Origin of the sequence: Campylobacter sp. RM12637 (genome assembly GCF_020137645.1) — a bacterium.
GTDB lineage: Bacteria > Campylobacterota > Campylobacteria > Campylobacterales > Campylobacteraceae > Campylobacter_E.
On record NZ_JACGAV010000012.1, the window covers coordinates 1 to 55,302 of the forward strand.

Genomic DNA, 55,302 nt, shown 5'->3' on the forward strand with positions numbered 1-55,302 from the left:
AATTTGTATTAGCTCCAACTTTTTCTTCTAAAGTATCAAGCATTTTATTTAAGACATTTTTTAATTCAATTAATTGTGGGTTTGCAGGATTTAGAGTAATTCTTGCTTTTAAATCTCCACTTTCAATTGCTGCTGCTGTTTGAACGCTTTGTTCTACTGCGTTTGTATCTTGAGTAAGTGAGTTGATTGTTCTTTCAATGTTTTCATTAATAGCTTTAGCCATAGCTCCGAACTCATCTTTAGAATTTAAATCAATCTTACTTGCTGTTTTTCTTTCGTGATTTATTAGTGAAAATACTTCTCTTAAGCCTTTTTGAATGATTTCAAGTGGGCGTAAAGATTGCTTGATTAATAAATATAAAATAGCTGAAATTATTAGCAATGAGATGATAAACATTGTTAGGTTTTGTTTTAATAAATTATTTAAATTTTCATCAAAATCTTTGTTTTCATTAGTGCTACAAATTGTCCAATTTAATTTATCATAAGTTGTACAAACTGCATTTTTATCATGGTTTTCAAAATTGTATTCAATAGTTTTAAACCCGTTATAATCTTGTGCTTTAGACAATTCTTGTTTAATTGTGTCTATAACAGGATTTTGTTTTAATTCATACTTTGGATTTATATGTAAAGTAAATTGATTGTGTGTATCAAATGCAAATATCGCATTTGTAGCTGAGTATTTTAGTTTTAATACACTATCTTTTAATGGTTTTAGAGTTAAGTCTCCGCCAATTACTCCAATAATTTTTCCATTTTGCATAACCGGAGCATAAATTGTCGCTATAACTGTCTTTAATCTATCATCATAATAAATATCGTCACTTAAATTTACAACTTTATCAACTAAAGCTTCTTTAAACCAATTACGTTCCCTAGCATCAAAATCCTTAATTATATGTGCTGCTTCTTCATTACCCTTATAGAATGTTTTGCCATCTTTAACCTTAGCAAAATATAAAGCATTAAGTCCTGATGGAGAATATAATAAATTTAGTCTTCTTAAAATCATATCTTCATCTGTATCAATATTAACTTCTTCAATAGCTTTAGCAAATTTTGTTAAAAAATTCATCTTACCAGAGAAATATGAATCTACATAGAGCATTGTAGCTTCAAGTGTTTTTTGTTTACCTAAATTAGAATAATTTACAGCGTCATTTTTAGAACTGTTATAATTTAGCAACCCTAATAGAATAAAACAAATAACTAATGGAATGCTTACTAATAGTGGTATTTTGTTAGTTAATTTCATAGATTTTCCTTTAAAAGTAATTGCTTAAATGAAAGATTATAGATATTAAGAATTAATTAAAACTTAATCTTTGTGTTTTGTATTTTTAAATAGTAGTAAAAATTCACTCCCTTTATTTAGCTCGGAATTTAACATTATTTTAATTTTATGTATTCTAGCTATCTTTTTTACTATTGAAAGTCCTAAACCTGTGCCTTTTATTTGTTTGTTTCTGCTTATTTCTTGTCTAAAAAATCTCTCATATATTCTATTTTGAATATCCTTGCTAATGCCTATACCAGTGTCTTTTATAGATAAAACTATGTGTTTTTTGTTTATATTCAAACTAATAATTATTTTGCCATTATCTATATTGTATTTAATCGCATTATCAATTATATTATAAAGCATAGTTTTTATTAGTTTTTCATTGGAAAAAAATATAAACTCATCTATATTCATAAGTATTTTTATATTTTTTTCACGGATTTTAAAATCTAATTCTTTAATAATTTGACTTAAAACATTGCTTATATTTACATTTGTCATCTCAAAATTATTAACTTCATCTAAAAATGATAATTTAATAATCTCATCAATCATCTCAAGTAAAGCACTTGATTGATTGTAAATTGTATCTATGAATTGCTTTTCATCTTCTTTTTTTACTAGATTATTTTTAAGCATTTCAGAGCTTAACATTATTGAAGTAAGTGGAGTTTTTAGCTCGTGAGTAACATTTGCACTAAATTCTGCTCTAATCTTTTTAAATTGTTTATTATGTTCTTTTACTTGAGATAAAAAAGTCTTTAATTCATTGTATTGAAATGATTTATCAAGCTCGTTTATGTCAAGTTCGTATAATGGTTTTACTATGCTTTTGCTTATAAAATATGCAAGAGTTAAGCTAAGTAATGTTATTAGTAAAAATACTAAAAATATTGTTTTAAAAATTTCTATTTTAAAATCAAGATTTATAAAATAAATATTATCAAAAACGCTAAAAATCGCTGCTTGTAATAGTATCAAAACAAAAAATGAAACAAAAAATATAGCAAAAAATATCCTAGTTCTCATAAGCTATTTTATATCCTACTCCACGAATTGTTATTATGTATTTTGCATAATCTTTTAATTTATTTCTTAAAGTATTTATGTGTATATCTAAAGTCCTACTTGAAATATTTGCTCCCCAAATCTCTTTTAATAAATCTTCTTTTTTAAGGCAAATGTTTTGGTTTTTAATGAGTTTTGTAAGTAATTCAAATTCTTTTAAAGTAAGGTTTATTTCTTCTTCATTAATGCTTACTATTCTAGTTTTTAGGTTAATTTTTAAATCTTTAAAAATGATTTCATTATTACAATCAATTCTTCTTAAAATATTTCTAATTCTTGCTAGGAATTCTAAAATAGAAAAAGGCTTAGTAATATAATCACTTGCTCCTAAATCAAGACCTTTTACTTTATCGTTTTCTTGATTTAACGCACTTAGTAAAATTACTTCAATAGCTTTTGTTTTTTCATTAGATTTTATTTTTTTTAGGATACTAAAACCATCTTCGCAAGGTAGCATAATATCAAGCACTAAAATATGTGGAATTTGATTGTTTAATTCGCTAAAAAGCTCTTTTGCATTAATTAAACTAATGACTTTAAAACCACTGCTTTCTAAAGCATATTTTATTAAGTTATTAATGCTTAAATCATCTTCTAAAACATACACCAAAGGTAAATCTTGCATAAGTTATCCTAATTAAAAAATATTGAAAATATTACAAAAAATAAGTAAGAAAAATAATATGAAAATAATTATTAATTTAAATAAATTCTAAATATTAAATTAATTTTGGTTTGTTTATCAAAAATAAATACAATTTCACTCATTTTTAAAAAAAGGAGACAAAATGAAAAAAGTATTATTAAGTTTAGCAGCATTATCTTTATTAAGCACTGCAGCAATGGCTAATGATGGAGCTACATTATTTAAAAAATGTATTGCCTGTCATGGTAAAGCAGCTGAGAAAAAAGCTCCAGGTGCAGAAATTATCATCAATACTTTAGATGAAAAAACAATTTTAGAAGCTTTACAAGGTTATAAAGCTGGAACATTTGGTGGAAAAGCTAAGAAAACTATGGAATTACAAGTTAAAAATCTTAGCGAAGATGATATGAAAGCATTAGCTGCTTATATCGTAACTTTAAAATAATTCTTAAGTTCAGGAGCAATCCTGAACTCTTTTACAAACTAACAACAATTTTCATCATAAACATACAAATAAAAGCATTTAAAATACTTGTTATTATTAGTAGTATCCAGTATTTTTTAGCAACTCCTGCAACAGCTAATAATCTTCCTAAATACTGAAGTTGAGCTCCCATTAAAAATATAGCAGGTAAAACTATGCTAACGCCAATATTATCAATAATCCCATTTGCATATAAATTAACAGCAATTCCAACTCCAGCCGAAGTGCTAAGCCACGCTGATAAAAGTATAGTAATTGCTTCTCCTGGTAAGCCAAAAATATTCATAATAACGCCACAATAATCTCCTAAGAATTTCATAACTCCTAAGATTTTTAACATTTCAGCTATTACATAAGCCATTAAAACATTAGGAATTAGATTATATAAAGCGATATTAAAACCTTTTTTAGCACCTACTATAAAAATATCTAATGGGTTTTTACTCTCATTATTCATTCAAAATCCTTTTTATAAAATGTATTTAAAACTATTCTTACAAAAATAGCTCCTACGAATTTCATAATTAGCATTAATACAAGTGGAATTATTGGTAAGCATACTAAATGTCCTAATAATGCTGAACCTATTGCAAAAAAGTTATTAATCATACCAGCCCCACTATATTGCCAAGCGCAAATTACTACTAAATCTTTATCGTTTATATAATTTTTATCTCTTGCTTCTTTACTCATAGCAGCACCTGCATCTGTGCTTTGTAAATCAGTAATTAATATAAGCCCACATAATCCAGGAACTCCTAAAATAGGTTTTAAAATAGGATTTAATAATTTTTGAGCAGCCTTAATAGCTCCATAATGCTCCATTACTTCAATTACTCCAAGTGCAAGCATTACAGCAGGAATTAAGCTAAATGCAAATAAAAATCCAGCTCTAGCACCACTTCCACCATCTCCTATGAAAGTCGTAGCTTTTATATTAGCTTCATCTAGGATTTTTGGGATTTTACCAAAACCACCTGTTAAAGTAGAAAAATCAAAAGCCTTTAGCATATCGTGTCCTGCTAAAAGTCCTGAAAAAAATAAGATTAAAAATATTAAAGCAAGATAAGCACTAGGTTTTACTTTTCCTACTTCAAATTCTGTAGCTTTTTGCATACTACTCCTTTTAAATAAAATAAAGTTTTTATTCTACAATATTTTTTAAGAAAACAATAAGAAATAGTTATTAGTATTTATATTTTTTAAAGGAGTTAATATGGAAGTTATCAAACATTATGAGTATTTACACGAAATTCCAGAGCTTGGATTTAAAGAATTTAAAACGAGTGAGTATTTAAAAACTACTCTTAAAAATGCAGGTTTTAGTATAACCAATATAGGAGATACAGGTTTTTATACGGAGTTAGGAAGTGGTAGCAAGATAATTGGACTTAGGGCTGATATTGATGCTTTAGGTCATATAATTGATGATAAAGCTTGTGCAAGGCATACTTGTGGGCATGATGCACATATGTCTATGCTACTTAGTGCAGCTTTAAGGGCAAAAGAGCAAAATATCATTAAAAATAACAAAATAAGATTTATATTCCAACCTGCTGAAGAATTAGGCAGTGGAGCTTTAAAGATGATAGAATTAGGAGCTTGTGAAGGTTTAAGCTCTATTTTTGGAATGCATATTCGCCCAATTCAAGAATGCCCAAGTCCTAAAGCAATAGCTTCAATGTATTATGCAGCAAGTTCAGCTATAAAAATTATTATTAAAGGCAAAGCAGCTCACGGAGCAAGACCACATTTAGGAATTAACGCAATTGATGTAGGTGTTAGCATTATTGATGCTGCTAGAAAAATTTATATAGACCCAAATAAACCAAGTAGTATAAAAGCAACTAGATTTATATGTGATAGTGGGGTTACTAATTCAATTCCTAGCGAAGCTATTTTGGTATTTGATTTAAGAGCTCAATATAATGATAGTATGCAAGAGATGAAAGAAAAACTTGAAAAAATCATAACAAATATAGCAAATGCTTATGATGCTAAGGTGAGTTTTGAATACTTAATCAATATTCCTGCAGCTGTAATTAACAAAGATTTAGCTAAGATTTGCGAAAAAGTTATAAGCAATACTTTAGGAGAAGAGAATTTAATCAAAGAGCAATTTACACCTGGTGGAGAAGACTTTTTCTTCTATCCTATTAAACTAGGCATTCCATCAGCATTTATGGGCTTAGGAGTTGATTGTGCTCCTGGACTTCATCATCCTGAAATGAGTTTAAATAAAAATGCCTTAGAAAATGGTGTTAAATTGTGGCTTAATTTAATGCTTGAGCTTGAGAATTTAAAATAGGAATTAGATGAATTATAAATTAGGCGTTATTTTATTAATTGATTTATGCGTTTTATTGTGGCAAAACAGCTTTTTAAGTATTAGCCCTTATGAACTAAACGAGCTTAGCTCAAATAGTTTTAATGGGCTTTTTGCTAATTTTGCCTTAAGTTTTTTTGGCAATGAAAATATAAGATTTGCTTATATAATCTTGCATATTTTAAGCAATATTTTGCTATATAAAATATCAATTAAATACCTTAAAAATAACGCCTATATATCTAATATTATCTTTAATCTTACTCCAGGAAGCCTTGCTTCAGCATTACTAATTAATCCTGCAGGAATTATTATATTTACTTCATTACTTCTTGTATATCTTGCTATAAAAAGGCAATTTTATATATTTTATGGAGTATTGATTGCTTGTATTTATATTGATAAAGCTATGATTTCATTATATATTGCTTGTATTTTTTATGCTTATTTTAATAGATTATCAAAGTTATTAATTTTATCAATTTTACTAATGTTTGCTACTTTTATAATGTATGGATATGATTTTTCAGGCAGACCTAGGGGATATTTTTTAGACTCACTTGCTATTATGTCGGCTGTGTTTTCTCCACCTTTATTTTTGTATTTTTTCTATACGATTTATTATATTAGTTTTAAGGGTAAAAAGGACTTGCTATATTGTATAAGTGCGAGTGCTTTTATAATATGCTTATTATTATCATTTAGACAAAAGCCAGAAATTGCTGAGTTTTTACCATTTTTACTACCTGCTATACCTTTAATAATTGCTAATTTTTTAACTTCTTTTAAAGTGCATTTACCACAATTTAGAGCAAAACATAATGTGATATTATTTTTTGTATTAATTTCTTTAGTGATTAGCTTTTTATTTGTGATATTTAATCCATTTTTATATAGATTTGTTGATGAAAACGAGCATTTTGCTAAAAATTATCATTTAAATAAAGAATTAGCAAAAGAGCTAAAATCACAAGGCATTAATGAAATTAGTGTTCGTAATGATAATTTTAAAGTATTAGAATTTTATGGGATTTTGCCATGCTATCAAAATTGCAAAATAATCACTCCTTGTGAAAAAGGAAATATCAATATAAACTTTTTTGCTAAAGAATTTTCATTTTGTTTAAAGAATGAAATTTAATATAAATATATAAGTAATTATTGTAATAATTTTCAAAAATTTTTAAGTATCATTAAATAAAATTAAACGAAAATTAATTATTTAAAAAGGAGATTTAATGCAAGTTAATTTATCTAATATTTATAATAATACTTATCATAAAATGGGCGAGAGTTTTGGTGGAGTAAAGAGCGAAAGCGAATTAAAACAAATTGATGAAAATATCAAAAATAATAAAATTGATGATATAAAAACAGGCAATAATAGTGGCAATAAAATCTATTTTGAAAGTAAAAATGGCATAAGTTCTGCAAGTATTAGTGATGAGAGTTTAGATAAATTAAAAAGCCATTTTGATAGCAAAGACTTTTATAAGCGTGAAGATGGCAGTATTATTTTAAATGGTAATGCAGAAAAATATATAAGTGGTTGGTTTAGTGATATTGCTTATGCTAGGGGATATGTAGCTGCTAATAAAAACAATAATGATTTTTTAAATAAAGATGAATTATTAGAGCTTAATGTAGTAGCTAAGTTTAGTTTAGATGGAACAAATCCGCAAAATTATCAAAGCTATCAAAAAATTGAGCGTTTTTTAGCTGATAATACTACGATTTTAGATTCTGTGCCTAAAAATATTGATGAAGCATTAAATCAAACAATATTATCAAATAGTGATTTTGATGATACGATAACTTTAGGTGAGAGCGAAGAATTTGCAGCTAATAAAAATCCACAAAACCTAAACACACAAAATACAAGCACTCAAAATGTAAATCTAGCATCAAATGAAATAAAAAGCACTAATGTTGATGATGAAGAAGCAAAGAAAAAGCAAGAAATCGCAAACGCACTATCAAGCCTAACAAGGATTAAAAATACAATTAATACAAACGGGGTAAAAGCACTTAGTAAGGCTGATTTAGATAAGCTTGAAATCTTAAACATTGACCCAAATTCATTGCAAAATCCTCAACTTTTAGAGAAATTTAACAAAGCTAGTGATAAAGCTAACGAGCATTACGCTAATTTTTTAAATGTTGATAAGACTTATATAGATGAGAAAATGGCAAAAAGTGATGAGTTTTTAGGTGATTTTACTCACGATAGTGCTGATATAGTAAAAGATTTGCTAAAGAATAAAACACTAGATAAACTAGCATAAATTAATATTATTTAATTCAAATTCAATTTTAGAATTTGAATTAAGTATTTTTTAAATAATATTTATATGAAGACTTTTTAAAATATCTAAAGCTTTTTGGTGTAAGTCTTCATCATAACTGGCAGTTGCGTTTTTATCTATAAAAATATTTGCATTAGGAAGTGCAGATTTTGCAATCACTGCATTTGATAAGACGCAAATATTGCTTACAAGTCCAACTATTTCAATATTTTTATAATTTTTATTGCTTAGATAATTTCCAAGTTCAATTGAGCCAAAAGTATTTTTATAAAAGCATAAATGGTTTTTAGAAAACTCATTTAATTTTCCATAAATTTCTATCCCATTTGTGCCTTTAATACAATGTTTAATAGGTAGATTTTGCCCTTCTATAGTGTCTAAATAATCATCATTATGTGTATCAATAGTAAAGATTATCTCATCATTATTTTTAAGATATTTTTCATATTTTTCTAAGATGATATTTTCTAAATTCTGTGCCTTTAAAAACCCTAAAGAGCCTGTTACAAAATCATTTTGAAAATCTACTATTATTAAAAGATTTTTCATGAATTTCTTAAGCTTTCGTATTCGCTTGGAATTAGATTAAGCCTTACATCACAAGGACTAAAGCCAACTCGCTCACCTAATTTAAACAATACTTCAAGTGATTTTATTTGCTCATCTTTTAGGCTAATACTATCATCGTTTGCATAAAGACTTAGATATTTATTAAGCTCATCTTCATTTACCCTCACTTCGTTTTTGCCAAGCAATATACGACTTAACAAAGCTTTATTTTGAGTAGCGACTTTTACTGCACGAGTTAGCTCATTTTCAATTTTAATTGCATCACTTAGCATTAAGGAGCGGCGTATTGCCATTCCACCAAGTGGTAAGGTAAGCACTTCGCCACATTCAGCCTTGCAAAACTCCGCCCAAATATCCCAAATCTCACGCTCAACTCTTAATTTATCACTAAAATTAAGAATACTCTCATGAATTAGCACCCCAGCATCTACACTACCATCTAAAACAGCTTTTTCTATATCTAAAAAGTTCATATAAGTAATTCTTGCATTAGGATATGCTAGTTTAAAAATTAAAGCATTTGTGGTATTTTCCCCACTTAAAGCCACTTTAAAATTAGGTTTTAAAACCTTATCTTTTAGAGTGATTAGTTTTGGACCATAGCCATTGCCAAAACTAGTAGCACATCTTAGCAAGGCATATTCGCTTTGAATTTTAGGATACACAGCAAAAGAAATTGCACAAACATCATAAATATTATTTAAACTTGCTTTATTTAGCGTTTCTATATCATCAGCAACGCTAGTATAATTAAACTCCGAACTTATCCAACCATAGCGAATTGCTGCATACATAAAAATATCATCAGCATCAGGGCTATGAGCTAGGCTAATTTGCTTCATTTTTCATCCTTAAAATTTGGAATAATTCCTTTGCTATTTCTTCAATTATAGGAACAATAACACTGTTTCCAATTTGTTTATAGCTTTGAGAATAATTTCTTTTTATTTTATACTCTTTTGGAAAACCCATTAAACCCAAACATTCCATTTCGGTTAATTTTCTGTTAAAATTAACCAATACTGGCACATTATTACCACCTGTTCCCATTTTTGCAGTAAGACAAGGTGATATTTTGTCTGTTTTGAAACTACATCTTGATTTTCTAATCTCATAGGCTAGTATTAAATCTTGATTGTTTATTATATTGCCTTTAAATTTATTTATATTTTCTTTAGCTATTTTTGTAATTTCATATTCTTTGATTTCTTTTTTTTCAATTATGTTTTCTAAATTGATTTGTTTTGGAAGTTTTTTAGGAAATATAAAATTAGCTTTATAGTTTTTATCAATTCCCACACAATACCATCTTTTTCTATTTTGTGGAATACCTAAGTCGGTGGCGTTTATTATTTCGTAAAAAATATCGTAATTTTCTTGTTTTAAAAGTTCTAAAATAGTGTTGATTGTTTTTTTATTGTCATGATTTATTATTCCAGCAACATTTTCAAGTATAAATGCCCGAGGTTTTTTTGCTTTTATTATTCTTAAAATGTCAAAAAACAATGTTCCCCTAGTATCGTTAAATCCTAGTCTTTTACCAGCTATACTAAATGGTTGACAAGGAAAACCAGCACATAAAATATCATGATTTGGTATATCATTTTCATTTATTTGAGTAATATCTCCTGCTGGATATTCATTAAAATTGTCATAGTATGTTTGCCTTGCGTACTTATCAATATCAGAACTAAATACACATTCGGCGTTTAAATGTTCTAATGCTATTCTAAATCCACCGATACCACAAAATAAATCAATAAATTTAAACATTTTTATCGCCTAATAAATGTTTTAAGATAGCAGATACTATTGGTGGATTTACAGCATTGCCTGCTTGTTTATACATTTGTGTATTGCTTATTTTTGAATTTTGGATATTTTTTATGAACTCTGTAGAAAAACCTTGGATTAAAAAGCATTCTTTTGGACTTAATTTTTTAATATATTTTGAAGTATTTTTTTGAATTAGTATTTTTGGAGAATCTGATCTTGCTAAAATTGTAGGCGATAAACCTAGCACAGAATAAACCCTTCGTTGTCTTTCTAAATCATTATGAATTTCTTTTGGTAAGTCTAATAATTTTATAATTTCTTTTTTCTTTGTAATATTTAAATCAATTTTAATTGTATTTATAAATTCTTGAACTTTATTTGGTAGTAAATGATTTTCCAAATCATCTAGAACAATATCATTTAATACTTTAAATGTATTTGATTTATGTAATGTATTAAAAAAATTAAAACATGTGAAATCTTTTTTTATATTGTATATGGTATCAGTACTTGGAGTTTGTTCTTGTGTGTATTTGTATATACCTACGATATAAATTCTCTCTCTATTTTGTGGAATATCAAAATCCTTTGCATTTAATATATCAAAATCAACTGTATATCCTATATCATTAAGAGATTTTAATATCGTTTTAATTGTTCTTGATTTATCGTGTGATATTAAATTTTTTACATTTTCTAAAATTATATATTTTGGTTTTTTAGATTTTAAAATTCTTTCTATATGAAAAAATAATGTTCCACGGGTATCACTAAACCCCATTTGTTTACCTGTAATACTAAATGGTTGGCATGGAAAACCAGCAAATAAAATATCGTGTTTTGGTATATCATTTTCGTTTATTTTAGTAATATCTCCATAAAGTCTAGCCTTAGGGAAATTAGCTAAATATGAAGCTTGTGCAAAATTGTCAATTTCTGATGAAAATATAAGCTTATGTTTTATGTTTGCTTGTTTAATGCCTTCTTCAAAACCACCAATACCTGAAAATAATGAAACAACTTTCAAAAAAAATCCTTATTTGATAATAATTGTATAATTACCTTTGCTTCTTCCCGAGCCTGTTGTTATTGTATAATTCGTTATGATATTTTTAGTTAACTCTGAATTTTTATATATAAAATGTGCTACATAAGGTTCGTTAAACCATCCTAAACCTTGAAAAATAGCTTTTTTTAAATTTATATCAGAATCAATGATATTTCTTAAAATATTTTCACTTTCTTTTTTTATATATGTATAATATTTTATATCATGAAAGTAATTATTATTAAATAACTTATTAAGGTTTGTTAAGTTAATTTTTAAATTATCTAATATAAATTTATTTTTAAACAATTCACTTTCATTTACATATATTAAATTCGCAAAAAATAATTCAAGCGCAAAATCGCAATATTTAGAAAATGCTTTTATAAACGATTCTTTGCTAAATTTGCAAATTGTGTAGTTTTTTGAATTTTTTAATTTGATTGAAATTCCTGTTTTTTCAATTTTTTTATATTGCTCATTTTCATACAATATATATTGATTGAGCAACAATTTGCTTTTATTAATATTATTGATATAAACAGCATACACATCAGCCTTTGGCATTACATTTTTATGGCTTAGATTAGAATATATTCTTTTTTTGACACGGACTAAAAATATATTTTCATAATTATTTATATTTGGCAATATGGTTTTCCATTTGCTATCACTTTTATTTTTATTTAAAGTAGAAACTAAAAAATCTTCTTCTTTATCACCAAAAAATGTTCCAATATTAGAACTCTTTTTCATCATAAGTTGGTTTAAATCTTTTTTCATAGAAGAATATTTGACTTGAATTTGACCTCTTTTGTGTTCTGAGTTACCACTTAATGATAAATTCCAAGATTGAAAACTTAAGTGAGATATATTAAGTGCAGATTTACTCTTATTGTTTGTATTTATCAAAAAATTAATAATTTCAGTTTTACTTAACCATACTCCATTTTCAATATTGCCATGATATATGAAATCTACAGTTGAATTGTATTTTCCTACAAATATAAAGCGTTCTATTAATTCTTTTTTATGTTTATTTAAAAAATTTTGAATACTATTGATTTTATCTGGGTATTTAAGTTTAAATACTTTACTATTAATTCTATTAGATATATCGCCACTTCCATCAAATGTCTCATCTGAATAAACAAAAAACTTAATTAAATTACATATATCATCACTTGCATTTAAATTGGTTTTTATAAAATTACAAAATTCATCTACTTTTTCTTGATGACAGCTATTGCCACTTCCAAGCTTTAGACTAATTCCATATTTAACATCATTTATAAAAATATAAAAATCTTGTTTTACTTTATTATTTGTTACCAGTTTTGCACTAATTTTTAATTCATTTGAAAATCTAATATTTTGGTAATCACATAAATCTTTTATAAAATTTTTCATATTTAAATTTAAATCATTTATGTGTGTTTGATTTAAATAATCAACAAATTGTATTTCATTTTTAAAACCATGAGAATTATTATGAGTATTCATTGTTACTCCTCTAATAATTGAGAAGCTTTAATATTTAATGCATTTGCTATTTTTTCAATATTATTTATAGATATATTTCTAAGATTTCTTTCTACAGCTGAGATATAAGTTCTATGCAATCCCGATCTAAATGCCAATTCTTCTTGTGATAAATTAGCAGTAGTTCTATATTTTTTAAGATTTTTTGAAAAAATATATGATAATTTTTGCATCTAAGCTCCATAATTTTTTTATAGATTATGACAGCTTAGAGATTATTTATCTACATACAATAAGTAACACTTATTCTTGTAAGCAACCTTTGAAAATGAATTTATGATCTTTAGGTAAAGCTTCATAGATATTAAATGCAAGTTCTCTAATCTCTTTAAGTGCAGCTTTACTAGTTCTAAGAGTTAAGAAATTTTGTAAAGCTCTTGCATTTATACTCCAAGTAAGCTCGGTTTTATAACATTCTGGCAAGGCATATTTAGCAATATCTTGTGTCATTCCTTCGGTATTTAAAATAATTCTTAGTTTTTCTAAAGCACAAATACTAGCATTATCAACCAAGCGATTTCCAGTTAGCACAATATATTTTTGTGCATTAGCAAAATCAAATTCCTTAAACTCACTTTCATTTCTTAGTTCTTTTAGAGTATATCTAGTGCTTTTTACTGATAAACTTGCGTGGCGATGTCTTGCTAATTCTTGCAAACAAGCTCTTGAAATGCCTTGAATATAAAAATTATAATTTAAATGTTCAAGCGTGCTAGAGTGCTTATAAATATTTCCGATACGATTTATTAGTTCGCAATCTTTTTCTCCTCCGTTATCGCCTTTATCAAAGCTTTGCCAACAAGTTCTCATAGCGTGAGAACAGATATTTAGTGGGGTGTAATTAAGTAGTGTAATTCTCATTATTTGCCTTTAATTTGATTTTTTTCATTATAGTTTTTTTATATAAATCTTAAGGAAACTTCAATGAATATGCTAAAAATCTCAATTTTAAGTATTTCCTTAGCAACCGTTACAGGTGGAGCTGCCGTTGCACCTGCTTTAGGACTTATTGCTAAGCATTTTTCAAATGATAGTGAATTACTTATTAAATTAATTATTACTTTACCTTCACTTTTTATTATCTTTTCAAGCTTAATTTTTGCAAAATTAGCAAATTATTTAAGCGTTAAGCAACTTGCTTTTATAGGTTTTATATTGTTTATAGTTGGCGGGGTTGCTCCGTTTTTCTTAGATGACATAATTCAGGTTTTGGTGTTTAGAGCGATTTTAGGCTTAGGCACTGGCTTTTTAATGCCATTAAGTGTTTCTTTACTTGGCTTTTTATTTAAAAAAGAAGAGCAAGGAAAACTAATGGGACTTAGTGCAATGTGTAATCAATTAGGAGCAGTTATTACCGTTAGTTTTTCTGGCTTTTTAGCGTCAATTTCTTGGCAATATAGCTTTTTAATATATCTTTTTGCTTTGGTTTTATTTGTTTTAAATATGATTTTTTTACCTAATATAAAAATAGCGGAGAAGAAAAAGAAAATAGATTTAAGAAATATAAAAAATCTTAGTGGAATTTATATTAATTTATTTTTAGTCCAAGTTTTGTTTTTTAATTTTACGAATAATTTTTCAATAATTTATCAAAAAGAGCAAATTATTAGCGCAAGTTTTATTGGTGTAATTATGGGATTTAATGGCTTGTTTGGTGCAATTGCTTCTATGAATTTACATAAAGTTGTTAAAAAAATTAGAACAAAAATCAAAATCTTAGGAGCATTTATTTATATTTTAGCCTTTTTACTTTTTGCTATAAGATTTAGCGAACATATAGAAATCGCAGGAATTAATTTAATGCTAATAATAGGAATAATTGCAGCTATTTTAAATGGTCTTGCAGTTGGCTTTAGCTTACCATTTTTGTTTTCGCAAATTAGCACTAGAAGTAAAAAACAAAACCTAGCTACAAATATGGCATTAGCTAGTATTGCGACATTTAGCGGACAATTTTCTAGTCCATTAATAGATGAATTATTAGAACATATTTTCAATCTTCATCATCCAAGAGACGCATTTTTAATAGCTATGTTTATTGCAATATTCTTATTTATTTATAATCTTAGGTTAAAAATCAAATTAAGAAATTAAAAAAAGGAAAGGTATGGCAAAAGCAAAAGAAACAGCAGTAATTGAAGATAAGGCAAAAGCCCTTGAAGCTGCATTAAAAGGCATTAATAAAGCTTGTGGAGAAGGTGCTATTGTTAGATTTGGAGATAAGCCTATTGTAAAGGCTGAGCCAATTTCTACAGGCTCACTTGGGCTAGATATTGCACTTGGAATTGGTGGAGTTCCTAAAGGAAGAATAGTAGAGATTTATGGGCCAGAAAGTAGTGGTAAGACAACGCTAACACTTCAAATCGTAGCTCAAGCTCAAAAGATGGGTTATACTTGTGCTTTTATTGACGCTGAACACGCACTTGACCCTGTGTATGCTAAGAATTTAGGCGTAAATATTGATGATGTTTTAGTATCTCAACCAAGTTGCGGAGAAGAAGCATTAGAGATTGTAGAACGCTTAGCAAGTAGTGGAGCGGTAGAGCTTATAGTAGTAGATAGTGTTGCTGCACTTACTCCTAAGGCTGAAATTGATGGAGAGATGGGAGATACTCATGTAGGTCTTCAAGCAAGACTTATGAGCCAAGCTTTAAGAAAACTTACTTCAGTAGTTAGCAAGATGAACTCAATGGTAATTTTCATAAATCAAATTCGTATGAAAATAGGTCAAACAGGTTATGGAAGCCCAGAGACAACAACGGGTGGAAATGCACTTAAGTTCTATGCAAGTGTAAGAATTGATATTAGAAAAACCGCTACATTAAAACAAGGCGAAGAGCCTATTGGAAATAGAACAAAAGCAAAAATAGTTAAAAATAAAGTTGCACCTCCATTTAAAACAGCAGAATTTGATATTATGTATGGAGAAGGCATTAGCTACGAAGGCGAATTAATTGATTATGGTATTAAGCTTGATATTGTAGATAAAAGTGGTGCTTGGCTTAGCTATGGTGGTAATAAACTAGGTCAAGGTAGAGAAAATGCTAAAATTTTCTTAAAAGAAAACAAAGAAATAGCAAATGAAATTGCAGAAAAAATTAAAGCTAGTATAGGCGATGATATTACATTAGAAGGAGAAGTTGGTGAAAATAGCGAAGATTGATGCACTTGAAGTGCTAGATAGTAGGGGTAATCCTAGCGTTAAGGTTAAGGTAGTTTTAGAAAATGGTATAAGTGGTGAAGCAATAGTTCCAAGTGGTGCTAGCACAGGGATTAATGAAGCTTTAGAATTAAGAGATGGTGGGAGCTATTTCTTCGGTAAAAGCGTAAGTAAAGCAGTAAATAATGCTAAGCATGTTGCAGCTGGACTAATAGGCAAATGCGTATTTAATCAAAGAGAAATTGATGAGCATTTATTAGCAGTTGATGGCACGAGTAATTATTCTAGCTTAGGTGCTAATGCAGTTTTAGGAATTTCAATGGCAGTTGCAAAAGCAGGAGCAAATGCTAGTAATTTACCATTATATAGATATTTATGTGGAGAGTTTAACGCACTTCCTACACCTATGCTAAATGTATTAAATGGTGGAGCTCATGCTGATAATAATATAGATATTCAAGAGTTTATGTTGCTTCCAACGGGTTTTGATACTTTTAAAGAAAAATTATTCTCAAGTGCAATTACTTATCATACTTTAAAAGATATTTTAAAGCAAAAAGGCTTAAGCACAGCATTAGGAGATGAAGGTGGATTTGCACCTAATTTAAGAAGCAATGAAGAAGCTATTGAATTATTGTTAGAAGCTATTAATAAAGCAGGTTTTAGTGGCAAAATCAATCTAGCATTAGATGTTGCAGCAAGTGAGCTTTATAGTGATGGAAAATATGATTATGAGGGCAAAAAGCTAAGCAGCGATGAGATGATTAATGAGTATGAAAAATTATTAAAATATCCTATTTTAAGCATAGAAGATGCACTTGCAGAGCAAGATTATGAAGGCTGGGTTAATTTAACTAAAAAAATCGGCTCAAGAACACAATTAGTAGGAGATGATTTATTTGTAACTAATGTTAAATTATTACAAAAAGGCATAGATGAAGGTATGGCAAATGCGATTTTAATCAAGCCTAATCAAATCGGCTCAATCTCTCAAACAATAGACGCTATTAAACTAGCTCACGCAAATGGCTATAATACTATAATGAGCCATAGAAGTGGGGAGAGTGAAGATAATTTCATAGCTGATTTTTCATTAGTTTGCAAGTATATTAAAACAGGTGCTCCTGCAAGGGGAGAAAGAACAGCTAAATATAATAGATTGCTTGAAATTGAAGCAGGATTTTAATGCAAGAATTATTAGACAATCATAATTATAAAAAGTCTAATTTAAAGATTTTTACAAAGGGCATTTTAGAAATTGCCCTTTATGTATTTATTTTATTTTTTGGGCTTTTTGCGATATTGTTTTCTAAATCATCAATAGAGACAACTATGATGCTAGATGCAAGGATAGAAAAGCTAAAAAATCAAATATACGAGCTTAATAAAACCAATGCACAATTGCAAAAAGATTATTTTGAATTGCTAAGCATTCAAGGCGATTATGATAATTGATTTTTCAAAATACTCAAGCGTAAAAATCGGCGCAAATTGTGAAGTAAAAGTAATTGATGAGATGATTAAACACGATTATTTAGTCATTGGAAATGCTAGTAATTTGCTAATCAATCAGCCTAAAAATCTTGCAATTTTAGGCAAAAAATACGAATATATTAAAGAATATAATGATTATTTAGAAATAGGGGCTAGAACTAGCTCATATAAATTATTTAATTATTGTAAGAAAAACAATCTAACAGGTTTAGAATTCTTATCGCACCTACCAGGACAAATGGGCGGTATTACTAAAATGAATGCAGGAATGAAAGAATTTGAAATAAAAAATTATATTTTAGAAGTAAATGTTGATAATGAATGGATTAAGCCAAATTTTACTTATAGAAATAGTGATATAAAAGGCACAATTTATGCTATTAGACTTAGATTAAACAAAGGTTTTAGCCTTGAATTAGTAGAACAATTTAGCAAAATGCGAGAAAATCAGCCAAAAGGTGCTAGTTTTGGTAGTATTTTTAAAAACCCACAAGGCTTTAGTGCAGGAGCATTGATTGATAAAGCAGGGCTTAAAGGCAAGGTAAAAGGCGGTGCAAAGATTAGCGAAATGCACGCAAATTTCTTAATAAATTTTAATAAAGCTAGTTTTGAAGACGCATTGTATTTGATAAATCTAGCACAAGATGAGGTTTTAAAGCAATTTAAAATACTTTTAGAACCTGAAGTTCTTATTTTAAATTAAATTCCAATATAAAAATAATTCAAAAAATTTTTAATTTATTTACTTTTGTTAATGGGGGGGGGTATTATAATCATTATCAATTTAAAAATTTAATAAATTATTTATATTCTAAGGAATTTGTTTTGAATATTTTCAAAATTATCATATTTGTATTGATTTTAGTAGGTTTATTGACATTTACGGCTTATTCTATTTTGCTTAGTTTTGAAATTATTTAAAGCTTTTATCTTATTGATTTAGGCAATTAATCTTAAAATATCATTAAAATTAATATTTTTATTCAAAATATACAAATAATTTTTAATTTCCTTGCATTTTGCTATCTTTTAGGTTATTATTTTGGCTTATTTTTTTAAAAAAGGAGATTATTATGAGGAGTTTACTTTGGCTCAGCTAGGAGCACTTTTTCTAAAGTAGGTTTTGTTTTAGCCCTTGCGGGTGGTGCTGTTGGACTTGGAAATGCGTGGAAATTTCCTACAATGGTTGGGACTAATGGTGGTTCTGCCTTTGTTTTACTTTATTTATTCTTATGTTTAACCTTAGGTTTATCTTTATTTTTAGCAGAAATTGCATTAGGAAAAATTACTAAAAGTGATTTAGCTACGAGTTATTTTACCCTTGCTAGATTTAAGCCAAAATTATGCAAAATGGGTGGAGTTTTTATGCTCACTGGAATACTTGTATTATCGTTTTATTTAGTGGTTTTATCTTTAGTATTTCACTATATATTTTTAAGTTTTTCTTTACCTAATACCTTAGATGAAGCAGGAGCGCTTTTTAATAATGCAATAGGCGAGAATTTATTTATTAGCATAATTTGCTTTAGTGTTTGCTTTTTTATGACTATTTATATAGTTAGTCGCGGGATAATTAATGGGATTGAGAAATTAAATGTGATTTTAATGCCTGCATTATTTGTAATACTTTTATTAATGCTAGGTTTTAGCTTTACTCAAGATGGATTTTTAGATGCGTGTGAGTTTTTATTTAAACCTGACTTTTCTAAATTAGGGCTTAATTCTTTGCTTGATGCTTTAGGACTTAGTCTTTTTACTTTATGTCTTGGGATAGGTTGTATTAGCACTTATGCTGCTAGTTTAGATGAAAAAACTAATATTTTAAAATCAAGTTTATTTGTAGTGTTTATAAATCTTTTAATAGGTCTTATGATGGGACTTATTGTTTTTACTTTTGTATTTAAATTCGGAGCAAATCCTAATGAGAGTGGAGCAGGACTTGTATTTGTTAGCCTTGCTACTTTATTTTCAAAATTTGGTTTTTTAGGTGAGATTTTATCATTTAGCTTTTTTATAGCTTTATTTTTTGCAGGAATTACGAGTGCTGTTTCTATGATTGAGCCATTTACTTTTTATCTTGAAAATAAAATGAGTAGAAAAAAAGCTTTGATTATTATTGGAATTTTTGTTTATATAATAGGTATTTTAGCTCTTCTTGGAATGGCTAATAAGCTTAGCTTTAATACTTTTGATGCTTTAGATTTTTTCACAAGTAATATAATGCTTCCTTTAGGAGTGTTGTTTTCTAGTATTTATGCTGGATTTTTAATGAAAAGATATTCATTCTTTAAAATCTTTTTACCTATATTTGGCAAAAATTTAACTAAGTTTTATTTTATTTTTTTAAGATTTGTAACACCAATTATAATAATTTTGATATTAATTAATAATTTTTACCCCTTAGGAAGTTTTTTAAAGTAGAATTAGGCAATTTTTATTTACAGGAGTTAAAAATGTTAGAAGATTTAGGCATAAAGCCGGAGAAGATTTTTTACAATTTAAGTTATGATGAGTTAAGAGCTCACGAGTTAGAGTGCCGTGAAGGTGAAGTTTGTCAAAATGACACATTTGCAGTTGATACAGGTATTTTTACGGGTAGAAGCCCTAAGGATAAGTATTTTGTAAATTCTCATCCATCAAGTGAAAATATAGCGTGGGGCAATGTAAATAGGGCTTGCACTAAAGATATTTTTGATGATAATTTAAGAAGAGCAAAAGAATATTTAAATGGCAAAAAGCTTTATGTTATGGATGTATTTTGTGGAGCTAGCCTTGATAGTAGAAAAAAAATAAGATTTATAACAGAAATTGCGTGGCAAGCACATTTTGTTAAAAATATGTTTATTCGCCCAAGTGATGAAGAACTTAAAGACTTCAAACCTGATTTTGTAATCATAAATGCGTGCAAATTAAAAAATGAAATGTATAAATATCAAGATTTAAATAGCGATGTATTCGTAGGATTTGATATAGAAAATAACATAGGATTAATTCTTGGCACTTGGTATGGTGGCGAGATGAAAAAAGGTGTGTTTTCTATGATGAATTACTGGCTGCCTTTACAAGGTAAGATGAGTATGCATTGTAGTGCGAATGTTGGTAAAGATGGAGATGTTTGTTTATTTTTTGGTCTTAGTGGCACAGGTAAAACTACTCTTAGCACAGACGCAAATCGTGCTTTAATAGGTGATGATGAGCATGGTTGGGATGATAATGGTGTGTTTAACTACGAAGGTGGTTGTTATGCAAAATGTATTAATCTTGACCCAAATAGTGAGCCTGAAATTTACGCAGCGATTAAGAGAAATGCTTTACTTGAAAATGTAGTTATAACTTGCACTAAAGAAGTTGATTTTTGTGATGCTAGTAAGACAGAAAACACTCGTGTAAGCTATCCAATAGAGCATATTGAAAATCACGAACCAAGTTTAAAAGCAGGTCATCCATCTAATATAATTTTCTTATGTGCTGATGCTTTTGGCGTTTTACCTCCTGTATCAAAACTAAACAACACTCAAGCAATGTATTATTTTTTAAGTGGATATACTGCAAAAGTTGCAGGAACTGAGCGTGGTATAAAAGAGCCTGTTGCTACATTCTCTGCTTGTTTTGGCGAACCATTTATGCCGCTTAGTCCTAGTGTTTATGCGAAATTATTGGGCGAAAAGATTAAAAAACACAATGTAAATGTATATTTAGTAAATACCGGTTGGAGCGGTGGAAGTTATGGCGTTGGTAAAAGAATGAGTATAAAAGCAACTAGGTCTTGCATTAACGCTATTTTAGATGGCTCTATTCAAAATTGTGAATATTACAATTATGATGTATTTAATTTAGCAGTTCCAAAGAGTTTAGATGGAGTTGATGAAAGATTATTAAATCCTATTAAAACTTGGGAAAATGAAGCTGATTTCATAGCTACAAGAGATAAATTAGCAAAAATGTTTATAGAGAATTTCAAAAGATACGGCGATAAGGCTAATGAGTTTTTAGACGCTAGTCCTAAGCTATGAGCCTAGATAGTTTTTTACAATTTAAAATAAACAAAGATGGTTTAAAACCAAGAAAACTAGATACCTTACCACGATTTGCCCTAATTTATGGGGCAATTTCTAGTGGTAAAAAATCTTTAGCATTTTATAATTTAGATGAATTTACTTATATTAATATGAGTGATTTAAGATTTATAAATGCTGATTTTAAAAGCTTCATAGAAAAAAATAAAATCAAAAATCTAATAATAAATGAGCCTTTTTTAGAATTTGAATTAGGAAATTTAGAGCGTTGTTATATATTAAGCTCTAATAAAAATTATTCTTATAAAGACTTTATTAAAATAAGGCTTAATTTTTTAGATTATGAAGAATTTATTTCATTTTCAAAGAAAAATTATAGCCCTAGTGAGCATTTATCAAATTATTTATTATTAGGGCAAAATCCTGCTAATGTGGATTTAGACCCACTTAACGCTGCTTTAAATACTCAAGCTATTTTAAAACAGCATTTAAGCGAAAACGAAATAATCACTCTTAAAGAATTAGCTTTAAAAATAGGCGTTCAAACAAGTATTTTAAGTCTTTTTAGTGAGTTTTTAAAACATAAAAAAATAGCAAAAAATGATTTTTTTAAATGCGTTTATTCTTTAGAAGATAGATTTTTATTGCACTGGGTAAAGCATATTAAAAAAAATCTAAAAAAACCTTATTTTTATGATTTTTCAATGAAAAACTCACTTAGTTTTAAAAAGGATTTTTCTAAAACTTATGAGAATTTAATAGCTAATGAACTTTTGATGGTTTATGATGAGATTTTTTATGATGATGATATAAATTTTATTATTAGTTCGGCTAGTTTAGGAATACTATGCGAAGCTTTTACTAATAAAGATTTTATAAAACTAAAAAGCAAAAAATTAAGCAAAAAAGCCAAAGAATTAGGGCTTAAAAATATCTTAGTTTTATCATTAAACGAGCAATTTAATTTCGTTAATGATGAAATTAGATTTATAGGACTTACTTTAAATACTTGGCTAATTTCAAAGGAATTAAATGATTGGGATTGATGAAGCTGGGCGTGGAGCGTTTGCGGGTCCATTAGTGCTTGCAGCTTGTAAGTTAAAAATAAATATAAACGAATTAAATGATAGTAAAAAACTAAGTGCAAAAAAGCGTGAGAATTTGTATGAGATAATTAAGCAAAACTCTGATTATTTAGTAGTTTTTGTTGATAATGAATATATAGATTTAAATGGAATTAGAGCGGCTTATCAAAAAGCTTTAGGAGAAATTATAGAGCATTTTGAAAAAGATGAATTATTATTTGATGGTAATACTGATTATGGAATGGGTATAAAAACTCTAATAAATGCTGATGAGATAGAGCCTTGCGTTATGGCTGCTAGTATTTTAGCTAAGGTTAGTAGGGATAATTTTATGGCTAATTTAGATGATAATTTATATGATTTTAAATCTCATAAAGGCTATGGAACCAAAACTCACATAGAAGCTATTAAAATTCACGGCTTAAGTTTATTACATAGAAGGAGTTTTTGTGCTAAATATAGTAGATGATTATTTAGCTACTGCTAAGGGTAAAGAGCTTTTAAAGGCTTTAGATTACGAATATGAAAATAATATAATTTATCCACAAAAAAAGGATTTATTTAAAGCCTTTAAATTATGTGAAATTCCAAAAGTAATAATAATAGGTCAAGACCCATATCACGATGGAAGTGCTGATGGTTTAGCGTTTTCATCTAGTATTAAAATTCCACCTAGTTTAAGAAATATTTTTAAAGAAATCTTAAATGATTATCCAAATGAAGCTGTATTTTTACAAAGTGATTTGAGCTATTTAGCAAGACAAGGCGTGGCATTATTAAATGCAAGTTTAAGCGTGCAAAAGAGCAAACCTAATTCTCACAAGCATTTATGGGAAGATTTTTTCCTTTATGTTATACAAAGGATTAATAATGATTATGATAATTTAGTCTTTATGTTGTGGGGGAGTTTTGCAAATAATTATGCAAAATATATTGATACTAAAAGGCATTTAATATTAAGCTCGGCTCATCCAAGTCCACTTGCAAGGGGTAAATTTTTTAACAATCAACATTTTTTAAAATGTAATGAATACTTAAAATCAAAAAATAAAAGCCTAATTAATTGGTTAGAATAGTTTTTAATAATGCTTAATTTATTAATCTTTTGTATAATGTAAGTTTTTTCAAAAAGGAGCAAAAATGGCAGATTTAGATAAAGAATTAGAGGTTTTGTTTAAGGACAATACAGATGATTATTTAACTTATGAGATGATAGTTAAGTTATTTAAAAAAGCTCCAACAGCAGCAAATATAAAGACTATTAAGAATTTAGTAAAAGAATATAATGTAAATCTTCTAAGCTCGGCAGAAATTGCTAAAATGAGAAATCTAAAAGAAGCAAAAGAAAGAGCAAAACAAAGAGAATTATTAAGAGAAAATGAATTAGAAGGCGATTTAAGCAAAGATTATGATTTAAGCGAAATTAGTAGAAGTGAAAGCCCTGTTAGAATGTATTTAAGAGAGATGGGGCAGATTGATTTGCTTAGCAAAGAAGAAGAAGTTGAAATAAGCAAAAGAATTGAACTTGGCGAAGATATTATAATTGACGCTTTTTGTAGCGTTCCTTATCTAATTGATTTCATATTAGACTATAAAGATGCTTTAATTAATCGCGAGCGTCGTGTGAAAGAATTGTTTAAGAATTTTGATAATGATGAAGATGAAAATGAAGAAGATTTAGAAGAAGATGAATTAGATGATAGCGATGAAGAAAGAAAGCCTGTAAAATCTTTAAAAGAAGATAAAAGAGCAATTAAAGTAATTGAAAGCTTTAAAGCTTTAGAAAAGGCAAAAAAAGAATGGTTAAAAAGCTCACACAAAGAGCAACTTAGCAAAGATGAATTGCAAAATCATATAAATATTGCTTTCAAAAAGAATATTTTAAAAGAAAAATTATTAGCTTTAGGGCCAACTTCTAAACTAATTAATGAAATTGTAAAATCTATGGAAACGGTTTTAAAAAGTGATGTAGATTTTGATAAAGAATTAAAACGCTTAGAATATCGTTTGCCTATGTTTAGTGATGAATTAAAAGAAAGACATAAAAAAATCTTAGATAATATTACCAATTTAAGTAAAGAAGAAATCACAGAATTAGCTTTAGAAAATACTATGGTTAGCACTTATATGGAGATTAAAAAGCTATTCCAGACAAAAGAAGCTAGTGAAAATTGCTTTGATATGGATAAAGAAAGATTAAAAGAGATTTTAGAGCAAATCAAGCGTGGTAAAAATATTAGCGATACTGCAAAAGGTAAGATGGCTAGGTCAAACTTAAGATTAGTTGTAAGTATTGCTAAACGCTATACTAATCGTGGTTTAGCATTTCTTGACCTTATTCAAGAAGGAAATATCGGTCTTATGAAAGCGGTTGATAAGTTTGAATATAAGCGTGGATATAAATTCTCAACTTATGCTACTTGGTGGATTAGACAAGCAATTAGCCGTGCAGTAGCTGATCAAGCAAGGACAATTAGAATTCCAATCCATATGATTGATACGATTAATAAGATTAATAAATTTAGTAAAAAGCGTGTGCAAGAATGTGGAAAAGAGCCTACAATTGATGAAATTGCTAAAGAAATAGGTATGAGTGAAGATAAGGTTAAGCAAGTTATGAAAATAGCAAAAGAACCTGTAAGTCTTGACGCACCTGTTGGAAGTGATGATGATGGAAGATTTGGTGATAGCGTAGAAGATAGAAGTAGCATTAGTCCGCTTGAGCATATTTTAAAAGAAGATTTAAAAGAGCAAATAAATGGAGTTTTAGAGCAACTTAATGAAAGGGAAAAAACCGTTATTAAACTTCGTTTTGGACTAACTGATGATGAGAGTGATAGAACTCTTGAAGAGATAGGAAGTGAGTTAAAAATCACTCGTGAGCGTGTAAGACAAATAGAAAGCACAGCTATTAAAAAACTTAAATTCCCTAAATACGGAAAACAATTAAAAGGAGCAAGTTCGTGAAAAAATATGAAATATTTAATGTAAATTGCTCTCATTGTGTTAAAAAAATTAAAGATAATTTAGAAGATGAGTTTAATAATATTACTTTTAGTGATGATTTAAAAACAATTATCATTGATTGCGATGATAAAGATTATCTTAGCAAATGCTTAGAAGAACTTGGCTTTAAATTAGGCAAAGAGATTTGAATTTTAAAAGGCTTTTTAAAATTATTATTAAAAAGCCTTTTTATAGCTTAGAATTTATAAAGCAAAAAAACAATCAATTTTATTTTAATATTAGTTAAGATTATAATCTAAATAACGATTTGAGATTAAATCTAGGTTATGAAAGAATTTTCAGTGCTGATTTGAATATTAACAATCAATTTAATATAGCTATAAGATATATTCTAAAACATTTCTAACATTGCTAGGGGTTAAAAATTAAATATTTTTAATTTACTTAATTTAATGTTACTAAAAGTTACAATATATCAAAATATTAAATAAAATAATAATAGTATTAATTAAAATCAAATTATAATAATTCAAATCATTAATGAAAGGAGAATTTCAATGAAAAAAGCAGTTTTAGCTATTTTGGCTTTAGGTTTTATTACGAGTGCTAGCGCATATTCTTATAATAGATTTGGAGATATGTCTTATTATGGTTATCCTCCAACAAATAATACCTTTAAATTTAAGTGTGCAACGTTATATACTTGTGCTATGCAAGGTATGACTATTAGGGATAATTGGAATAGGTTATTTTAGGTAAGCAATTGTCTTACCTAAAAGGATTAATATGAGATTATCAAATACTAATATTACTAAGCCTATTTTGAATGTTGTGTGTAAAGATATTAGAGCTTTAAACCAAGTTGTTTTTAATCAAGCAGAGCAAGTAAAGGCTACTGATGTAAAAAGTATATATAATACCGAGTATAAAACTAATAAAAATGATTTTTACAATACTTATTTTTCTTTTAATCAAAAAACAATAGGATTTGATTTAAGCAATAAAAATCGTGAAAAATTACAAGAATTTTTTAATGAAGATAATTTTAAATATTTTGATGATAAATTGATTTTGCAAAAAGACGCTGCTTCTTATGTTGGTTCTTGGTTTAATTATGTTGCTTTTAAGCAAAACTATTTAAATGCAGATATTAATAAAAATGGTGTTTTAAATAAAACTGAAATGTTAGATATAAAACTTCAATTTCCAAATAGCAATGTTTTTACTAATATTAGTAAAACTGATATAGATTGTCTGGAGCTTTTAGGAGAATTGCAAAACTATACAAGTATTAGTAATATGATGAATTATTATATTCAAGATGATAAAAATTATGATTTAGCAATAACAGGTCTGGAGAAAAACGGAGTAGCTGGGATTAATTATGTAGTAGAAATAATTATGAATAATATTGATAAAAATAAATTGCAACAAAGTATTGCTAAAGCAACTCAAGAAGATATCAAAAGACAAAGCGATTTAGCTAATGCTCTTATAAAAATAAATAACGATGATTATAGTAAGCTTAGTGAAGATGAGAAAAAAATCTTAAATTCTTTAAATATAGAAATTAATCTAATAAATATAATAGGTGAAGATAAAATAAATGAATTGGTTAAAAATAATAAATTAGATGATTTTATAGATTTTACTAAAGACTTTTTAGAAGAATTAAATAATATAAAATTAATTAACATTAAGGTTTAAAATATTTTTTTAATTTAATGTTACTAAAAGTTACAATTTATCAAGATATTAAATAAAATAGTAATAGTATTAAATAAAATCAAATTATAATAATTCAAATCAATTTTAATATATTTAATTTCACAAAAATACTAGTTCGTATCATAAGTTTTGGTATTTTAAGATAGCTTTTTTGTAAGTATTCTAAAGATATTAAAGACTAATTAATTTTGGTTATAGCTATAAATATCGCAAGTATATGTGTATGAATTATTGATTTAACGGCAGACTTTATTGCCGTTATGTTTTTAAATATTTAATTAAAGTAATAAACATTAAGGATTATTTATGAAGCACTATATTAACAATACTTCTAACACTCCAATTATGTGGCAAGATAATATTGCTAAAAAAGAGTTAAGCACACAAGAACTAGCAAGTATAAATGCTAGTATAAAGAGCAATTCTTTTAGCGTTAAAACAAATAGAGCACAAGATTATAATACTTATTTTAAATTTGGTAATGAAAACATTGGAGTGAAATTAAATGAAGCTAGTATTGAAAAATTAAAAGATTTTTTTGATGAAGATAATTTCATTAAAACTAATAAAGGAATTATTTTAGATAAAGATGCAGCTTCTTATGTCGCTGGATGGTTTAGTGATATTGCATATAAACAAAAATTTCTTGAGTCAGATATTGACAATAACGGAGAATTAACTCACAAAGAAGCAAGGAATACATTAAGTGGATTTGATGAAGATGCAGTTCTCATAAGCGATGAAAAAACCAAAGAAAAATATATAGTTTCAAATTCTATTACGAAAACTTATAAGAAAAGTGATTTTTTACCAAAAAATGATGGTTATTATTCAGATATTTCAAATTCTATCAATGATGCTATAAAAGATGATAAAAATCTTGATGGTATTATTACATTTGGTGAGTTTATGGATGTAGGTGAAAAGGGATATTTTGAAGATTTTATGAGCGAAAGTGGTTCTAGTGCTCCTGCAATTAGCCTTGATGATTTGATAAATGGACTTACTAAGCATTCTAGGCAGCTTGCCGAAAAAGCTGAAGAAAAATTAACTGAAGTAATAGCCAAGATTAAAAAGCTTGGGGTTGATAAGTTAGACCAAAGTGATAAAGATGTATTAATTCAACTAGGAATTGACCCTGCACCTTATGAGAGCGAATTTAAATTAAAACAGATTATAAGTGATAAACTAAATATAAGTCCTGATAAAGTAGAAAGCCTAGCAAGTGAAAATAAATTAGATGATTTTGTAAATTTTAGTGGAAATTTTGCAATAACTCTTAGTGAAACAAAATTACTTGATATAAAAGCTTAATTTCTAATTTAAATTCTTTGTAATAAAATGGGCTAGTTTAGGGTAATAAACATTAAGGAACTTTATGAAAATAGATATCTCGCAAGTAAAAAATACTGCTATTGCTAGGAAAAGTGATATAAAAATTAAAGAATTAAACACTCTTGATATAAATAAATTAAATGCAAGTATTAATTCAAATTCTTTTAGCTTTAAGACAAATAAAGAGCAAGATTACAATGTATTTTTTAGACTTGATAAAGATAATATCGGGGTAAAGCTTAGTGAAAATAATATTAATAGATTAAAAGACTTTTTTGATGAAGATAATTTTATTGATACTAATAAAGGAATTATTTTAGATAAAGACGCAGCGTCTTATGTAGTGGGTTGGTTTGCTGATACGGCATATACAAGAAATTATCTTGCAGCCGATAAAGACAATGATGGAGAAATTACGGCTTTAGAAGCTTGGAATTTGTTTGACTTAGTTAATGTAAATTATGAATTATTACAAGATAAAAATAAAGAATATTTCCTAAAGGCAACAAATATAGATGAAACTTATGATTCAAATAGAATAGCTCATAGTATTGAAGGTAAGTCTGATTTAAGTGAGGCATTAGATATTATAATTGATATGGACAAAGACTTAGATGGCAAAGTTACAGCGGGTGAATATTGGAATGTGGAAGATAAAGATTATATAAATGAGTTTGGAATTGTATATGATGATGAAAATCACTCTTTTATGAGTATTCCACATAAAAAAATTAAATTTAATATAGCAGAAGAAGAGCTTAAGAGAGTAAAAGAACAAATTAAACTTAATAATATAATTGCAAAACTTAAAAAATCACAATCTTTAGATAATAACGAAAAAGAAATATTACAAAAATTTAATATCCAAAACATAAGTAATGAATTAAAAATAAGCGAAGATAAATTAAAAGAATTAATTACAAATGATAAATTAAGTGATTTTATAGATTTTACAAAAGAATTTAAAAAAGATTTAAACGATACAAAATTAATTGATATTAAGGTGTAATTTTTTATTTTTAATTAATTATTACTAAAAGTTACAATATATCAAAACATTAAATAAAATAATAATAGTATTAATTAAAATCAAATTATAATAATTCAAATCATTAATGAAAGTAGATTTTCAATGAAAAAGTAGTTTTAGCTATTTTAGCTTTAGGTTTTATTACGAATGCAAGTGCGTATTCTTGGTATAGTTATACAAATGGTTATAGCTTTCTTACTTGGTCAGGTGCTTGGGGTTCAGCTTTTAATTCTTCAGCAAGAGATAGAGTAATGCCACAAAAAGAAGGCTGGAAACCACCTAGATTACCAAAATATTAAAATATAAATTAATATACTTTTACTAAATTACTTTAGTAAAAGTATTAAGGAAAACTTATGAAAATAGATATCTCGCAAGTAAAAAATATAGCATTTGCTTGGGCTGATAATGTTAAAACTAAAGAATTAAATACTAAAGATATTAGTAATTTAAAAGATAATATAAATAAAAATAATTTTGAGATTAAGACAAGTAAAGAGCAAAATTACAATGTATTTTTTAAATTTGATGAAAGCAATATCGGAGTAAAACTTAGTGACAAGAATATTAATAGATTAAAAGAATTTTTTAATGAAGATAATTTTATTGATACTAATAAAGGAATTATTTTAGATAAAGATGCAGCAAGTTTTGTCGCTGGGTGGTTTAGCGATGTAGCGTATAAGAGTAATTTTTTAGCAGCCGATAGAAATAACGATGGAGAAGTAGATAAAAAAGAAATTGATTATACTACAGGAGCATTTTCTTTATATATAGAGCCAACTAAAGATGGTTCAGGACAAGCTACTAAAGTTGCAAGTTATATTCCAAGTATTTTTGCTATCAATAAAGATAATGTAAGCAGTATTAGCAAAGCACTTGATAAAACTATTAGTATGGATAAAAATCTTGATGGTTATATAACAATTGCTGAAAAATATGATTTTAAAGATATTGTTTATGAATACGGAGTATTTTTAGATAATCAACCTTTTACAAGTATTCCACTCCACAAACAAGCTAATGTTGATATGGCAGAAGAAGAAATTAAAAGAGTAAAAGAACAAATTAAAATTAATAATATAATTGCAAAACTTAAAAAATCACAATCTTTAGATAATAACGAAAAAGAAATATTACAAAAATTTAATATCCAAAACATAAGTAATGAATTAAAAATAAGCGAAGATAAATTAAAAGAATTAATTACAAATGATAAGCTAGGAGATTTTATAGATTTTACGAAAGAATTTAAAAAAGATTTAAGCGATACAAGATTAATTGATATTAAGGTTTGATATTAGGAGATTTTATGAGAATTAGTGGTTTTGATGTTGATATTTCAAAAGTATTTGATACTAGCTATCATAAGGCGAATTTGAGTAATTTTCACAATTTAAATCAAGAGCAAATTAATGCTATAAAAGATGATATAACAAATCAAAATTATGCTCTAAAAACAAGTGATAAAGACAATATAAATGTTGTTTTTAGTTTTGATAATAATACTCAAGGAGTTAATCTTAGTCAAAATACTATTGAAAAATTAATGGCTCATTTTGATAAAACTGATTTTATCTTAAGTGATGATAAGCTTATTTTAAATGGTAATGCTGCTAATTTTGTCTCAAGCTGGTTTAAAACAATTGCTTATGATTTAGGACTTGCAAAAGCTGATAGTAATCAAGATGGTAGGATAAATAATGATGAATTAAGTAATGCAAGGCTTGAAGTTGGGGTTTATGGCGAGTTTAATGGATATATTTATGTAGTAAATAAATTAAGTGATGAAAGATTTATAAATACTAAAACATATGATAAATTAACTTTAGAAATTGGCACAAGTATTAGCGAGTATTTAGATAGTGTAATATCTAGTGATAGGGATTTTGATGGGGTTTTGAGTTTTGCTGAGATTAATTTTGAAAATATTAGCGAAGAACAAGATTATAAAAGTGAATTAAAAGAGAAAAATACAGATATAAAACGCTATCAAAATGAATTTCAAAGGTCAATTGCTTATTTTGCAAAAGAAGGTCAAAGTACCGAAGAAATCAAAAACAAGCAAAAAGAAAAAGAATTAGAACAAGCCGAGCTTTTAGCAAAACTTATGCAAATAACTCAAAAAATCAAACAACAAGGCTTAAATTCACTTACAAGCGATGATAATAAAATCTTAGAAAAATTAGGCAAAAGTGCAAATGCGATTGCAAATAGTGTAGAAATTGACTTAAGTATTAGTGTGGTAGAAGATTTAGTAAATAACAAAATCTTAGATATAAAAGTCTAGTTTTATGATTTTATTTATGCTTAAAATTAAGTTATTTTGATACTTATATAAAATCTTAGAATTTGAAATTCTTATTTTAAATTCTAGAATTTCAAATAAGAATTTCATCAAACTATAAAGTATTTTTGAGCATCATCTTTGCTAAGTGCATTAGCAAAATAATTATTTTGCATAAATTCACAATCTTTATTAGTAGGATTTTTTGCATATGCAAGTGCTAAAGAACAAGCAAGTTTAATATCTTCTAAACTAGCGTCATTATCAAGTAAAGAAATAGCACCTATTAAATCGGTTCTAATTTCGCTCATTTTTATCTCTTCATTATCTAATAATTTTAAGATTTTTAGACCTTCTTCTTCATTTCTTGAAATTATCATTTTAGCACCATTTGGCAGTCTTAAATGCCTTCCATATCTTAACAATTCAGCGTTTTTACTATCTAGCGTTTTGTATTTTAGATAATCTTGGATTTTGTTTTTATATGCTTGTAAGGTTAGCAAACACCCACCAGCAGGGCTTTCATAATCACTATAACCATAAACTTTTGCAAGTTCCATTTGTCTAGTTCTACCCCTACCACTAAAATCAAATAATTTTTCTCTATCAACCCAGCCTTTAAGTTCAGGCATAGTAGGTGCTAGTAATTTTGCACTAAGTGGGCGTAAAATGATATTATTTAAATCTTCGCTAAGTTTTGCAACACTATTTAATGCTTGTGCTCTTTGGCTCATTGGACGCTGACCTAGCACTTCTCCACTAATTACAAAAGAAGCACCTAAATCATCACACATACTAAGAGCAGTTTTAAACATATACCCATGACAATCAATGCAAGGATTAATAGCCTTTCCATAGCCATATTTTGGATTTAACAATACATCTTGCAAGTATTTACTACTAATATCAACAACCCTAAAACTAGCTCCAGCCATATTTGCACGACGCTCTAAAAGGGCGAAATTCTTTCCGCCAAACCCTGTATCAATGTGAATAGCTTCAACTTCTATTCCTTGCTTTGCAATGGTAGTGATTGATAACATACTATCAAGACCACCACTAAATAAAGCTAATGCTTTCATTTATTCTCCTAATTTTCTTATATTATCTTTAAGCCTTGCTCTTTCATCATCGCTTAATTGCTTATTATGATTTGCTATTAGTTCTACTAGGCAATGATAAGCCTTTTTTAAACCATCATTACTATGAATTAATTTATGATTTTTTATTAATTCTTTAGCGTAATTTTTAAAAAGCAAGGCGTTTAGGATATTACAACTTGCGTAATAATTGGCTAAATTATTAAAAAATACTAAGATATTATCTACTTTTTTAGTAGGGTGAATATTGTTTAAAAACTCTAGCATATTAGCATTTGCGTAGTTTTTATTTAATACATCATCAATTAAATTATTATGAAAATATTCTCTTAAAATAAGAATATTAAAATTAGCTTTTGAAATAGCTAAAAAATAAATTATCGCATCTTCTAAAGAATTGCTTTGAGTTTGTTTAGCTTGTGGTTTTTTATCTATTACTTTTGCTTTTATTCCGTTTAATAAATCAAAATCAAGCCCATAATTTTCGCAAAATATTTTAAGATGAGTATTGGCTAAAAATTTATCAATAGTATTGGTGTAATTTAGCACAGCTGAATATGCTTGTTTGATTAAAAATGGTTCAATTTTGCTTATGCTTAATTTGTCTATATAATCTAAATTCAATTCTTTTTTAAATATATATTCAATACAAAAACTAATTATATTAATAGTATTATTTAGTTCGGTTTTTAGCTTTAATTCTTCATTATTTTCAATGTATTCGCCTGGGTCTTTATATGTTTTTAGCCTTATTACTTCGGCGTTGTAGCCAAATTTACTCAATAAAACTCCCGCTTTAAAAGCAGCTGCATTTCCCGCTGCATCTTTATCAAAGCATAAAGATACAAAACAATCTTTTTTAATTAATTTTAAATGTTGCTCTGTTAGTGCAGTTCCTAGCACTGCTACTGAATATGTAAGTCCTGCTTTATGAAGACTTATTGTATCCATATAGCCTTCGCAAATTATCATTCTTTTGTGTTTATTAATATCATTTTTTGCTAGATGATAAGCGTAAAATATACTACTTTTATCAAATAGTTTTGAAGCGGGAGAATTTACATATTTTGCAGGATTTTGTGGATTTAATGTGCGTCCTCCAAAACCTACTAAATAACCTGTATTATCGTAGATTGGAAAGGTAATTCTTTCTATAAAAGATGGATAAATTCCATTATCGTTTTTTTTAACTACCCCTTCTATTAATGCTTGTTCTAAAGCTATATTTGATTTTTGCAAAATCCTTAAAGTATCATTTGCACTTGGTGCATAGCCAAGATTAAACTTAATTCTTAAATCCCTTGTGATTTTTCGCTTTTCAAGATAGGCAATCAAATTCCCACGGATATTTAATTCACTTATATAATATTCGTTGAGTATTTTACAAGCGTCGTTGTTTTGAATAATTTTTGTTTTTTTATCATCTTCTAAAATAAAGCCATAAATATTTGCTAATTCTTTTACTGCTTCTATAAATTCTAAATTATGATATTTTTGCATAAAGCTAATAGCATCACCATTCGCCCCACACCCAAAGCAATGAAAATATCCTTCATTTTCACGAACAGCCATACTAGGATTTTTATCAGCGTGAAACGGACATACACACATATAATTCGCACCATTTTTATGCACGGGAATGTAGTTTGAAATCAAATCAACAATGTTAATGCTATCTTTTAATCTTTGAATGCTCTCGTTTGTAATCATAAAAGTATTATATGTATAATTAATTAATTTTATTTAAAGGATATTAGTGGATTTAATACTTAGCTATTATAGAAATCCTATTTTTGGAATTTTAGTTTTAATTAGCCTTGTTTTAATTATTGCTTTAGCTCAAATAATTTTTGCAAGTTTAAAGGAAAATCAAACTAATAAAAATATTAAAAAATATCTTGCTAATTTTAATGCAATTGAGCCTAAGTATTTAAGTAGTTTAAGTTTTGATGAAAGGCTTAATTTAGCTAATGGATTTTTTAAAGCTTCAATGTTTTTAGAGTGCAAATATGTTTTGATTAATTTATTAAACGAATTTGCAAATGATAAAGATTTATTATACTTATTATCTGTTTGTGATTTAAGGCTTGGATTATTAAACGACGCTAAACAAAATTTATTAAAGATTTTAAAATCTCGTGCTAGAGATGAATTAGCACTACTATGTCTTGGATATATTCATTTTAAATTAAACGAAATCAATGAATGCAAAGAAGTTTATAAATGTTTGTGCGTTTTAGGAGATTATGAAAAAGATTTAGAATTTATAAATAATTATAAAAGCTTTAATACTAAAAGTTTTAAAGAAATTAAAATTGATGATGAAACAATAAATCCAAATAATATCAGTCAATTTTATTTATGTAAAAATTGCTCTTCACAATCTATTTTTTACACTCCGTTTTGTTCGCAGTGTTTTAAGTGTGATACAATGCAAGCTAATTTAAGGATAAGGATATGAAAAAATTAACGATTTATACTGATGGGAGTTGCCTTAAAAATCCTGGAGCAGGGGGTTGGGCTTGGATTATTATAGATAATGATTTAATCATTAAAGATAGTGGTGGAGATAAGCTTACAACCAATAATATTATGGAATTAAGCGCCTGTATTAACGCTTTAAAAAGCTTAAAAGAACCTTGCAAGATTGATTTATATAGCGATAGTCAATATGTAGTTAAGGGTATTAATGAATGGCTTAGTGGTTGGGTTAAGACTGATTTTAAAGGCAAAAAAAATGTTGAATTATGGAAGAGTTATTTAGAAGTTAGCAAAATCCACGATATTAATGCAATTTGGGTTAAAGCTCATAATGGTGATAAATACAATGAAATGTGTGATGAACTAGCTAGAAGTATGGCACTTGAGTATGAAAATAACACTATAAATGCTAATGTAGTGCTAGAAAAAAGAATTTCAAAATATCATAAAATTGAAGAAAAACTAGGATATAAATTTAAAAACGAAACCTTATTAAATCAGGCTTTAACTCATAAAAGTTTTAGCAAAACTCATAATGAAAGGCTTGAGTTTTTAGGTGATGCGGTGCTTGATTTGATAGTAGCAAATATTTTATACAAGGATTTTTCTCGTTATAGTGAAGGGGATTTAAGCAAATTAAGAGCAGCTTTAGTGAATGAAAAGTCTTTTGCAAAAATTGCTAGTTATCTTGAAATTGGAGAGTTTTTGCAATTATCAGTATCTGAAGAAAATAACGGCGGAAGAAAAAAACCAAGCTTATTATCAGATGCTTACGAAGCAATAATAGGTGCAATTTATTTAGAAAGTGGATATGAGATTGCTTGTGCTGTTGGCTCTAAGATATTAAATGAAGTTTTTCCTAAGATTGATATAGAATTAATTAAAGACTATAAAACAAAATTACAAGAAAAAACCCAAGCAATAATGGCTCAAACCCCTGAATATAGGATTTTACACACAAAAGGGCCTGATCATAAAAAAGAATTTGAAATAGGGCTTTTTTTAAATGATGAATTATTTACAAAAGCAATGGGCAATAGCAAAAAAGAAGCAGAGCAAAGTGCTGCTAAATTAGCGTTAGAGAAGTTAGAAGATGAATAGTTTTGGAACATTTTTAAAATTTAGCACTTTTGGAGAAAGTCACGGAAAAGCAATTGGAGTGGTTATTGATAACTATCCTGCAGGGGTTAGAATTGATACTGATTATATAAATTCCTTGCTTAAATTAAGACAAGGTGGTGGAGCGTTTAGCACTCCTAGAAAAGAAGCTGATGAAGTTAATATTATTAGTGGAGTATTTAATGATATTAGCACAGGTGCTCCAATTTGTGTGCTAGTAGAAAATAATAATACAAGAAGTAAAGATTATAAAGAGCATTTACGCCCTGCACACGCTGATTTTACATATTATGCAAAATACGAGCATTTTGATTATCGTGGCGGTGGTAGAAGTAGTGCTAGAGAAAGCGTAGCAAGGGTTATTGCAGGTGCTTTTGCTGATTTAATATTAAAAGAATTTAACATTAGAACTTATGCTAGTATTTGTGGGGTAGGTGGTGTTAGTTTAGATGAGTTTAAATTCAGTGAAGAAGAGTATAAAAGGGCTTTAGAAAAAGATTTTAATGCTTTAGGTGATGATTTATTTAAAGAATTATTTAAAGATGAAATCACAAAGGCAAAGAATAACAATGATAGTGTAGGTGCAAGTGTTAGCGTAGCAGCATTTGGCGTAATGGCAGGGCTTGGAGATGGGCTTTATGATAAATTAGATGCTAGAATTGCTAGTGCGTTTATGGGATTAAATGCTGTAAAGTGCGTTGAAATTGGAGCAGGAAGAAAGCTTAGCTCAATGAATGGCTCTTTTGCAAATGATGAGATTTTAGGTGTTAGCAATGATGAATTAATGCAAAATCAAAATAGCTCTATTTTAAAACAAAGCCCTAATTTTAAGTCATTTAAAGTAGCAAAAACTAATATTAATAAGCCTTTATTTTTACATACTAGACATAATTTTAGTGGTGGAATTATCGGTGGAATTAGCACAGGAGAGAGTATTTATATTAAAGCTCATTTTAAGCCAACTCCATCAATTTTTAAAGAACAAACTATGTTAAATAAAGACTTTAGCCTAATAAAAGATGCAATTTATGGAAGGCACGATCCTTGCGTAGGTGTTCGTGGAGCTGTTGTCTTAAAAGCTATGCTAAGTTTTATAATAGCTGATTTTTTAATGTTAAATTCATCTGCTAAAATAAGCAATCTTAAAAAAATCTACAAAGGAGAATAAATGCCAATAATTAATGTAAAATTAGCAGCACCAATGCCAAATAAAGAAAAATGCGAAGAAATAATAAGTGATTTAACAAATTATTTTGAAACAAAATTAGGCAAAAAGCGTGAGAGAATAGTGGTAATGCTAGAAGAAATTCCGCAATCTCATATAGGTTTTGGCGGAAGAAGTGTTGAAACTATTAATAATGCTGATTTTGTTAATAATTTTAAACTTGACGATGATAGATAAAAAGCTCCCCATGATTTAAAATGGGGTGCAATTATGTTTGTTATATATTGCATAATAATTTTTATTTTATTTGCATTTATACTTATAATCAATGGTTTTCCAGAATTTGTATATTTAGTATGGAAAGCTTTTAAACGCTTTGATATTACTTATCCTTTAATATCTTTAGCAATTTTTACAAACTTATTTTTATTATTTATCAAAAAAATAAAAAAACTAAAATTCAAAACTTTTTTAACCATTAGCCTAATAATTATTAGTTTTGAAATGCTTTTTATTAGACCTGTGGTTGATTATTCTAGTTTTAATAATTTTAGTTATGTTTTTAAAAGCAATTATGAAAAAGACTTGCAAGGATATTGTGTAAAAGAAAATAAGATTTTAAGTAAAGACGAGCTTTTAAGAATAGCTACTAATGATTTTTTAGGTAAAACTATAGTTTATTATAAAAATATAGCTAATAAGTATGAAAAAGACAGGATTTATTTTTATATCCTTGATGAGGTTAAGGAATTTAATGATTTAAAATTATTTGATTTAGAAAAATTAAAACAATACAAAATAAACACTAAAAATTATTTAGCAAACTTACCAAAACTACTAGAAAAACCATTATTTTTATCTACTCCTTATAGTTTTGATATTGTATTTTTTAATGAAGGATTTAAGATAAATAATGGATATTTAGAGTTTTTATATACCAGAACAGATAGTGCTAACATAACTCATCAATTAAAATCTAGCATAGAAATAGACAATTGTGGCAATACCAATAGAGCTATTGATGAAGAGCCTTGTTTTGATTTTTTTGGCTGCAAATATAGATATAATTTATAAAATTATAAGAATTTTAATTAGGATTTTAAAAACTAAAATTTTTAATCAAATTCTTGCCGAAATATCATATTTTGTCATTAACACTCATAAAATTTCTTTTAATTATATTACTTAACAATAATTATTGAACTATCATTATATATTTAATCAACATATTAGCATTGATATAATTTGTTACAAGTATAAAAAATATAAAAATAATATTTATAAATTCTAAGAAATTTGTATTTGATTATAGGATAGAAATAAATTTGTTAAAATATATTTATTTTAAGTCTTGTTTAAGATAGGGGGGGGGGTAAAATACTGCCTTAATTTTATTTAAGGAGTTTTAATGAAAATTTTACCTGATGAAAAAATCATCTATAAAAAACGTGGAAGTTTTAAAGCTTTTTTTGACTGTTATGTCTATTCTAGAAAATATAAAGAAGTTGATAGTGCTTGGATATCTTGGTTTACACGCTTATGTTTATTGTTTTTAGTTTTTGCTATGTGGATGGTTTATGGTTTTTATGGTATTAAAACAGATATAGACTTAGAATTGATAAAAATTTTATTATGTATTGAATTAAATATTTTCTTAATTCCTTTATGGATACAAGTATTTAAATATATAAGCCGTTGCAATAGTCAATTTGACATAATAACTAGAGTATTAGGAAGCAGTATGGTTACAGGTATTGCTATAACCTTAACATTTGCTGTATTTAAAAACATAACTTTATCTCAAACTCACTTATTGTTAGGTATGCTTTGTGCAACATTAATTGTTGTTCTATCTATGTTGTATTGGTTATGTAAAGTAAAATCATCTTTAATAATCATAACAAATAAAAGAATGTTAATAAAAACAGGCATTATTTTTCAAGATTCAACCATTACAGATCTTAAAAGAATTGCAACTATTGACGTAAAACAAAGTGTTATTGGAAGTATTTTTAGATGTGGCGCTTTAGCCTTTCATGGTTACGGAATAGGTGGTTTTTGCTTGCCCTTTATGTCAAGTCCTACTGCATTACGTGATGAAATTTTAAAAGCTCAAAATGGTATAAATAATGATGAGCAAAAAATATACGATGAAGCGCTAGATGAATATTAAAAATAATTGTTAGTTTATATTATGTTACAGCATTATTTATTATTGCTTGTTCTGATAATAAAGCGAAAGAAAATAATGCTAATAATGAAATAAATAATAAGATCATTGAAGTCAATAAAATTAATCAATATATATTCAAGGTTAGCATTTAAGATAAGACTGAAGAAAATTTTTTGACTAAACATTACGAAACAACAAGATATTTAATTATGACAGCTAAAGATGATATAGAAATTACAAAAATTACAGCAAATCGTGGTGCTTGTGAGGTTCAAAATATGAATTACGGCTCATATATTGGTAATAATGTTATATCAGTAGAAATTCTGGCTAAAACATATTATAAAAATTATTAGATATTTACCCTAATTTTGTGCTTATCTAGGTGATTGTAAGGCATTAATAAAATGGCTGGAGTTGAGTGGAGATGATAAATATTTTTATAATATTTGGTTTAATATACTAGAAAAAGGAAATCAAAAATATATTAGATCTTGTAAAAAAGCTAAGGAACAAGCTCAAGGAAACTACTATTATGATTATAAGTTACCTATGAAATTCGGTAAAACTGCAAAATTTTCTATAAGTAAATGTTCTGAAGTTTTAGAAATTACAATATTTACAAACAAAGGTGATTTTACATATATATTTTAGAATACTTTTAATATTATTTCAAATTCTAAGATTTATCTAGAATTTGAAATATTTACTTGCAATTTAAAATATATCTTAATTTATAATCTTCAAAATGTTTTGGATAAGGGACACTTACTTTAAAGCTTTTTGATGCGTTTTCATTGATAATCCCTTCTATTTTAAAATCGTGAGAGTAAAAATTGCGAATTTTATTAAGTTTTAATGGGTCAAAGCCTTTGCTTAAATCAAATATACTTCCATCTACTTTTTTGATACCAAGATTTATTATTCCTATATTTAATTCACAGGTTTTTACAGGAACTTTTCCATTATTATATATTTGACCACTAATTACTACTTCATTTGCTGATTTATAGTCTTTTTGATTTCTTAATTCTACACTTTTTAAAAAGCTATCTATGGTAAGAAGAGTTGAATATCCAAAAATCAATACAAAAATTATGAGTGTAAAAGAAAAGGTATAAAGCTTGTTTTTTTCTTTAAAAAAATAAATAATTAAAAATTGTGAAAATATATAAACTACAAAAGCTGCAAATATTACAAAGATATGAAATTGTGATAAATACATAAATATCTCCTAAAAACAAGTAATTAAAGTATCAATTGTATATTTTTTAACATTACTAGGTATTAATAAATAAGATTTTTCGTATGAATTTTTTGGAATATCTTTTAAAATAATTTCTGTTGTTTTTAATGGTTTTAAGGTATTTTTGATTAGTTCTAAGTTATTTTTGCTGATTTTTTTTATATTGAATTTAATTTTGCATATTTTAAAATCTCTTTGAGATTTGTTATGTAATTTAAAATCTAAATATATATTATCGCTGAAAATTAATTTATCATTTTTGATTATTTCAAGTTCTGCTGGACGATATGTAGCATTTATATAGTTTTCTCCAATAAAAAACAATACAAATTCTAAAACAATACCTACTATGATTAAAAATATTGAGAAAGTTGGAAATTTTCTTAAAAAAATCGCAAGAATTAAAATTACTATAAAAAATAAAAAACAAAGCCCAAGAAGAATTAAATCTTGGGCATAGAAATTCGCTAGATAAAAATGAATAGTATCTAATAATTTTTGCATTAATTATTAAGGCTGGTTGTCTTTTTTGTGCTTGCATTATCTAGCCAAATATTAGGCACAGCTCCGCCAGGTGTTAAGAAAATCTTAGCATCATTATTAACCTTTAAAGCTTCGTTAAATTCTTTTTGGGTTTCAATTTGCTTTAATTCTAATAATTCTTTACTTATACTTTTTGCGATTTCTCTATTCGCATAAGCTTGTGCGTCTGCTTCTATTTTTTGTGCATCTGCTTTACCTTGTGCTTCAATAATCGCAGCTTTTGCTATACCTTCTGCAAGTGCAGCTTTTTTAAGTGCTTCTTGATTTGCACGCTCAACTTCATATTTTGTTCTTTCTGCTTCTTGTTTAGCTATTTGAACTTTTTCAATTTGCTCTTTAACATTCGTTGGTAGTATTATTCCACGAAGTTTTACACTCTCAAGTAATACAGGTTTATTATCTTGAGCGTCTATGCTTTTTCTTGATTCAAGTTCAATTGAAGCAGCGATTTCATTACGCTTTATAGGTAATTCTTCAGCTGTATATTTTCCAACCACACTTCTTACAACTTCTAAAATAACAGGGTCTATAATTTTATTTTCCCAATCAAGCCCCCATTGAGCTATAGTTTGAGGTGCATTGCTTGCATCTAAGCGATATTGCACTGTTATATCTACTGATACAGGCAAGTTTCTAGCATCAACAACCGTGATTGATTCTTTATTGATTATGCTTTCTCTACCATAAGTTCTTTCACTAGCACCTTCAACGCTAGCATAATTTATTTGTCTTACTTTAGTATCTACAATTAAAACTTTTTGAAAATACGGGATTATAAAGTGAAAACCAGGTTGAAGAGCTATCGGATCATACTTACCAGTAGTTGATCTAATACCTACTTGTCCTGAATTTACAACTACAAATGGCTTAGCTATTACTACTATTAAAAATATAACAACAGCTGCAATTATTACTCCGTTAAATTTACCAAAACCTTTAAAATTAAAATCAATATTAAAATCTGTTTTTTTATTGTCATTTTTTTTGTTTTTATTGAAATAATCATTTAAATCTGCTGGCATTTATACTCCTTGTTAATTGATAAAGAAAGCATTTTACATTGTATAAGTTTATAATTAGAAAAAAGATTTTATAAAAGATAGTCTTATTGTTAATAAAATTAAAAGTTAAAATCAAATTCTTATTTTAGATTCTATATATTATAAAGTTTAGAGCGATAATTCGCTCTAAAAAATTAAATATAAGTTAGCCAAGAAGCGTATTTTTCATTTCTTCCATATACTATATCAAAGAAAGCATCTTGGATTTTTTTAGTAATTTCTCCACGAGCCCCATTTCCTATTACTCTATGATCTAGTGAATTAATAGGAGTAATTTCAGCTGCTGTTCCTGTAAAGAATGCTTCATCACAAACATAAACTTCATCTCTACTAATTCTTCTTCTTTCTACACTAATACCTAAATCTTTTGCAATTTTTAAAACAGAATCTTGAGTGATTGATTTTAGAGCATAATCATTTGGTGGAGTGATTAATACGCCATTTTTAACCATGAAAAAGCACTCGCCTGTGCCTTCTGCTATAAATCCTTCTTCATCACACATTAAAGCTTCTTCAAAACCTGAATTAATAGCTTCATATTTAGCCATCATTGAGTTTAGATAGTTTGCACTTGCTTTTGCTTTATTGAAATTTGCTTTTGTGCTATTTCTCATTAATGATGAACAACATACTTTAATACCTTTATTAAGTCCATCTTCTCCTAAATAAGCACCCCATTCCCAAGCTGCAATACCTACTCTAACAGGAGCTTTTGCATGATAAATTCCCATAATACCATCGCCTAAGAAAATTAAAGGGCGAATATATGTATTTGAATTAAAATTATTGCGTCTTAATAACTCAATTTGAGCATCTTCTAATTCTTTTTGCGAAAATGGTGGAGTAATTGCAGTGATTTTTGCACTTTCTAATAATCTCTTAGTGTGATCTTGCAATCTAAAAATAGCCATACCATTTTCTGTTTTATACGCTCTTGTTCCTTCAAATACTGCGTTAGCATAATGTAATGAGTGAGTTAAAAAATGAACTTTTGCATCAGCAAAGTTAATAATTTGTCCATCCATCCAGATGTAATCAGCTTTAATTGCCATACTTTTTCCTTTAAATTAAATTTTGCGAAGTTTAACAGATTTTTCATAATAAGTATTTATTTTTTTTACCTAGAATTAAAAATTAATAAGGAGAAAAAATGGTAACAGATAAAAATTATTATTTAAATAGAAGAAATTTTTTAAAATTAGGTGCAGGAACTATAGTTTCAAGCCAAGCAATAGCTGAAGAATTAGCAAAAACTAATCTTGATTTAGTTCCAAGCGATAGTGAATATGCTTATAATTATGTTAATTTTTATGAGTTTAGCACAAACAAAAGCGAATGCGTAAGATTAGCTAGCAAATCAAGCTTAAATGATAAAGCTATTTCAATTGAGATAGGTGGTTTGTGTGAAAACCCAATGACCTTAACTGATTTATCAGCTTTTAAAATTGTTGAAAGGGTTTATAAATTACGCTGCGTAGAAGCTTGGAGTATGAATTTACCTTGGCAAGGATTTGAATTAAGAGAATTGATTAATCTTGCAAAGCCAATAAGTGAAGCAAAATTTGTTAAATTTACAAGTTTATATGACCCTGATATTTTTCCTGATCAAAGATTTAATGGAGTATTAGATTATCCTTATGTAGAAGGATTGAGATTAGATGAAGCAATGCACCCGCTAACATTACTTGCAACAGGACTTTATAAAGAAAAATTAAAAGCTCAAAATGGAGCTCCAATTCGCTTAGTTGTTCCTTGGAAATATGGTTTTAAATATATTAAATCAATTGCTAAAATTGAATTTACTAAAGAACAACCTATTAGCTCTTGGGAAAAATACAATCCGAATGAATACGGCTTTTATGCAAATGTTAATCCAAATGTCCCACATCCTAGATGGTCTCAAGCATCGCATAGGGTTTTAGGTAGCTTTTTTAAAGAAGATACTCAATTATTTAATGGTTATGAAGAAGAAGTTGGGTATTTATATAAAGATTTAGATTTAAGAAAGAATTTTTAATGATTATTGCAATTAAAATTCTTTTAGTTTTAGCGTCTTTTGGGTATTTTATATCATCTGTTTTATTAGGATATGATTATGTAAAAGATATTTATAAAGCAAGTGGGCAACTTGCTTTAATATCTTTATTTTTAAGTATTGCTTTACCTAATAAATTCTTAGTTTTTATAAAGTTTTTTGGTAAATTAGCTGGATTTTTTGCAATATTGCATTTTTTAAATTTTGTTATAGTAGATAATCAATTTAATATAAAAATATTATTTACAAATACTATTGCAATAAGAAATCTTTTAGGATTAATTGCATTTATTTTTATGATTTTAATGTTTTATAAAAAGTATTTAAATTATTCTAATTTTGTGTTTTTACTAGCGGCATTTCATTATTCTTTAAGTGTGAAAATTCCTGAAACATTGCATTATTTAGTTATATTAGTGGCATTTTTATTTTTATTTAGGAGTAAAAATGATATTCGGAAAGATTGATTATATTAATTTATTACCACTGCATTTTTATTTAAAAAGCTCAAAATTACCAAGCTATGTAAAAAAAAGCATAGAGTATAAAAAAGATGTTCCTGCAAAATTAAATAAAGCATTGAAAGAAAAAAGATTAGATTGCGCAATTATTTCTAGTATTGAAAGCAAAAGGTCAAAATATAAGAATTTAAATATAGGAATTTGCGCTAACAAAAAGGTATTAAGTGTATTAGTTGAAAAGAACTCAAATGCACAAAATGATAAAGAATCAGCCACTTCAAATGCTTTAGCTAAGGTTTTAAAATTAAATGGTAAAGTAATTATTGGAGATAAGGCACTAAAAGAATATGTAAATAATAAAGAAAAATACATTGATATGTGTGAAAAATGGTATGAATTAACTAAATTGCCTTTTATGTTTGCAAGGTTTTCAAGTATTAAAAATCATAATAGTGCAAAAAGAATTTTAAAACCTTTTATAAGAAAAAATCTAACTGCAAATCAAAGAATAAAAATACCTAATTATATTTTAGATTATTATTCAAATACAAGAAAAATTAGTAATGATGATATTAAAAACTACCTAAAATATATTTATTATAAAATTGGGAAAAAAGAATTAAAAGCGTTGAGTATTTATACTAAAAAAATATATATTTAGTGGCATTTAAAAACGCCACTAAATTGGGTAATTATTTCTTTTTCTTACCACATTTACCAGTTTTGCAAGCTGTTGCAGCAACTTTTTCTTTTAACACGCTGCTAACTTTGAATTTAACAACTTTAGTTGCTGGAACTTTAATTTCTTTACCTGTGCTTGGAACTCTTGCAGTTCTTTCTGCTCTATCAGTTGTTGAGAAAGTTCCAAAACCATTAAATGGAATTGATTCACCTTTTTCTAAAGACTCAGCTAGTGCTTCAAATACAGCATTTACTGCAGTTGTAGCATCTTTTTTAGTAATTTCTGCTTTTTCAGCAACTAATGAAATAAAATCTGCTTTAGTCATCTAAAACTCCTTAATATTGATTAAAAGCCCTATTTTACAATAAAAAAACAATATTTAGCTAAAAAACAAAAAAAATATTAGTATTTGTGTAAAAATATAGCAAAATTAGTTTTTAAATAGCATAGTTGGCAAGTTTAATACGCAATTTATTAGAAATATTTTTAATTTTATAAAATTTTAAGCAAAAATATATATAATTTGCTTTTTTTATTCACGCTTAGGTAGCTCAGCTGGCTAGAGCGCTGGTCTCATAAGCCGGAGGTCGGGAGTTCGAGTCTCCCCCTAAGCACCATTTCATAACTTCAAATAATTTTTCCAATTTTATTTTTTATAGTTTTTATATTTTTTTGATTTTTATTAGAAAACTCGTTTTAAATATAAGAATTTAAAACGAGCAAGAAAGATTAACCATCAGCGTTAATTTTAGCAATTAATTCATTTAATACAATATCTGCATTTTCGTGAGCAACTTGACAAGTCCCAGCAGCTTCGTGTCCGCCACCGCCGTATTTTAACATTAACTCACCTATGTTTGTTTTGCTAGTTCTATTAAATATACTTTTACCTGTCGCATAAACCATATTTTGACCTCTAAATCCTAAGATTTTATGAATTGATATATTGCATTCAGGATAAAGTGCATAAATCATAAAGCGATTACCTGGATAAATGATTTCTTCTTTGCTTAAATCTAAAACAACAAGGTTTTTATAAACTTTAGAGCATCTTTTTAGTTGTTCTTTAAACTCTTTTTCGTATTTAATGTATAAATCGCTTCTTTCTACTACATCAGGTAATTTCATAATATCATCAATTTTATGATTTTTACAATAATCAATTAAATCCATCATAAGGTTATAATTGCTTATCCTAAAATCGTGAAATCTACCAAGTCCAGTTCTACTATCCATTAAAAAGCTTAAGAATTCCCAACCTTTAGGCTCAAGTACATCTTCCATTAAAAATTGAGCGCTATCTGCTTTATCAACAGCTACCATCATATCGTGCCATTCTTCAGGAAATTTTACGCCTTGTTTTTCATAATAATCATAAACAACTCTAGCAGCACTTGGTGCATCTGGAATAATTATATGATTATCTGCTTTTCCGTTTCTAATACTTTCGCTTTCGTGATGGTCAAACACTAAATAAGCATTAGGACAATATGGTAAGTTTGTAACAATATCATTATTTGTAATTTCTATTGTTCCATCTTGCATATCTTTTGGATGAACGAATTTAATATCACTTATTAAATCCATATGTTTAAGCAAAACAGCACATACAAGTCCATCCATATCACTTCTAGTAATTAATCTATATTTATTCATAGTTTTTCCTTTGTTTTTTTGATTATTTTTAAGTATTTTATACTATTTGATTGCATTTGTTTTATTTCATAATAACAATGCTCATCTTCACATCTTTCTTTTTCACTTGGAACATGTCCTAAACGATTAAAGACATAACCACCAATTGTAAGTTCTTCTAATTCATCATCATATTTAATATCTAGAATTTCTTCAACACTTTCAATATCTAGTCTTCCATTTACTATATAAACATTATCGTTAATTTTTCTGAAATCTTGTTCTTTTTTATCATGCTCATCGTTTATATCTCCAACAAGTTCTTCAATAATGTCTTCCATAGTTAAAAGCCCAGCTGTTCCACCATATTCATCAATTACTATGGCTGTATGAATTTGCTCTTTATTCATTTGAACAAGAACCTTTGAAATACTAATATTTTCTGGAACAAATAGAACTTTTCTTACACATTCATTTAAATCTTTATTTTGATTATCTAATAAATCTCTAATATGAATCATACCTAAAACATTGTCTTTACTAGCATCTATAAAAGGAAATCTAGTGTGTTTATAATCATGAACTATTTTTATATTTTCTTCGTATGAATTAACTTTATTTAAGCAAATCATATCTCTTCTAGGAGTCATTATTTCTTTCGCTACAATATCACTAAAATCAACAGCATTTTGTATGAGTTCGGTTTCAAATTCATCTAAAACGCCACTTTTTTGACTTTCGCTTGCTATGAATTTAATTTCTTCTTCAGAATGAGCTGCGTGCTCGTTTGTTTTTATTCTTAATATTTTCAATATAGATAAAGATAAGAAATCAAATGTAACTATGAAAGGTGCAAAAATTATTCTAAATAAATAAAGTGGTCTTGCTATCCATAAAACTATGCTTTCAGTTTTTGCAATTGCTATACTTTTTGGAACAATTTCTCCTAAAACTACATGAAGTAGTGTAATTAATATAAAAGAAATAGCAACAGAAATACTATGTATTGCTATAGGATTTACATCAAAGCTTGATAGAATTTTATTTAATAAAACAGCGACAGAACTTTCTCCTAACCAACCAAGAGCCAAAGAACTTAAAGTAATACCTAATTGAGTAGCTGATAAATAAGTATCTAAATTTTTATACATTTCTAAAGCTAGTTTTGAATTAGCTCTTTTTTGATTTACAAATTCTTCTAACTTACTTTTTCTAATCTTGACAATACTAAACTCAGATAATACAAAAAATCCATTTAAAAAAACACAAAACAATGCTAAAAACAGCATTAATGCCGTATAACTGGGGTCCAAAAAATCTCCTTGTAAAAAATAAAGCTAAAATTATAAACATACAAACTTAAAAAATAGTAAGAATTATAAAAAGGCATTTTTATATTAAAAATTAAAAGGAATTTAAAATAATTTGATTTATTTTAAATTCCTAAAAAATTATTTAGTGTATTCTACGCTAAAGCTTTCTTTTGCACTAATTTCGCTATTTGAGTGCATTCTAATTAAATCTTTTATATATTCATTAGTTTTTTTATCACTTGATAATTCAAGTTCAATACTTCCATCGGTAAGTTTGTTGATATTAGAATTGTAATCACTTGTAAAAGAAATATTATTAATAATATCAGCAATTGGTTTTAGATAATAATGTCCGCTAGTAGTTGCGCTTGTATATAATTCGCTAATTTTACCAGTTGTATTTATATATTTTAATTTTAAATCACTCGGTAATAATTTTTTATATTTTTTACCCGCATCTGCTTTAGTATCTTTATACATTGCATAAGCAAAAATAAATGGATAATTTTTTGTAAAATTAACAGGAGTTCCTTTATCTATTGTTATGCTACTTGTAGTATCAAGATTAAATTCATTTACATCAGGCTTATTTAAAATGTCTTTACTAGGTGCTAAGTCATTTGTTTTTTGGAATTTCGTATAGCCTATTTTTGTAATAAATTCTAAATCATCAGGACTTGCTTCGTATTTTTTAGCAACGCTACTTAGAGTATTTAAATTTTTATTAACTTCGTTATCTAAATTTTGCATTTTTGAATCAAAAATTGCATTTAGTGTAGTATTGCTAGCGCTTAAAGTCATTTTGATTTTTTGATTTGTGATATTCATATTTTTAATACTTAATTTATTTGTATAAATTCTATATCTACTACTAGCTTGAGTATCGTTATTATCTAAGAAATTTAAATCAAAATCTATATCAATATCGCTAGGAAAATACTTATATACATATTCTAAGCTATTAGCAGAACTTGAACCTTTATTTTCTATATTTACAGGTATATTTAGTGAATGTGTAAAATCACAATTTATACCAGAACATTTACCCAAATCAGCTTCGCTTTGTCCTACAACTTCATCAGAAAATAAAACAGCATCAGATAAACCATCAGATGTTTTTATATTATTTAAATTCGTAGTAGATGAGCTAGTAAAATCAGCATTAATAGGCTTAATTAATATATGACAAGATATTTTTCCATTAGCGTTGATTGTATTTGAAAATCCAGTATTTTCACATTTTTTATTAGTAATATCACTTCCTACAAAATCATTGTCTTTAAACTCAATAATTCCACTTCCAGCAAAAGGATAGGCAATTACCATATCAAAACTATAATCTTTATTATTGCGTTTAAAATTAATAGGATTTAGTTGGCTAATTTTGTTATAAGCACTTGTTTCTAAATCAAATGTATAAAAACTACCTTTGCTATTTGTAACTTTTAATTTAGCTTCTTTAATTCCTATATTTGAATTAATACTTAATTTTCTATCTTGGGTATCTAATACACTTGCTTTAAGGGTAGTTGGTAAAGGTTTTTTTAATCCTTCTCCTGCTTTAGTAACAAAATCATTTATTTTTATTTCAGCTGGTCTTACCATAAAGTTTTTGCATATTGGAGTAGGGGTTAATAATTTACCTTGCATATCTTTTTGAGTATAGCAAATATCGTGGCGACCTGGAGTTATATTGATAAATTCAATTATAAAATCTCCCATCATTTGATTATCAGGATTTACTCTAAAATCATCTTTATCGTATATTAAAACCTTAGTAGCTCTTCCATCATCGTGATTTACACTTGCAGTATTAGAAAAGAAACTAATTCTAGTTTTATCAGCTACATGAACAAAACCTATATATACATTATCTCCAACCATTCTTGTATATGTATCATTAGCTATTTTTGCTTTTTTATCATTTAAGTCTTTAATACTAGGTCTTAAATCTTCTCCTAGACTAGGTTTTCTATTTAATATTTTCCAGATACTTCCAAAATAGTGTTGTTTTTGCACTATTTCTTCATCTGTTAAAATAAATGCTGCAGTCTCACTAACGCCCTTTATGATATTTTTACTATCTACTTCAAACATAGGTCTTTTGTCGTTATCGTAAATTCTTTCTGTTGTAATTTCTATTAACGATGGTTCTTTTAATTTAAAGCTAAGTTCTCTTATGAAGTATTCTAAGTTTTCTGAATTAGCGTAATCTAAATCTAGTTCATAATAAATTACACTTGGTTGTCTTGATACAATATTGTAATCATTTCCATTTTTTGCTAAAGTGCTAATTTGAACTCTTAAATCTACATAATATTTGCTTAAATCTTTATCACAACATTTTATATAATTTCCATCTTTAGTCTTTGTATAATCATATCTTTTTTCTAAGTTTTGACCATTATAAAATGGAGTTATATGAACTTCAGGAATTTTATTAAATATAGGATATGTTTTATCTCCTACTTTTGCACTGCCTGCTGGATTTAAATCTTTTGAAATTAAACTAAATTTAGTGCTATTTGCGTCAGGATAGAATAAGAATTTAAAATTAGCATTAATTTCAGGCTTATTTTTATAAATGCCTACAATTGTATCAGCAGGGAATTTCCCATCTCCATAATTTTTACCCCAATTTACAATATCTGTAGATGTAAAATATTTTGGATTTTTTAAATGAGCGTATAAATCCCCTGGACTTGCTGTGTATTTTTTCATATTGTCTTTATAGTATTTATATTCTTCTTTTAATGAAGTTGGTCTTAAATGTAGGCTAAAGATTTTTGTGCTTATATTTTCTTGATTACCTATATCTTTAGGCATAATTCCAGCTCTTTCTCTTATGCCGTTTTGTTTGTATTTTGAATTCTTACATTCTTTTCGTATATCAAATAATCCAGGTGCAACTTTGATTATACAATCTTTTGAATTTTTGATTTCTTTATATATTGCTTTTTCGCCTATTGCTCCATCTCTAGTTTTATGAATACTATAAATACTTCTTTCTTGTGTTGTATCTATGTAAGGAGAAAATCTTTGAATATATTTAGCATTTGCAAGTGCTTGATTGTTGTTATAAACGAAATTCCTAAGCCTTAAAGCTTTTATATCATAGGTTTTATATTCGTTTGATTTCCACTGACTTTTTTCATTGTAATATCCATTGCTAGAAAAGTAATATCCATCGTAATATTCCATATTAAATGTGTAGCATTTGCTTAGTCCTGATTTATTTTGTGCGAAATATTGATTATTTAAAAATCCCCATTTAGCATTACCTTTTAAAAATTCTTTAGGAGAATACAAGGCATTATTTTTTAAGAAAAATTGTTCTGAATATTTAGCACATTCATCGTTTGTATAATAAGCATTATCAGTTAATGTCGCACCTACTTCGTTCTCATCTAGCGTTAAAGGTATTCCGCTAGCAAATCCTTGGTCAGGATTTAATCTACAACCTTTGCTTTTCATAAATCTTACAAAATCATTGTATGCGTTTTCGCTATCAGAAGTTGTGCTTGAGCCGTGCTGATAGCCTAGATAAGTATTTGCAAATCTATAAGCATTTGAGTTTTTTTCATTATTTAGTAATTGTTCGCTTAAAAAATAGCTAAAAATTGAATCATTATTGCTACTTGCTAAAAGTATGATTTTGCCTGTTGTATTAACTTCAAATTCTTTAAACACATCTTGAATATACGATTCATCATAAAAATAAGATTTCATTGGAAAAGTAATTTCAGTATTTTTTACACTATCTAGCTTTTTAGGTTTTGAGTTTTGATGAGAAATAAAATCATCATAATTATTAGGATTATAATTAGTTCCCGCTGCATTATCTTCGTAATTTACACAAAATACATTTTCTCTAAATCTTCTTGAATCGGTATGATGAGATGATTGATTGCCTTGAAAATAGCCAAATTTTTTCACAATGCTATTTTGATAATCTAGTTTAGCCCAAGCATAATCCCAATTAAATCCCCAATTTACAATAATTCTTTGCTCGTCTTCAGCATCAGTTCTGTTAAAATGATCATCTATGTTAAAGATTTGATAAAGTTGAAAACAAGCGCTTCTGCCTTTATCATTATTTCTTGTATTATTTATAACGCAATCAGCTAAATCTATATCTGTATGTTGTTTATGGTTTTGAGTTCCAAAATACATTCCGAAAGGATGAACTTTATTTGTATATTCATAAGAATAAAGATTAGATATTACAAGTAGTGATATGAGGACTTTTTTCATTATGCACCTTTAAATTAAGATTTCAAGTTAATTAATTATATTTTTTAGTTTTTAAATTAAGATTAAATTAAAAAATTATGATTTAAAAGAGTATTTAAAAATAGCCCCTTTTTCATAATTAAATGCTTCATATACAATATCGTATTTTTTACAAATATTTCTTACTATATTAAGACCTAAGCCAAATCCACCTTTAGCTAAATCTTCTCTAGCATATCTTTGCCAAATTCTTTTTGTATCTTTTATGCCAATTCCTTCATCTTGTATTATAAAAATTATTTTTTCATTTGATTGGTTTAAAGATATTGTAATTTTAGAATTAACTTTTGTATATTTAATTGCATTTGAAATATTATTATCTACAATTCTTAGTAACTCTACTTCGCTGATTAATACATATAAATCATTAGTGATTTCTAAATGAAATTCCACACTTTTCATACTAGCAATACTATTAAAAAAATCAATTCTTGTTTTTAAAAAATTAGAAAAATTAATATTTTTTAGTGGGTATTTAGCATTTGGATTTTCTATATAAAATCCTACATCATCATATGTTGTTTTCATTTGATTTAGTGCTGCTTTAATTCTTTTTTGATATTTATTACTTTCTAACATATCAGCATTTAATAAGGCTATACCCAATGGCGTTTTTAACTCGTGCATTGCATCATAAAAAAATGTATTCATAGTGTTTTTATACCAAATTAAACTTTTGATATTGTTTTTATAAACTAAGTAAATTAAAACAAATAATATAAAAGTTCCCCCACCAAATACTATAGCAGCATTGATTATGCTTTTATTATAAACGCAAGGTTTTGATAGCACCACATTGTATGTTGTATTGTTTATTTGTTTTTGGAATTTGTAATAAAGCAAAGAATTATGAGTTTTATATATAAAATCATCTTTTATATAGTTTATATCAAGTTCGCATTTTAAAATTTCTTCATTATTGAAAATACATATTTTTATATCTTGTAAGTTATTTAAATCCTTATTTATATAACTTGCTAGTTCTAATAGTGTAGAGTTTTTATCATTAGCTACACTTAATTTCAATATATTTATAGCTAACATTGATATTACTAAAGCTATAAGGGTTAATAGTATTGTTTGCTTAGACATTGATTTTATAGCCAAGTCCTCTAGATGATATTATAAAATCATCGCAAGTTTTTGCTCTAATTCTTTTTACATATACTCTTACATCGCTTGAGCCATTGGTTTCAAATTCTTCATTTGCCCCCCCCCATACATATTCATAAATACTGCTTACATTTACATAACTTGATTTATTGCTTAACAAATATTCAATCAATGTGATTTCTTTACTAGTAAGCTCTATTAGAGTTTTATTTTTGCTAAGACTTTTAGAAATATAATCATATACAAACTCGCCTGAAATTGTGATTGTATCATTACTTTGAGTGTTAAAAAATTGTTTTAATAATTCTTTAATTCTATATTTTAATTCATCTAGTTCAAAAGGTTTTTTAAGGTATTCATTGCAGCCTAGTTCATATCCTTTTTTAATACTTGCTATATCAGTTCTTGAAGTCATCATCATAATAGGGTTAGTAATATTTAAGCTTTTTATATAACTTAATACATCAAAGCCATTAGTATTTATTACTTTTATATCAAGTATATAAAGATGATAAAATTTATTTGCGATAGTTTTACAGGCTAAGTCGCCATCACTAAAAACATCAACACTAAATCCTAAATCTTGCAAATATTCACAAATACTAGTAGCATATAAATAATCATCTTCAAGCAATAAAATATTCATAATTACTTCCTTAAAAAATGTTTATTTTAGTTTTTTAATATTATTTTTAGCTAAAAAGTGTCTAAATTAGGATATTTCAATCA

At 27.0% G+C, this 55,302-nt stretch carries 56 protein-coding genes, 1 tRNA gene and 2 pseudogenes; 35 read left to right on the plus strand and 24 right to left on the minus strand.

Features of this window, described 5'->3' with window-relative positions; genetic code table 11:
- The 3 genes from AVBRAN12637_RS06720 to AVBRAN12637_RS06730 all read right to left on the minus strand — a co-directional run.
- Positions 1–1,258: cache domain-containing protein (locus AVBRAN12637_RS06720; RefSeq protein WP_336615558.1), on the minus strand; the 1,258-nt coding region annotated here is incomplete at its 3' end.
- A gap of 63 nt (positions 1,259–1,321) precedes the next feature.
- Positions 1,322–2,314 carry a sensor histidine kinase gene (locus tag AVBRAN12637_RS06725; protein WP_336615559.1) on the minus strand — a complete coding sequence of 331 codons (993 nt, stop codon included), beginning with the start codon at positions 2,312–2,314 and terminating at the stop codon, positions 1,322–1,324.
- Positions 2,304–2,978, minus strand: coding sequence for a response regulator transcription factor (locus AVBRAN12637_RS06730; RefSeq protein ID WP_239803033.1), 675 nt, complete (start codon positions 2,976–2,978; stop codon positions 2,304–2,306). The genes AVBRAN12637_RS06725 and AVBRAN12637_RS06730 overlap by 11 nt, the downstream gene beginning before the upstream one ends.
- 163 nt (positions 2,979–3,141) lie before the next feature.
- On the opposite strand from AVBRAN12637_RS06730, the gene AVBRAN12637_RS06735 reads away from it, so the two are divergent.
- On the plus strand, positions 3,142–3,444 hold the full coding sequence (locus AVBRAN12637_RS06735; protein ID WP_214118628.1) for a c-type cytochrome: 303 nt from the start codon (positions 3,142–3,144) through the stop codon (positions 3,442–3,444).
- Between the two features lie 31 nt (positions 3,445–3,475).
- On the opposite strand, the gene AVBRAN12637_RS06740 is transcribed toward AVBRAN12637_RS06735, so the two are convergent.
- Complete coding sequence (locus AVBRAN12637_RS06740; RefSeq protein ID WP_239803032.1) at positions 3,476–3,940, minus strand: YjiG family protein; 465 nt, start codon at positions 3,938–3,940, stop codon at positions 3,476–3,478.
- Positions 3,937–4,599, minus strand: a complete 663-nt coding sequence (locus tag AVBRAN12637_RS06745) for a hypothetical protein (RefSeq protein ID WP_239803031.1) — start codon at positions 4,597–4,599, stop codon at positions 3,937–3,939. Before AVBRAN12637_RS06745 ends, AVBRAN12637_RS06740 begins: the two co-directional genes overlap by 4 nt.
- Before the next feature lie 100 nt (positions 4,600–4,699).
- Between AVBRAN12637_RS06745 and AVBRAN12637_RS06750 the strand changes: the two genes are divergently transcribed.
- From AVBRAN12637_RS06750 to AVBRAN12637_RS06760, 3 genes are all read left to right on the plus strand, one after another.
- Positions 4,700–5,791 (plus strand): amidohydrolase, encoded by a 1,092-nt coding sequence (locus tag AVBRAN12637_RS06750; protein WP_336615560.1) that lies wholly within the window; start codon positions 4,700–4,702, stop codon positions 5,789–5,791.
- Between the two features lie 7 nt (positions 5,792–5,798).
- On the plus strand, positions 5,799–6,950 hold the full coding sequence (locus tag AVBRAN12637_RS06755) for a hypothetical protein (protein ID WP_336615561.1): 1,152 nt from the start codon (positions 5,799–5,801) through the stop codon (positions 6,948–6,950).
- Between the two features lie 97 nt (positions 6,951–7,047).
- Entirely contained in the window at positions 7,048–8,094 is a 1,047-nt protein-coding gene (locus tag AVBRAN12637_RS06760; RefSeq protein WP_336607609.1) for a hypothetical protein, read from the plus strand.
- A gap of 51 nt (positions 8,095–8,145) precedes the next feature.
- Here the strand turns inward: AVBRAN12637_RS06760 and AVBRAN12637_RS06765 are convergent, their stop codons facing one another.
- From AVBRAN12637_RS06765 to thyX, 7 genes are all read right to left on the minus strand, one after another.
- Positions 8,146–8,664, minus strand: a complete 519-nt coding sequence (locus AVBRAN12637_RS06765; protein WP_214118617.1) for a cysteine hydrolase family protein — start codon at positions 8,662–8,664, stop codon at positions 8,146–8,148.
- A complete protein-coding gene (locus AVBRAN12637_RS06770) occupies positions 8,661–9,527 on the minus strand; it encodes a menaquinone biosynthesis family protein (RefSeq protein ID WP_214118615.1) in 867 nt (288 codons plus the stop codon). Before AVBRAN12637_RS06770 ends, AVBRAN12637_RS06765 begins: the two co-directional genes overlap by 4 nt.
- Complete coding sequence (locus AVBRAN12637_RS06775; protein WP_239803028.1) at positions 9,514–10,458, minus strand: DNA cytosine methyltransferase; 945 nt, start codon at positions 10,456–10,458, stop codon at positions 9,514–9,516. The genes AVBRAN12637_RS06770 and AVBRAN12637_RS06775 overlap by 14 nt, the downstream gene beginning before the upstream one ends.
- Positions 10,451–11,488 (minus strand): DNA cytosine methyltransferase, encoded by a 1,038-nt coding sequence (locus tag AVBRAN12637_RS06780; RefSeq protein WP_239803027.1) that lies wholly within the window; start codon positions 11,486–11,488, stop codon positions 10,451–10,453. Before AVBRAN12637_RS06780 ends, AVBRAN12637_RS06775 begins: the two co-directional genes overlap by 8 nt.
- Positions 11,489–11,497: 9 nt before the next feature.
- A complete protein-coding gene (locus AVBRAN12637_RS06785) occupies positions 11,498–13,012 on the minus strand; it encodes a hypothetical protein (RefSeq protein WP_239803026.1) in 1,515 nt (504 codons plus the stop codon).
- Between the two features lie 2 nt (positions 13,013–13,014).
- Positions 13,015–13,224 carry a helix-turn-helix domain-containing protein gene (locus AVBRAN12637_RS06790; protein WP_239803025.1) on the minus strand — a complete coding sequence of 70 codons (210 nt, stop codon included), beginning with the start codon at positions 13,222–13,224 and terminating at the stop codon, positions 13,015–13,017.
- Positions 13,225–13,294: 70 nt separating this feature from the next.
- Positions 13,295–13,912 carry an FAD-dependent thymidylate synthase gene (gene thyX, locus AVBRAN12637_RS06795; protein ID WP_336615562.1) on the minus strand — a complete coding sequence of 206 codons (618 nt, stop codon included), beginning with the start codon at positions 13,910–13,912 and terminating at the stop codon, positions 13,295–13,297.
- Positions 13,913–13,975: 63 nt separating this feature from the next.
- Between thyX and AVBRAN12637_RS06800 the strand changes: the two genes are divergently transcribed.
- The 18 genes and pseudogenes from AVBRAN12637_RS06800 (at position 13,976) to AVBRAN12637_RS06885 (ending at position 32,156) form a co-directional block, all read left to right on the plus strand.
- A complete protein-coding gene (locus tag AVBRAN12637_RS06800) occupies positions 13,976–15,145 on the plus strand; it encodes an MFS transporter (RefSeq protein WP_214118611.1) in 1,170 nt (389 codons plus the stop codon).
- Positions 15,146–15,158: 13 nt separating this feature from the next.
- The gene (gene recA, locus AVBRAN12637_RS06805) at positions 15,159–16,214 is read left to right on the plus strand and encodes a recombinase RecA (protein WP_214118609.1); all 1,056 of its coding nucleotides are present in this window, start codon (positions 15,159–15,161) and stop codon (positions 16,212–16,214) included.
- The gene (eno, locus tag AVBRAN12637_RS06810) at positions 16,192–17,397 is read left to right on the plus strand and encodes a phosphopyruvate hydratase (protein ID WP_336609599.1); all 1,206 of its coding nucleotides are present in this window, start codon (positions 16,192–16,194) and stop codon (positions 17,395–17,397) included. The genes recA and eno overlap by 23 nt, the downstream gene beginning before the upstream one ends.
- Complete coding sequence (locus AVBRAN12637_RS06815; protein ID WP_214118605.1) at positions 17,397–17,666, plus strand: hypothetical protein; 270 nt, start codon at positions 17,397–17,399, stop codon at positions 17,664–17,666. Before eno ends, AVBRAN12637_RS06815 begins: the two co-directional genes overlap by 1 nt.
- A complete protein-coding gene (locus tag AVBRAN12637_RS06820; protein WP_336608184.1) occupies positions 17,656–18,408 on the plus strand; it encodes a UDP-N-acetylmuramate dehydrogenase in 753 nt (250 codons plus the stop codon). The genes AVBRAN12637_RS06815 and AVBRAN12637_RS06820 overlap by 11 nt, the downstream gene beginning before the upstream one ends.
- 395 nt (positions 18,409–18,803) lie before the next feature.
- Positions 18,804–20,126: pseudogene (locus AVBRAN12637_RS06825) on the plus strand (sodium-dependent transporter); the annotation flags it as partial.
- Between the two features lie 32 nt (positions 20,127–20,158).
- Entirely contained in the window at positions 20,159–21,718 is a 1,560-nt protein-coding gene (gene pckA / locus AVBRAN12637_RS06830) for a phosphoenolpyruvate carboxykinase (ATP) (protein WP_214118600.1), read from the plus strand.
- Positions 21,715–22,767 (plus strand): hypothetical protein, encoded by a 1,053-nt coding sequence (locus AVBRAN12637_RS06835; protein WP_214118599.1) that lies wholly within the window; start codon positions 21,715–21,717, stop codon positions 22,765–22,767. The genes pckA and AVBRAN12637_RS06835 overlap by 4 nt, the downstream gene beginning before the upstream one ends.
- Positions 22,754–23,275: a ribonuclease HII gene (locus AVBRAN12637_RS06840; protein WP_214120593.1), complete on the plus strand. Its 522-nt coding sequence runs from the start codon at positions 22,754–22,756 to the stop codon at positions 23,273–23,275. The genes AVBRAN12637_RS06835 and AVBRAN12637_RS06840 overlap by 14 nt, the downstream gene beginning before the upstream one ends.
- Positions 23,256–23,882 carry a uracil-DNA glycosylase gene (locus AVBRAN12637_RS06845; protein WP_336615563.1) on the plus strand — a complete coding sequence of 209 codons (627 nt, stop codon included), beginning with the start codon at positions 23,256–23,258 and terminating at the stop codon, positions 23,880–23,882. Before AVBRAN12637_RS06840 ends, AVBRAN12637_RS06845 begins: the two co-directional genes overlap by 20 nt.
- 64 nt (positions 23,883–23,946) lie before the next feature.
- The gene (gene rpoD, locus AVBRAN12637_RS06850) at positions 23,947–25,773 is read left to right on the plus strand and encodes an RNA polymerase sigma factor RpoD (RefSeq protein WP_214118593.1); all 1,827 of its coding nucleotides are present in this window, start codon (positions 23,947–23,949) and stop codon (positions 25,771–25,773) included.
- Positions 25,770–25,961: a hypothetical protein gene (locus tag AVBRAN12637_RS06855; protein WP_214118591.1), complete on the plus strand. Its 192-nt coding sequence runs from the start codon at positions 25,770–25,772 to the stop codon at positions 25,959–25,961. The genes rpoD and AVBRAN12637_RS06855 overlap by 4 nt, the downstream gene beginning before the upstream one ends.
- 369 nt (positions 25,962–26,330) lie before the next feature.
- Positions 26,331–26,528 carry a hypothetical protein gene (locus AVBRAN12637_RS06860; protein ID WP_214118589.1) on the plus strand — a complete coding sequence of 66 codons (198 nt, stop codon included), beginning with the start codon at positions 26,331–26,333 and terminating at the stop codon, positions 26,526–26,528.
- 31 nt (positions 26,529–26,559) lie between these two features.
- Positions 26,560–27,480 (plus strand): hypothetical protein, encoded by a 921-nt coding sequence (locus AVBRAN12637_RS06865; protein WP_336607603.1) that lies wholly within the window; start codon positions 26,560–26,562, stop codon positions 27,478–27,480.
- A 327-nt stretch (positions 27,481–27,807) separates the two neighbouring features.
- The gene (locus AVBRAN12637_RS06870; RefSeq protein WP_214120485.1) at positions 27,808–28,815 is read left to right on the plus strand and encodes a hypothetical protein; all 1,008 of its coding nucleotides are present in this window, start codon (positions 27,808–27,810) and stop codon (positions 28,813–28,815) included.
- 64 nt (positions 28,816–28,879) lie between these two features.
- Positions 28,880–29,845 (plus strand): hypothetical protein, encoded by a 966-nt coding sequence (locus tag AVBRAN12637_RS06875; protein ID WP_336615564.1) that lies wholly within the window; start codon positions 28,880–28,882, stop codon positions 29,843–29,845.
- A 377-nt stretch (positions 29,846–30,222) separates the two neighbouring features.
- Positions 30,223–31,164: a hypothetical protein gene (locus AVBRAN12637_RS06880; protein WP_336615565.1), complete on the plus strand. Its 942-nt coding sequence runs from the start codon at positions 30,223–30,225 to the stop codon at positions 31,162–31,164.
- Between the two features lie 14 nt (positions 31,165–31,178).
- On the plus strand, positions 31,179–32,156 hold the full coding sequence (locus tag AVBRAN12637_RS06885) for a hypothetical protein (RefSeq protein ID WP_336615054.1): 978 nt from the start codon (positions 31,179–31,181) through the stop codon (positions 32,154–32,156).
- 107 nt (positions 32,157–32,263) lie between these two features.
- Here AVBRAN12637_RS06885 and AVBRAN12637_RS06890 read toward each other — a convergent pair whose 3' ends face one another.
- Positions 32,264–33,235, minus strand: coding sequence for an argininosuccinate synthase domain-containing protein (locus tag AVBRAN12637_RS06890; protein WP_214118699.1), 972 nt, complete (start codon positions 33,233–33,235; stop codon positions 32,264–32,266).
- A complete protein-coding gene (dnaG, locus tag AVBRAN12637_RS06895) occupies positions 33,236–34,963 on the minus strand; it encodes a DNA primase (protein WP_239803014.1) in 1,728 nt (575 codons plus the stop codon).
- A 46-nt stretch (positions 34,964–35,009) separates the two neighbouring features.
- On the opposite strand from dnaG, the gene AVBRAN12637_RS06900 reads away from it, so the two are divergent.
- The 9 genes and pseudogenes from AVBRAN12637_RS06900 (at position 35,010) to AVBRAN12637_RS06940 (ending at position 40,845) form a co-directional block, all read left to right on the plus strand.
- Positions 35,010–35,714, plus strand: coding sequence for a tetratricopeptide repeat protein (locus AVBRAN12637_RS06900; protein WP_214118702.1), 705 nt, complete (start codon positions 35,010–35,012; stop codon positions 35,712–35,714).
- Positions 35,711–36,100 (plus strand): annotated as a pseudogene (gene rnhA, locus AVBRAN12637_RS06905) (ribonuclease HI); the annotation flags it as partial. The gene AVBRAN12637_RS06900 and the pseudogene rnhA, both read left to right, overlap by 4 nt.
- A gap of 66 nt (positions 36,101–36,166) precedes the next feature.
- Positions 36,167–36,835 carry a ribonuclease III gene (gene rnc, locus AVBRAN12637_RS06910; RefSeq protein WP_336607624.1) on the plus strand — a complete coding sequence of 223 codons (669 nt, stop codon included), beginning with the start codon at positions 36,167–36,169 and terminating at the stop codon, positions 36,833–36,835.
- Complete coding sequence (gene aroC, locus AVBRAN12637_RS06915) at positions 36,828–38,021, plus strand: chorismate synthase (RefSeq protein WP_214118706.1); 1,194 nt, start codon at positions 36,828–36,830, stop codon at positions 38,019–38,021. Before rnc ends, aroC begins: the two co-directional genes overlap by 8 nt.
- Complete coding sequence (locus AVBRAN12637_RS06920) at positions 38,022–38,255, plus strand: tautomerase family protein (RefSeq protein ID WP_214118708.1); 234 nt, start codon at positions 38,022–38,024, stop codon at positions 38,253–38,255. It begins immediately after the preceding gene.
- A 33-nt stretch (positions 38,256–38,288) separates the two neighbouring features.
- Positions 38,289–39,092: a hypothetical protein gene (locus AVBRAN12637_RS06925; RefSeq protein WP_336615566.1), complete on the plus strand. Its 804-nt coding sequence runs from the start codon at positions 38,289–38,291 to the stop codon at positions 39,090–39,092.
- 334 nt (positions 39,093–39,426) lie between these two features.
- Complete coding sequence (locus tag AVBRAN12637_RS06930) at positions 39,427–40,191, plus strand: PH domain-containing protein (RefSeq protein WP_214120298.1); 765 nt, start codon at positions 39,427–39,429, stop codon at positions 40,189–40,191.
- A 173-nt stretch (positions 40,192–40,364) separates the two neighbouring features.
- Positions 40,365–40,547: a hypothetical protein gene (locus tag AVBRAN12637_RS06935; protein ID WP_214120299.1), complete on the plus strand. Its 183-nt coding sequence runs from the start codon at positions 40,365–40,367 to the stop codon at positions 40,545–40,547.
- A 61-nt stretch (positions 40,548–40,608) separates the two neighbouring features.
- The gene (locus tag AVBRAN12637_RS06940) at positions 40,609–40,845 is read left to right on the plus strand and encodes a hypothetical protein (protein WP_214120300.1); all 237 of its coding nucleotides are present in this window, start codon (positions 40,609–40,611) and stop codon (positions 40,843–40,845) included.
- A 52-nt stretch (positions 40,846–40,897) separates the two neighbouring features.
- Here AVBRAN12637_RS06940 and AVBRAN12637_RS06945 read toward each other — a convergent pair whose 3' ends face one another.
- From AVBRAN12637_RS06945 to AVBRAN12637_RS06960, 4 genes are all read right to left on the minus strand, one after another.
- Positions 40,898–41,416 (minus strand): DUF2393 family protein, encoded by a 519-nt coding sequence (locus AVBRAN12637_RS06945; RefSeq protein ID WP_214118712.1) that lies wholly within the window; start codon positions 41,414–41,416, stop codon positions 40,898–40,900.
- 9 nt (positions 41,417–41,425) lie between these two features.
- Positions 41,426–41,941, minus strand: a complete 516-nt coding sequence (locus AVBRAN12637_RS06950) for a DUF2393 family protein (protein ID WP_214120301.1) — start codon at positions 41,939–41,941, stop codon at positions 41,426–41,428.
- Complete coding sequence (locus AVBRAN12637_RS06955; RefSeq protein ID WP_214118716.1) at positions 41,941–43,002, minus strand: SPFH domain-containing protein; 1,062 nt, start codon at positions 43,000–43,002, stop codon at positions 41,941–41,943. The genes AVBRAN12637_RS06950 and AVBRAN12637_RS06955 overlap by 1 nt, the downstream gene beginning before the upstream one ends.
- 173 nt (positions 43,003–43,175) lie before the next feature.
- Entirely contained in the window at positions 43,176–44,093 is a 918-nt protein-coding gene (locus AVBRAN12637_RS06960) for a branched-chain-amino-acid transaminase (RefSeq protein ID WP_214118718.1), read from the minus strand.
- Between the two features lie 98 nt (positions 44,094–44,191).
- Between AVBRAN12637_RS06960 and msrP the strand changes: the two genes are divergently transcribed.
- From msrP to AVBRAN12637_RS06975, 3 genes are read left to right on the plus strand one after another with little or no spacing between them, the layout of a single operon-like run.
- Positions 44,192–45,058: a protein-methionine-sulfoxide reductase catalytic subunit MsrP gene (msrP, locus tag AVBRAN12637_RS06965; RefSeq protein WP_336615567.1), complete on the plus strand. Its 867-nt coding sequence runs from the start codon at positions 44,192–44,194 to the stop codon at positions 45,056–45,058.
- Positions 45,058–45,543 carry a hypothetical protein gene (locus tag AVBRAN12637_RS06970; protein ID WP_214118720.1) on the plus strand — a complete coding sequence of 162 codons (486 nt, stop codon included), beginning with the start codon at positions 45,058–45,060 and terminating at the stop codon, positions 45,541–45,543. Before msrP ends, AVBRAN12637_RS06970 begins: the two co-directional genes overlap by 1 nt.
- A complete protein-coding gene (locus tag AVBRAN12637_RS06975; RefSeq protein ID WP_214150241.1) occupies positions 45,524–46,198 on the plus strand; it encodes an MqnA/MqnD/SBP family protein in 675 nt (224 codons plus the stop codon). Before AVBRAN12637_RS06970 ends, AVBRAN12637_RS06975 begins: the two co-directional genes overlap by 20 nt.
- Positions 46,199–46,229: 31 nt before the next feature.
- Here AVBRAN12637_RS06975 and AVBRAN12637_RS06980 read toward each other — a convergent pair whose 3' ends face one another.
- Positions 46,230–46,544 (minus strand): HU family DNA-binding protein, encoded by a 315-nt coding sequence (locus AVBRAN12637_RS06980; protein WP_214118724.1) that lies wholly within the window; start codon positions 46,542–46,544, stop codon positions 46,230–46,232.
- Positions 46,545–46,759: 215 nt separating this feature from the next.
- Here AVBRAN12637_RS06980 and AVBRAN12637_RS06985 point away from each other — a divergent pair.
- Positions 46,760–46,836: transfer RNA gene (locus tag AVBRAN12637_RS06985), tRNA-Met, on the plus strand.
- Positions 46,837–46,948: 112 nt separating this feature from the next.
- On the opposite strand, the gene AVBRAN12637_RS06990 is transcribed toward AVBRAN12637_RS06985, so the two are convergent.
- The 5 genes from AVBRAN12637_RS06990 to AVBRAN12637_RS07010 form a co-directional block, all read right to left on the minus strand.
- Positions 46,949–47,875 carry an exopolyphosphatase gene (locus AVBRAN12637_RS06990; protein WP_214118727.1) on the minus strand — a complete coding sequence of 309 codons (927 nt, stop codon included), beginning with the start codon at positions 47,873–47,875 and terminating at the stop codon, positions 46,949–46,951.
- Entirely contained in the window at positions 47,872–49,143 is a 1,272-nt protein-coding gene (locus AVBRAN12637_RS06995) for a hemolysin family protein (RefSeq protein WP_214118732.1), read from the minus strand. Before AVBRAN12637_RS06995 ends, AVBRAN12637_RS06990 begins: the two co-directional genes overlap by 4 nt.
- Positions 49,144–49,305: 162 nt before the next feature.
- Positions 49,306–53,421 (minus strand): hypothetical protein, encoded by a 4,116-nt coding sequence (locus AVBRAN12637_RS07000; protein WP_336615568.1) that lies wholly within the window; start codon positions 53,419–53,421, stop codon positions 49,306–49,308.
- A gap of 75 nt (positions 53,422–53,496) precedes the next feature.
- On the minus strand, positions 53,497–54,504 hold the full coding sequence (locus AVBRAN12637_RS07005) for a sensor histidine kinase (protein ID WP_336614230.1): 1,008 nt from the start codon (positions 54,502–54,504) through the stop codon (positions 53,497–53,499).
- A 40-nt stretch (positions 54,505–54,544) separates the two neighbouring features.
- Positions 54,545–55,219 (minus strand): response regulator transcription factor, encoded by a 675-nt coding sequence (locus tag AVBRAN12637_RS07010; protein ID WP_214118730.1) that lies wholly within the window; start codon positions 55,217–55,219, stop codon positions 54,545–54,547.
- Positions 55,220–55,302 lie beyond the last annotated feature (83 nt).

Coding starts and splice junctions, on each gene's coding strand:
- AVBRAN12637_RS06725 (WP_336615559.1), bottom strand. CDS start 2,314: ATGAGAACTAGGATATTTTTTGCTATATTTTTTGTTTCATTTTTTGTT.
- AVBRAN12637_RS06730 (WP_239803033.1), bottom strand. CDS start 2,978: ATGCAAGATTTACCTTTGGTGTATGTTTTAGAAGATGATTTAAGCATT.
- AVBRAN12637_RS06735 (WP_214118628.1), top strand. CDS start 3,142: ATGAAAAAAGTATTATTAAGTTTAGCAGCATTATCTTTATTAAGCACT.
- AVBRAN12637_RS06740 (WP_239803032.1), bottom strand. CDS start 3,940: ATGAATAATGAGAGTAAAAACCCATTAGATATTTTTATAGTAGGTGCT.
- AVBRAN12637_RS06745 (WP_239803031.1), bottom strand. CDS start 4,599: ATGCAAAAAGCTACAGAATTTGAAGTAGGAAAAGTAAAACCTAGTGCT.
- AVBRAN12637_RS06750 (WP_336615560.1), top strand. CDS start 4,700: ATGGAAGTTATCAAACATTATGAGTATTTACACGAAATTCCAGAGCTT.
- AVBRAN12637_RS06755 (WP_336615561.1), top strand. CDS start 5,799: ATGAATTATAAATTAGGCGTTATTTTATTAATTGATTTATGCGTTTTA.
- AVBRAN12637_RS06760 (WP_336607609.1), top strand. CDS start 7,048: ATGCAAGTTAATTTATCTAATATTTATAATAATACTTATCATAAAATG.
- AVBRAN12637_RS06765 (WP_214118617.1), bottom strand. CDS start 8,664: ATGAAAAATCTTTTAATAATAGTAGATTTTCAAAATGATTTTGTAACA.
- AVBRAN12637_RS06770 (WP_214118615.1), bottom strand. CDS start 9,527: ATGAAGCAAATTAGCCTAGCTCATAGCCCTGATGCTGATGATATTTTT.
- AVBRAN12637_RS06775 (WP_239803028.1), bottom strand. CDS start 10,458: ATGTTTAAATTTATTGATTTATTTTGTGGTATCGGTGGATTTAGAATA.
- AVBRAN12637_RS06785 (WP_239803026.1), bottom strand. CDS start 13,012: ATGAATACTCATAATAATTCTCATGGTTTTAAAAATGAAATACAATTT.
- AVBRAN12637_RS06790 (WP_239803025.1), bottom strand. CDS start 13,224: ATGCAAAAATTATCATATATTTTTTCAAAAAATCTTAAAAAATATAGA.
- thyX (WP_336615562.1), bottom strand. CDS start 13,912: ATGAGAATTACACTACTTAATTACACCCCACTAAATATCTGTTCTCAC.
- AVBRAN12637_RS06800 (WP_214118611.1), top strand. CDS start 13,976: ATGAATATGCTAAAAATCTCAATTTTAAGTATTTCCTTAGCAACCGTT.
- recA (WP_214118609.1), top strand. CDS start 15,159: ATGGCAAAAGCAAAAGAAACAGCAGTAATTGAAGATAAGGCAAAAGCC.
- AVBRAN12637_RS06815 (WP_214118605.1), top strand. CDS start 17,397: ATGCAAGAATTATTAGACAATCATAATTATAAAAAGTCTAATTTAAAG.
- AVBRAN12637_RS06820 (WP_336608184.1), top strand. CDS start 17,656: ATGATAATTGATTTTTCAAAATACTCAAGCGTAAAAATCGGCGCAAAT.
- pckA (WP_214118600.1), top strand. CDS start 20,159: ATGTTAGAAGATTTAGGCATAAAGCCGGAGAAGATTTTTTACAATTTA.
- AVBRAN12637_RS06835 (WP_214118599.1), top strand. CDS start 21,715: ATGAGCCTAGATAGTTTTTTACAATTTAAAATAAACAAAGATGGTTTA.
- AVBRAN12637_RS06840 (WP_214120593.1), top strand. CDS start 22,754: ATGATTGGGATTGATGAAGCTGGGCGTGGAGCGTTTGCGGGTCCATTA.
- rpoD (WP_214118593.1), top strand. CDS start 23,947: ATGGCAGATTTAGATAAAGAATTAGAGGTTTTGTTTAAGGACAATACA.
- AVBRAN12637_RS06860 (WP_214118589.1), top strand. CDS start 26,331: ATGAAAAAAGCAGTTTTAGCTATTTTGGCTTTAGGTTTTATTACGAGT.
- AVBRAN12637_RS06865 (WP_336607603.1), top strand. CDS start 26,560: ATGAGATTATCAAATACTAATATTACTAAGCCTATTTTGAATGTTGTG.
- AVBRAN12637_RS06870 (WP_214120485.1), top strand. CDS start 27,808: ATGAAGCACTATATTAACAATACTTCTAACACTCCAATTATGTGGCAA.
- AVBRAN12637_RS06875 (WP_336615564.1), top strand. CDS start 28,880: ATGAAAATAGATATCTCGCAAGTAAAAAATACTGCTATTGCTAGGAAA.
- AVBRAN12637_RS06880 (WP_336615565.1), top strand. CDS start 30,223: ATGAAAATAGATATCTCGCAAGTAAAAAATATAGCATTTGCTTGGGCT.
- AVBRAN12637_RS06885 (WP_336615054.1), top strand. CDS start 31,179: ATGAGAATTAGTGGTTTTGATGTTGATATTTCAAAAGTATTTGATACT.
- AVBRAN12637_RS06890 (WP_214118699.1), bottom strand. CDS start 33,235: ATGAAAGCATTAGCTTTATTTAGTGGTGGTCTTGATAGTATGTTATCA.
- dnaG (WP_239803014.1), bottom strand. CDS start 34,963: ATGATTACAAACGAGAGCATTCAAAGATTAAAAGATAGCATTAACATT.
- aroC (WP_214118706.1), top strand. CDS start 36,828: ATGAATAGTTTTGGAACATTTTTAAAATTTAGCACTTTTGGAGAAAGT.
- AVBRAN12637_RS06920 (WP_214118708.1), top strand. CDS start 38,022: ATGCCAATAATTAATGTAAAATTAGCAGCACCAATGCCAAATAAAGAA.
- AVBRAN12637_RS06925 (WP_336615566.1), top strand. CDS start 38,289: ATGTTTGTTATATATTGCATAATAATTTTTATTTTATTTGCATTTATA.
- AVBRAN12637_RS06930 (WP_214120298.1), top strand. CDS start 39,427: ATGAAAATTTTACCTGATGAAAAAATCATCTATAAAAAACGTGGAAGT.
- AVBRAN12637_RS06945 (WP_214118712.1), bottom strand. CDS start 41,416: ATGTATTTATCACAATTTCATATCTTTGTAATATTTGCAGCTTTTGTA.
- AVBRAN12637_RS06950 (WP_214120301.1), bottom strand. CDS start 41,941: ATGCAAAAATTATTAGATACTATTCATTTTTATCTAGCGAATTTCTAT.
- AVBRAN12637_RS06955 (WP_214118716.1), bottom strand. CDS start 43,002: ATGCCAGCAGATTTAAATGATTATTTCAATAAAAACAAAAAAAATGAC.
- AVBRAN12637_RS06960 (WP_214118718.1), bottom strand. CDS start 44,093: ATGGCAATTAAAGCTGATTACATCTGGATGGATGGACAAATTATTAAC.
- msrP (WP_336615567.1), top strand. CDS start 44,192: ATGGTAACAGATAAAAATTATTATTTAAATAGAAGAAATTTTTTAAAA.
- AVBRAN12637_RS06970 (WP_214118720.1), top strand. CDS start 45,058: ATGATTATTGCAATTAAAATTCTTTTAGTTTTAGCGTCTTTTGGGTAT.
- AVBRAN12637_RS06975 (WP_214150241.1), top strand. CDS start 45,524: ATGATATTCGGAAAGATTGATTATATTAATTTATTACCACTGCATTTT.
- AVBRAN12637_RS06980 (WP_214118724.1), bottom strand. CDS start 46,544: ATGACTAAAGCAGATTTTATTTCATTAGTTGCTGAAAAAGCAGAAATT.
- AVBRAN12637_RS06990 (WP_214118727.1), bottom strand. CDS start 47,875: ATGAATAAATATAGATTAATTACTAGAAGTGATATGGATGGACTTGTA.
- AVBRAN12637_RS06995 (WP_214118732.1), bottom strand. CDS start 49,143: ATGCTGTTTTTAGCATTGTTTTGTGTTTTTTTAAATGGATTTTTTGTA.
- AVBRAN12637_RS07000 (WP_336615568.1), bottom strand. CDS start 53,421: ATGAAAAAAGTCCTCATATCACTACTTGTAATATCTAATCTTTATTCT.
- AVBRAN12637_RS07005 (WP_336614230.1), bottom strand. CDS start 54,504: ATGTTAGCTATAAATATATTGAAATTAAGTGTAGCTAATGATAAAAAC.
- AVBRAN12637_RS07010 (WP_214118730.1), bottom strand. CDS start 55,219: ATGAATATTTTATTGCTTGAAGATGATTATTTATATGCTACTAGTATT.